Source organism: Caballeronia sp. BR00000012568055 (assembly GCF_029439455.1).
GTDB lineage: Bacteria > Pseudomonadota > Gammaproteobacteria > Burkholderiales > Burkholderiaceae > Caballeronia.
This window is the reverse complement of sequence record NZ_JAQFVG010000075.1, coordinates 1-56,416: the sequence shown is the minus strand read 5'-3', so window position 1 is coordinate 56,416 and position 56,416 is coordinate 1. Positions and strand designations below refer to the sequence as shown.

The window sequence follows — 56,416 nt, the reverse complement described above, 5'->3', positions numbered from 1 at the left end:
CGTGCCGGCCGTGGTTGGCTGCGGTGACGCAACGGATATCCTGAAGGACGGCGCGCTGGTGACGGTCTCGTGCGCGGAAGGCGACGAAGGCAAGATCTACGACGGCCTGCTCGAAACCGAAGTGACCGAAGTGCAGCGCGGCGAACTGCCGCCGATTCCGGTCAAGATCATGATGAACGTCGGCAATCCGCAACTCGCGTTCGACTTCGCGCAGTTGCCGAATGCGGGCGTGGGTCTCGCGCGTCTCGAGTTCATCATCAACAACAATATCGGCGTCCATCCGAAGGCGATTCTCGAGTACCCGAATATCGATGCAGATTTGAAGAAGGCGGTCGAATCGGTCGCGCGTGGTCATGCTTCGCCGCGTGCGTTCTACGTCGATAAGCTGACCGAAGGCATCGCTACGATTGCGGCGGCGTTCTATCCGAAGCCCGTGATCGTGCGTCTGTCGGACTTCAAGTCGAACGAGTACAAGAAGCTGATCGGCGGTTCGCGTTACGAGCCGGACGAAGAAAATCCGATGCTCGGTTTCCGTGGCGCGTCGCGTTACATCGCCGAAGACTTCGCCGAAGCGTTCCATATGGAATGTATCGCGCTGAAGAAGGTGCGCGAGGAAATGGGTCTGGACAACGTGCAGATCATGGTGCCGTTCGTGCGGACGCTGAAGCAGGCGGATCGCGTGGTCGAGTTGCTGAAGAAGTTCGGGCTGGAGCGCGGCAAGAACGACCTCAAGCTCGTGATGATGTGCGAAGTGCCGTCCAACGCGATTTTGGCCGAGCAGTTCCTGGAGCGTTTCGACGGCTTCTCGATCGGCTCGAACGATCTGACGCAGTTGACGCTCGGTCTGGACCGCGATTCCGGCATGGAATTGCTCGCCGCCGACTTCGACGAACGCGACGAAGCCGTGCAGTTCATGCTCAAGCGTGCGATCGAAACCTGTCTGCGCCTGAAGAAGTACGTGGGCATCTGCGGTCAGGGTCCTTCGGATCATCCGGATCTGGCCGAATGGCTGGCGAAGGAAGGCATCGAGTCGATGTCGCTGAACCCGGACACGATCATCGAAACGTGGCAGCAGTTGGCGAAGACCTTGTCAAAATAAGTGATGATGTGCCTTTCCGCTTGATTACAAGTCAACGCGGCATGCTATAAAAAACACCCCGGAACACATTTCGTTCCGGGGTGTTTTCGTTTGGAGACGGCCATGTTGTCGAACGGGTTGTTCTGGTGGATCGCGGCGGGCGCGCTGATCGTGGCGGAGTTGTTTACCGGTACGTTCTATCTGCTCATGATCGCGTTGGGGATGATCGCGGGTGGACTCGCGTTCGTGATCGGCGCGATGCCGCATGTGCAGATGGGGGCGGCGGCGGTGATCGCGTTGATCGCGGTCGGCGTGCTCCGGCGTTCGCGCTTCGGCAATTGGAAGCGCCGCGCCGATGCCACGCACGATAGCGCCGTGAATCTCGATATCGGCGCCACGCTGCAGGTCGGGCAATGGCACGAAGGGCGCGCGCGGGCGATGTATCGCGGGGCGCAGTGGGACGTGGAACTCGCGCCGGGGGAATCCGAAGGCGCACGGCTGTATCGCATTACCGCGCTGGAGGGCAGTCGGCTGATCGTCGCTGCCGAGCACGGCCAACAAAAAGGAGTCACACAATGATTTTCGCGCTAATCGTGCTGGTGATCGCCATCGTGATCGTGGTGAATACGGTCAAGATCGTTCCGCAGCAGCATGCCTGGATTCTCGAACGGCTCGGGCGTTATCACGCCACGTTGACGCCGGGGCTGAATATCGTGCTGCCGTTTATCGACCGGATTGCGTACAAACATGTGCTCAAGGAAATTCCGCTGGAAGTGCCGAGCCAGGTGTGTATCACGCGTGACAACACGCAATTGCAGGTGGACGGCGTGCTGTATTTCCAGGTGACCGATGCGATGAAGGCATCGTACGGTTCGAGCAATTTCGTGTTCGCGATCACGCAGTTGTCGCAGACCACGCTGCGTTCGGTGATCGGCAAGCTGGAACTCGACAAGACCTTCGAGGAACGCGATTTCATCAACCACAGCATTGTGAATGCGCTGGATGAAGCGGCGTCGAACTGGGGTGTGAAGGTGCTGCGCTATGAAATCAAGGATCTGACGCCGCCCAAGGAAATCCTTCACGCGATGCAGGCGCAGATTACCGCCGAGCGTGAGAAGCGCGCGTTGATCGCGGCATCGGAAGGGCGCAAGCAGGAGCAGATCAATCTGGCTTCGGGCGCGCGTGAGGCGGCCATTCAGAAGTCTGAGGGTGAACGGCAGGCGGTGATCAATCAGGCACAGGGCGAAGCCTCCGCGATTCTCGCTGTGGCGGAAGCCAACGCGCAGGCGATCGAAAAAATCGGCACCGCGATTCAGTCGGCGGGCGGCATGGAAGCGGTGAACCTGAAGGTGGCCGAACAGTATGTCGGCGCGTTCGGCAATCTGGCGAAGCAGGGCAACACGCTGATCGTGCCGGGAAATATGTCGGATATGAGTACGATGATCGCGTCGGCGTTGAGCATCGTGAAGGGTGACGGCGGCAGCGTCATAAAGCGGGGATAAAAACAAGGGGCGCTCAGCGCCCCTTTTGCTTACTTCGTCGCGGTGCGCATCAAACGCGCGCGTTCGCGTTCCCAGTCGCGCTTCTTCTCCGTCTCGCGCTTGTCGTGCAGCTTTTTGCCCTTGGCCAGACCGATCTCGCACTTCACGCGGCCTTCCTTGTAGTGGAAGTTCAGCGGCACCAGCGTGTGCCCGCGCTGTTCGACCTTGCCGATCAGCTTATCGATCTGATCGCGATGCAGGAGGAGCTTGCGCGTGCGCACCGGATCGAGATTGGCGAATTTGGATGCTTCGGGCAACGGACTGATATGCGTGCCGATCAGGAACAGCTCGCCCTGCTTGATGACGACATAGCCTTCCTTGATCTGCGCACGGCCCGCGCGCAGCGCCTTGACTTCCCAGCCTTCGAGCACGAGTCCGGCCTCGTAGCGTTCCTCGATGAAGTAATCGAAGGAGGCTTTTCTGTTGTCGATGATGCTCATGAATGGAAAGTGCCCAACTCGTTTAAAATCACGATTTTAGCAGCGTGCCGTCTGACGGAAGAAGCCAAGGCTCGTCTTGCTTGCGCGCTGCCGCCCAAATCAGCTATTGCTACGTCTTTATCGTCCTTACGCGTCTTTATGGCCGACGTTCAAAAAACCGTGTTGATCCGCCATTCAGCGGAAGAAATGTTCGACCTCGTCACCGATGTCGCCGATTACCCCAATTTTCTGCCGTGGTGCGGCGGCGTGGAAATCGGCCGTCAGGATGAGAACGGCATGGAGGCGAAGATCGACATCAGCTTCAAGGGCATCAAGCAGCATTTCGCCACGCGCAATGTGCAGAAGCGGCCGACTTCCATCGATATGGAGTTCCTGAGCGGCCCTTTCAAGAAGTTCACCGGTTTCTGGCGCTTTATCCCGCTGCGCGCGGACGCGTGCAAGATCGAATTCGCGCTGCACTACGAGTTCTCGAATGTGATTCTGGAAAAGCTCATCGGGCCGGTGTTCAGCCATATCGCCAACACTTTCGTCGATTCCTTCGTGAAGCGCGCGGATCAGCGCTACGGCAAACAATGAATCTTCATATCGACGTTTGTTATGGTCTGGCCGATGGCGCGTTTCTCAAGCGCGTCGATCTGCGCGAAGGCGCGACGGTGCGCGAGGCGATTGAGGCGAGCGGCGTGCTCGCGCAGCATCCCGAGATCGATTTGTCGATGCAGAAAGTCGGCGTGTTCGGCAAGCTCAAACCGCTCGATGCGACGCTTGCGGATTTTGATCGCGTGGAGATTTATCGTCCGCTGAAGGTCGATCCGAAGATGGCGCGGCAGCGGCGCGTGGCCAAGACGCGCAAGGCCGGATCGATCGAAGGGCGCAAATGGCAGAACAAGGATTCGCGCTGATTCGCAGTCAGTGCGCGAGCGCCTCGCCTGAAGATTCGACGGCGTGTTGTCGCACCGACCACAGCACGCCGGTCAACAGGAACACGATTGCCAGCACTTCGGGCACGCGCGGATAACGGCCGTCGTAGACGAAGGCGTAGAGCAGCGCGAACAGCGTTTCGAACGCGATCATCTGGCCGGAAAGCGTCAGCGGGAGACGCTTCTGCGCCGCATTCCACAGCATATTTCCTACCCATGACCCGATCGTCGCCAGCAGCGCACAGACGATCCAGAACATGTGCCAGCGCGCGGCCGGCAAGCTCGCCTGCACCATTCCCGCAGGCAACAGCCACATCACCAGACCGATGACCGCGCCGAGCACGCCCGTGACAACGCCCCACAACACGGACCATTCGTTGCCATCGAAATGATCGTTGGCTTGCAGGTAGCGCGCGTTGACGACCGCGTACCACGTCCATGCGGCCAGCGCGCCGATCGCGCAGGCGAGACCGGCCAGACGCGTCAGCACGCTCTCGGCGGGTGTCGCGCTACCGGTGAACAAGTCGCGAAACACATCCAGATTGATGCAAATGATGCCCGCGACCACCAGCCCGAGCGGTCCGATAAGCCGTTTGATATCCACTGCGCCGTGATCGCGGCGGCCGGCGAGCGTCACCGTCACCGGCAAAATCCCCACGATCAGCGATGTCGGCGCCACGCCCACCAGTTGCACGGCGCGCGCGAGCAGCACGTAATACAACAGATTCCCGACCAGCGCGAGCTTCACGAGCGCGACCAGATCCGCGCGCGTCAGTTTGACGAGCAGCCGCCGTGCGAACGGCAGCGCCACCGCCAGCGATACCGCGCCGTACATCAGATAACGCCCGACGCTCAGCACGACCGGCGAGAAATCCGGCAGCAACTTCGGCGCGAGAAAGATGAAACCCCAGATCGCACCCGCAAACATTCCGTACATCACACCGCGCTGCATCGCCCGACTCTCCATCCGAAACCATTGAACTGCGCGCAGCGTACCGGTCATGCACGCGCGCCGTCTTGTCGAATCGTGCAACGCGAAGCCAGAGCCGGTGCGGAAATTGCAGCAAAACGGCCTAAGCTGCTGTTCGGACAGTGAAAACCCGAAGAACAATCGGTATAATCTGCTTTTGCGCCCATAGGATTCGCCATGCGTCTGATCCAGAAAGCACTCACGTTCGATGACGTGCTCCTCGTGCCCGCGTTCTCCAGTGTCTTGCCGCGCGATACCAGCATGAAGTCTCAGCTGACTCGCAATATCTCCCTGAATATGCCCCTCGTGTCCGCAGCCATGGACACGGTCACCGAAGGCCGACTCGCTATCGCTATGGCGCAGATGGGCGGTATCGGCATCGTTCACAAGAATCTCACCGCCAAAGAACAGGCTCGCGAAGTCGCCAAGGTGAAGCGCTTCGAGTCGGGCGTCGTGCGTGATCCGATCACCGTACCGCCGACCATGCGCGTACGCGATGTGATTGCACTGACGCAGCAGCACGGCATCTCGGGTTTTCCGGTGGTGGAGGGCGCGCAGCTTATCGGTATCGTGACGAATCGGGATTTGCGTTTCGAAGAGCGTCTGGACGAGCCGGTGCGCAATATCATGACGCCGCGTGAGCGTCTGGTGACGGTGCGCGAAGGCACGTCGCTGGCGGAGGCGAAGGCGCTGATGCACAGCCATCGTCTGGAACGCGTGCTGGTAGTCAATGATTCGTTCGAACTGCGCGGCTTGATGACGGTGAAGGACATCACCAAGCAGACCGAGAATCCGGACGCATGTAAGGACGAAGACGGCAAGCTGCGCGTGGGCGCGGCGGTCGGCGTCGGTCCGGATAACGAAGAGCGCGTCGAGCTCCTTGCGGCGGCGGGCGTCGATGTGATTGTGGTGGATACGGCGCACGGTCACAGCCAGGGCGTGCTGGAGCGCGTGCGCTGGGTCAAGCAGAACTACCCGCATGTGCAGGTCGTTGGCGGCAATATCGCGACGGCGGCAGCGGCCAAGTCACTGGTCGAATACGGCGCGGACGCAGTGAAGGTCGGTATCGGCCCCGGTTCCATTTGTACGACGCGGATCGTTGCGGGCGTGGGCGTGCCGCAGATCACGGCGATCGCGAATGTATCGGAAGCGCTGCGCGGAACGGGCGTGCCGGTGATCGCGGACGGCGGCGTGCGCTTCTCGGGCGATGTATCGAAGGCACTGGCAGCGGGCGCGAATGTCGTCATGATGGGTTCGATGCTTGCTGGTACCGAAGAATCGCCGGGCGATGTGTTCCTGTACCAGGGCCGTCAGTACAAGTCGTATCGCGGCATGGGTTCGGTCGGCGCGATGAAGGACGGCGCGGCGGATCGCTACTTCCAGGACAACTCGGCGAATATCGACAAGCTGGTGCCGGAAGGGATCGAAGGGCGCGTGGCGTACAAGGGTTCGGTCAACGCCATCCTGTTCCAGATCGTTGGCGGCGTGCGCGCGAGCATGGGTTACTGCGGTTGCCGCACCATCAACGAACTGCATGAGAAGGCGGAATTTGTGCAGATCACGGCAGCTGGCATGCGCGAGTCGCACGTGCATGATGTGCAGATCACCAAGGAAGCGCCGAATTATCACGTTGACTAAAAAGGCGGATCGCGTATGAAACCGTTGCTGCGGGTCGTATTGATCGTCAATGCCCTGATTTTTCTGGCGTTCGGCTTGTTGTTCCTGCTGACGCCGTGGGCAGGTTTGTACGGCGCGCTGCAACTGGATTCGATCCGCGTGCAGCCTGCGTTCGCCGGGCAGTTGCTCGGCATCGCGCTGGTTGGTTTGGCGTGGCTCGCGTTTCATGCGTCGATCGATGGCGCGTTGACGGCGCGGGCCGCGAAAGTATCGGGGCACGTGGAGTGGGTATCGGGCGTGATCGTGCTGGTCTGGCTGCTCGGATTGCGGACGCCGGAAGTCGATGGCTTTGGGCAGATGAGCGCGGCGCTGGTTGGCGTCGTGTTGGTGGTGCTGGGGCTGGGCAGCGTGAGGCTGTCGTCGGCGGTGCGGCGGCGTGAGCGCGCGGCGCTGGCAGGCGCGGCATCTGCGGATCGGGCGGAAAGGAAGGCGGCGAAGAAGCGCGAGGAAGATATCGCGGTTCGTCCCGCAGCGCGTGCGCCTGAAGCCACCGCCATCGATCCCGTCAGCGGACGCACCGTCGTCACACGCGAACGCCTCGACGGCGGCGCGGTCGATCCGGTCACCGGCGCAACACTCGATCCCATCACCGGCCGCTCGCTCGATCCTTTAACTGGCCGCGAAATCGATCCGGTTACCGGCAGGCGCATCGAACCCGTTATCAGCGACGGGATCGATCCGGTCACGGGCCGGCGTATCGATCCGGCCAACGGAGCGCCACGCTGAGCGCGACCGCCACCACCCGGCGCGCCGGCGATGAGCCACAGCGCCTCGACGCGCGCGCAAGCATCACACACCAGCACGGTCGGCCTTCGCGCCGGCCGTCGATTTATGGGCCGCCGGACGGCGCGAGCAGTGCGCGCGCGACCGGCGGCATCGACCTTATTCGTTCACTTAGCCTTTGGCCGCAGCCATGCACGACAAAATCCTGATTCTCGATTTCGGCTCCCAAGTCACTCAACTGATCGCCCGACGCATCCGCGAGTCGCATGTGTATTCGGAAATTCATCCGTACGACGTCGATGAGACCTTTATCCGCGATTTCGCGCCGAAGGGCATCATCCTGTCGGGCGGTCCGAACTCGGTCACGGAAGCGGGTTCGCCGCGCGCGCCGCAAATCGTTTTCGATCTCGGCGTGCCGGTGCTGGGCATCTGTTACGGCATGCAGACGATGGCCGATCAGCTCGGCGGCAAAGTCGAACTCGGCAAGGTGCGCGAGTTCGGCTATGCGGAAGTGCAGGCGACCAACCACACGAACTTTCTCGAAGGCATCGAAGATTTCAAGACTGCGAGCGGCGAAGCGATGCTCAAGGTCTGGATGAGCCACGGCGACAAGGTCGTGGACATGCCCGCCGGTTTCAAGCTGATGGCCTCGACGCCGTCGTGCGCGATCGCCGCCATGGCCGATGACGACCGCCGCTTCTACGGCCTGCAATGGCATCCGGAAGTCACGCACACGGTCAAGGGCCACGCGATGCTCGACCGCTTCGTGCTGGAACTGTGCGGCGCGAAGGCGGACTGGGAGATGGGGCATTACATCGACGAAGCGGTGGAAAAGATCCGCGCGCAAGTCGGCAATGAGCACGTGATTCTCGGCTTGTCGGGCGGCGTGGATTCGTCGGTGGCGGCGGCGCTGCTGCATCGCGCGATCGGCGATCAATTGACGTGCGTGTTTGTCGATCACGGTCTGTTGCGCGAGAACGAAGCGCAACAGGTGATGTCTACGTTTGCCGATCACCTTGGCGTGAAAGTCATTCACGTCGATGCGAGCGAAGCGTTCCTGCAAAAGCTCGCCGGCGTGACCGATCCTGAAGCGAAGCGCAAGATCATCGGCGCGGAATTCGTCGAAGTGTTCGATGCCGAATCGCAAAAACTGACCGATGCCAGGTGGCTCGCGCAGGGCACGATTTACCCGGACGTGATCGAATCGGCGGGCAAGGGCAAGAAGGGCGCGCACACGATCAAGAGCCATCACAACGTTGGCGGTCTGCCGGATACGCTGAATCTGAAACTGCTGGAACCGCTGCGTGAGCTGTTCAAGGATGAAGTGCGTGAGCTGGGCGTGAAGCTTGGCTTGCCGCCTGCGATGGTGTATCGCCATCCGTTCCCGGGGCCGGGTCTGGGCGTTCGGATTCTGGGCGAAGTGAAGCGCGAGTTCGCGGATTTGCTGCGTCGCGCGGATGCGATTTTTATCGAGACGCTGCGTACCACGATCGATAAGGAAACGGGCAAGTCCTGGTATGACCTCACGAGTCAGGCGTTCGCGGTGTTCCTGCCGGTGAAGAGCGTCGGCGTAATGGGCGATGGGCGCACTTACGAGTATGTCGTCGCGCTGCGTGCGGTGCAGACGCTGGATTTCATGACGGCGCATTGGGCGCATTTGCCGCATGAGTTGCTGGGGCATGTGAGCAATCGCATCATCAATGAAGTGCGAGGGATCAATCGGGTTGTTTACGATATTTCGGGGAAACCGCCGGCGACGATTGAGTGGGAATAAAACGCAAGTCGGGGTGCGCACGTGAGTTCCGATTCCCACGCGCGCGTCACCGATTCGCTTTTCTTTGCGCTATTTCCCGATGAGGCCGCCGCTGTCGGTATCGCTGAGTTAAGCGAGCGGCTTCGAATTCAATTCGGACTCAACGCGAAGCCGATTCCCTCGGACCGCGTGCACCTCACGTTGCAATATATCGGCGCGTTTGACGGTCTGCCTGTTGACTTGGTCGAGCGAGCGAGCGAAGGCGGCAGCGGCGGCGATTGCGCTTTCATCCGCCGACATCACGCTCTACCATATCGAAACATTCGCTTCACGCCGCCCGAAACATCCCATCGTGCTATCCGGCGAACCGAGCGATTCCCTGTCCGCGCTCGAAATCCAGTTGGCAAACGCGCTAGCCGTCGCGGGCATCAAAATAAAACGTCATCCGCACTTCAAACCCCACATTACGCTTTTCTACGACATCCAACGTATCCCCAAGAGCGCGATCAAACCCATCACCTGGCAAGCGCGCCGATTCGCTCTGATCCACAGCCACCTCGGCCAATCCCGCTACGAAACGCTCGCGACCTGGCCACTAAACACCTAACCCCACCCGAATCAAAGGGTTTCGCAGAATTTTCGAACAGGTTATGGTTCGTCTATCGGAATTGAAACGATACGACGCGTCTGATGACCTCTTCCAAGCTGCTGCACATCACGCCAGAAACGCATCACGTCCAGATCGATCTCGTCTACGCGACCGATCGCAATCTCACCGGCAAGCCGATCTACAAGGCCGCGCACTGCCTCCTGCTCGAACCCGCGGAAGCGGCGCTGAGAAAGGCCACGACAATCGCGCAGAGCTTCGGCATGACGCTCAGGATTTTCGATGCCTATCGGCCGCCGCAAGCGCAGCAGGTGCTCTGGAACTTCCTGCCCGATCCAACCTTTATCGCGCCGCTCGATCGCGGATCGAATCACAGTCGCGGCACGGCCATCGATCTGACTTTGGTCGATCGAAACGGCGACGAACTCGACATGGGCACCGGTTTCGATGCAATGGTCCCCGAATCCGAGCACTTTCATCCCGGCCTGCCCGAGCACGTCCAGCACAATCGCACGCTGCTGCTCGGCGTGATGCTCGGCGCAGGCTTCGGGCATATCAAAAGCGAGTGGTGGCATTACGAATTGCCAGGCTCGCGCGAGCTTGCTCTGATCGACAACGAAGACAGCGGCCCGATGCGGCTGATGTGAACCGTGAACGGAAAATCGCACATGAAAAAGGCATTGGCTGCATTGACGTTGTCGCTCGCGATTCTGAACGTATCGCAGGCGGCGACGCCGAAAGACATGTTCGTCATGGCCACGCTGCTCGACGAATTCACCTCGCTCGATCCCGGCGAAATCTATGAACTCGTGCCGGAAGAGTACGTCGCCAACACGTACGATCGGCTGGTGCGCGTCGATCTGAAAGACCCGTCGAAATTCAATGGCGATGTCGCGCAATCGTGGACGGTGAGTCCTGACGGCCTGACCTTCACGTTCAAACTCCGCTCCGGTCTCAAGTTCCACTCGGGCAATCCGCTCACCGCCGATGACGTCGCCTGGTCCATCCAGCGCACCGCCTTGCTCGATAAAGGCGCGGCGGCCGTGCTCGCGGGCATCGGATTGACGAAGGCCAATGCACTGCAAAACGTCAAGAAGATCGACGATACAACCATCTCCGTCACCACCGATCAACGTTACGCGCCGACTTTCGTGCTTAACGTGCTCGGCTCGTGGCCGGCGTCGGTGGTGGATCGCAAGCTGGTGGAATCGCACGCGAAGGGCAATGACTACGGCAACGACTGGCTGAAGACGCAGGAAGCCGGTTCGGGCGCGTACAAGCTCGTCAAGTGGACGGCCAACGACAGCATCGTATTGCAGCGTTTCGACGGCTACCGTCTGCCGCTGGCGATGAAGCGTATCGTACTGCGTCATGTGACCGAGGCGGCGAGCCAGCGCCTGATGATCGAAAACGGCGATATCGACGTGGCGCGCGATCTCAGCCCAGACGATCTCGATACGCTCTCGAAAGCCGGCAAGATCAAAGCCACCGCCGTGCCGCAAGCGACGCTGATGTATCTCGGCCTCAACAACAAGAATCCGAATCTCGCCAAGCCGGAAGTGTGGGAGGCGATGAAGTGGCTGATCGATTATCAGGGCATTCAGAAGAACGTGATCCGCACCACGTACAAGGTGCATGAGTCGTTCTTGCCCGAAGGTTTTCTGGGCGCGTACAACGAGATTCCGTATCACCAGGACGTGGCGAAGGCGAAGGCGCTGCTTGCGAAAGCGGGACTGGCAAACGGCTTCACCGTGAAAATGGACGTGCGCAACGATTACCCGTACAGCGAAATCGCGCAGGCCGTGCAGGCGAATCTGGCGCTGGCGAATATCAAGGTGCAACTCGTGCCGAGCGACAACAAGCAGACGCTCGGCCGATACCGCGCGCGGGCGCACGATATCTACATCGGCGAATGGTCGGCGGACTATATCGATCCGCATAGCAACGCGCAGGGTTTCGTCTGGAATCCCGATAATTCCGATGCATCGAGCTACAAGATGCTTGCGTGGCGCAATGCGTGGGACATTCCGCAACTGACGAAGGAAACCAACGCCGCGCTCGCCGAAAGCGACACCGCCAAACGCGCGCAGATGTATCAGTCGATGCAGAAGGAAGTGCTTGCGAAATCGCCGTTCGTGATCATGTTCCAAAAGGTATCGCAGGTGGCGGCGCGGCCGGGCGTGACCGGGCTCGAAGTCGGGCCGATCAACGATCTCGTGTCGTATCGGCATATTCAGAAGCAGTGAATACGCCCGCGCTCCGTGAACGCCTGAACGCGCATCGCGGCGGCGTGCGCGTGCTGGGCGCGCTCGTCAAATGGATCGCGATGCTCGTGGTCACGTTCACCGGTTTGCTTGCGATCACGTTCTTTATCGGCCGCAAGATCCCGATCGATCCCGTGCTCGCCATTCTCGGCGATCGCGCGTCGGCCACGGCGTATGCGGCGGCGCGCGTACAGCTCGGGCTGGATAAACCGCTCATCGATCAGTTCATCATCTACGCGCGCGATGTGCTGCACGGCCATCTCGGCATGTCGCTGCTGACGGCCAACCCGGTAATCGACGATATCAAACGCGTGTTTCCCGCGACCATCGAACTAGCTACGTTGTCGACGTTTATCGGCATCGCGGTCGGCGTGCCGTTGGGCGTGGCGGCGGCGGTGGAACACAATCGCGCGGTCGATCATGTCGCGCGCGTGATCGGCCTCGCGGGCAGTTCCGTGCCGGTGTTCTGGCTCGCGCTGATGGGCTTGTTGCTGTTCTATGCGCGGCTGCATTGGGTCTCTGGACCGGGCCGTATCGATCCGATGTACGACGGCATGGTCGATACCCGCACTGGCAGCCTGCTGCTCGATTCGCTGATGGCCGGCGAGTGGGACGTGTTCAAAAACGCGTTCTCGCATATCGCGCTGCCGGCGGGCGTGCTGGCGTTCTATTCGATCGCCTATTTGTCGCGCATGACGCGCTCGTTCATGCTCGAACAACTCGGTCAGGAATACGTGACGACGGCGCGCGCGAAGGGCTTGCCCGAACGTCGCGTGATCTGGCGGCACGCGTTCGGCAATATCGCGGTGCCGTTGCTGACGGTGATCGCGTTGGCGTATAGCTATCTGCTGGAAGGATCGGTGCTGACGGAAATCGTGTTTGCGTGGCCGGGTATCGGCTCGTATCTGACGGGCGCGCTGCTGAACGCCGATATGAACGCCGTGCTCGGCAGCACGCTGGTGATCGGCGCGACGTTTATCGCGTTGAATCTGCTGACCGACGCGCTGTATCGCGTATTCGATCCACGCGCGCGCTGACATGGAGGACTTCGCTCACATGAAACCGGCGCGGACGAGCTTGCGCGCATGGCTGCTCAGCGATACCCCCGCGTCGCCGCGGCAGGCATCGCTGGGAAGGGCGTATCGGCGCTGGCGCGGGTTCTCGGCGAATCCGCTCAGCATGCTTGGCCTGATGATTTTGCTGCTGCTGATCGTGGTGGCAGTGATCGGGCCATCCATCGTTTCCTACGATCCGCTGAAGCAAGTGCTCTCCGAACGCCTGACGCCGCCCAACGCCGCGCACTGGTTCGGCACCGATCAACTCGGCCGCGATATCTTGTCCCGGCTCGTTCACGGTTCGCGGCTGACCTTGAGCATCGCGATGCTGGTGGTCGTGCTGGTCGTGCCAATCGGGCTTGCAATCGGCACTGTGGCGGGCTATTTCGGCGGTATCGTCGATACGGTGCTGATGCGCGTCACCGATGTCGCGCTCGCGTTTCCGAAAATCGTGCTTGCGCTGGCGTTCGCGGCGGCGCTGGGGCCGGGCGTGCTGAACGCGGTGATCGCGCTGTCGATTACGGCATGGCCGCCGTATGCGCGGCTGGCGCGGGCGGAATCGCTGCGGCTGGCGCAGGCGGACTATATTCACGCGGCGCGGCTGGCGGGCGCATCGCATGGACGGATTCTGTTGCGATACATCGTGCCGTTGTGTTCATCGTCCGTCATCGTGCGCGCCACGCTCGATATGGCCGGCATCATTCTCGCCGTCGCGGGACTCGGCTTTCTCGGCTTGGGCGCGCAGCCGCCCGCGCCGGAATGGGGCTATATGGTCGCGGCAGGCCGCAATGTGCTGCTCGATGCATGGTGGGTCGCCACCATCCCCGGTCTTGCGATTCTCGCCGTGAGTCTCGCGTTCAATCTGCTCGGCGACGGTCTGCGCGACGTCTTCGATCCGCGCAACGGAGGCTGATATGCCGCTTGCCGAAATCGAAGATTTGCACGTTTCCTTCCCCAGTCACGATGGCGCGCTAACGCCCGCCGTGCGCGGCGTTTCGCTGACGTTGAATCGCGGCGAACGGCTTGGAATCGTCGGGGAATCGGGCTCGGGAAAATCGCTGACGGGGCGCGCGCTGCTCGGACTGTTGCCGCCCGCCGCGCAATGGTCGGCCAAAGCGCTGCGTTTCGATGGCCATGATCTGCTCGCCATGCGCGCGAAGGATCGCCGCACGCTCTGCGGCACGCAGATGAGCATGATTCTGCAAGACCCGAAGTATTCGCTCAATCCGGTCATGACCGTCGCGCAGCAGATGCGCGAAACCTTCGCGCGGCAGGGCGAACGCCTGAGCCGCCGCGCGATGCGTGCGCGTATCGTCGAAGCGCTGGCGGCCGTGCATATTCGCGAACCCGAGCGCGTCGCGGATGCGTATCCGCACGAGTTGTCCGGCGGCATGGGCCAGCGCGTGATGATCGCCATGATGGTTTTCGCCGGCCCGCGTCTCCTTATCGCCGATGAACCCACGAGCGCGCTCGACGTGCTCGTGTCCATGCAAGTGCTCTCCGTGCTCGACGAAATGATCGCGCGCCACGACACCGGCCTCGTGTTCATCAGCCACGATTTGCCGCTGGTGATGTCGTTCTGCGACCGCGTCGCGGTGATGTACGGCGGGCGCGTGGTCGAAACCTGCGCAGCACGCGATCTGGCGAACGCGCAGCATCCGTACACGCGCGGACTGCTCGCAGCCAATCCGCCGCTGGAAAATCCGCCCGCCGAACTGCCAACTTTGCGTCGCGATCCCGCCTGGCTCAGCGAGGAATTCGCCCGATGATCGACATCGAACACGCCAGCATCCGCTTCAAGACCAAAACCGGTCACGTCGATGCCGTGCGCGACGTCTCCCTGCGCGTAGAGGAGGGCGAAGTATTCGGTCTGGTCGGCGAATCGGGCAGCGGAAAATCCACCTTGCTGCGCGCGCTGGCCGGACTCACGCCGCTATCGGACGGACGCCTTAACATTGACGCCGATCGCGCTCAAATGGTATTCCAGGATCCGTACGGCTCGCTGCATCCGCGCTTTACGGTCGATAAAACCCTGCGCGAATCGCTGGCGATCAATGGTATCGACGATCAGGATTCCCGCATTTTGGCGGCGCTCGCCGAAGTCGGGCTGGGACCGGCATTCAGATTTCGGTATCCACATCAATTGTCGGGCGGGCAGCGGCAGCGCGTGTCGATTGCGCGCGCGTTGATTGTCGGGCCGCGTGTCTTGCTGCTCGATGAACCGACTTCGGCGCTCGATGTATCGGTGCAGGCGGAGATCCTGAACCTGCTGAAGCGCCTGCACACCGAGCGCCGGCTGACCATGATCCTCGTCAGCCACAATCTCGCCGTGGTCGGATTTCTGTGCCAGCGCGTCGCGGTGATGCAGAACGGCGAGATCGTCGAACAACTCGATATCAACGCCGTGCGCGCCCGAAATGTTCAACACGAATACACGCGCCGCCTGCTCGCCGCCACCGATGGATACGTCCGTGAGCCTCGGTAGTTTTTGCGTCCGTCAAGCGAAATAGTGCGTGCGAGTTCCGCAACTGTTGTGGAAACGAAGCACATAAACGGTATACCATGTGTTTCGAACATTGCAGAAAGGCTGCTGAGCGGCCGCTGTTAGAATAGAGACAAGAGTGTCGAGACGTGCCGAACACGCGTTTATCTGCGTTATTCCGGCTGCCCCCGACTTCAGGCTAACCAACGGAAATCGTGCCAGACCGCTCCCATTTTTGCGGAGGGCGGTCGCTATCCCCGATGAAATTGCTAGATGCTTTAGTCGAACAGCGGATCAACGAAGCCGCCACACGCGGTGAGTTCAGAAATCTGCCAGGCGCGGGAAAACCGCTCGAATTCGACGACGATGTCCTCGTGCCCGAGGAAGTACGCGTCGCCAATCGCATACTCAAGAACGCGGGTTTCGTCCCGCCTGCCGTCGAGCAGCTTCGCGCCTTGCGAGGTTTGCAGGACGAACTGGACCGCGTTTCCGATCCCGCTACGCGCTGTCAAATCCAGGCAAAAATGCTTGCGCTCGATATGGCGCTCGAATCGCTGCGCGGTGGATGTTGTGTGCCGCATGAGTATCGGCGGCGCATTGCGGAGCGGCTGACGGAGCGTGCGCAGACGCGCGCGGAGCCGGATCTATCTTGACGCCGCACGACCCGCCTTCCGGCGTAGTTCCAGAATCCCCCCTTGTAGCCAAGCGCGACCGCCGTTTCATGGCGCTCGCGCAGCTTGCCGCCGACGAAGCGCGTCGCGCGGGCGAAGTGCCCGTAGGCGCAGTCCTCGTGCTCGGCGATGAAGTCATCGCCACCGGTTTCAATCATCCGATCCGCGGACACGATCCCTCCGCGCACGCCGAAATGGCCGCGCTTCGCGATGCCGCGCAGAAGCTGCAAAACTACCGCTTGCCCGGCTGCGAACTCTACGTCACGCTCGAACCCTGCCTGATGTGCGCGGGCGCGATCATGCACGCGCGCATCTCGCGCGTTGTCTATGGCGCCGCCGATCCGAAAACCGGCGCTTGCGGCAGCGTGGTCGATGCCTTCGCCAATCCGCAGTTGAATCATCACACCGCGGTGACGGGCGGCGTGCTGGCAGACGAATGCAGTCATTCGCTGAAGAATTTCTTCGCCGAACGCCGCCGTCTGGCGCGCGAAGAACGCGATGCGCGCCGCTTGCGTGAAGCCGCCGAATCCACGCCCAAAAAACAAACGTGAAATCACGCACCATCGAACTCGTTGCGCCTTCCGGCTATCCGGCCGATCCGTCCGCCGTCGATCGTGGTCTGCTGCGCCTGCGCAGTGAAGGCCACCAACTCGATAACGTCGAGGCGACGCGCCGCCGCTTCCAGCGCTTCGGCGGCACCGATGCCGAACGTGCCGCCGACCTCAACCGTCTCGCCGATCCGTCGCGCCGTTTGCCGGATATCGTGCTCGCCGTGCGCGGCGGATATGGCGCGTCGCGCATTCTGCATGGGCTGGACTATCGTGGCTTGCAGCGGCGTCTGACCGATCAGCCTATCGCCATCGTCGGACATAGCGATTTCACGGCGATCCAATGCGCTTTGTTCGCGCAAGCCGGCCTGAAAACCTTCGGCGGCCCGATGTTCGCCGGCGATTTCGGCGCGGAAGAGGTGAGCGCGTTCACCATGCGCCATTTCTGGCAAGCGATTACGCATTCGAGCCTGACCGTCACGAGCAAAACCCCGCAACGCCAATCGGTCGATGCGCGCGGCATGCTCTGGGGCGGCAATCTGGCGATGCTGGCATCGCTGGTCGGCACGCCGTATCTGCCGCCGGTCGAGGGCGGCATTCTGTTTATCGAAGATGTGAACGAGCATCCGTTCCGCATCGAGCGGATGCTGTATCAGTTGCATCAGGCGGGCGTGCTCGGCCGTCAGCAAGCCGTGCTGATGGGCGATTTCATGGGTGGACGTCTCATCGAATACGACAACGGCTATTCGCTCGATGCGACCATCGAGCAGATTCGGAACGTGACGGGCATTCCTATTGTCACGGGTTTGCAGTTCGGGCATATCGATGACCTGCTGACGCTGCCTTTCGGTGCATCCGCGCACCTTGTCGCGAACGAGCAGGGTTTTACGTTGAGCGTGACCGATTACCCGCATCTGGCTTGAGTTTGACGGAAGGCGCTGATCCTGAAGCGCCTTTTTTTGAATACAATTTAGCAACTAACGGTCTGCTTTTGCACCATCTATTGAAGGTAGATGCACCGCGTCGCAGCACAAGATTGTCAACAAAAAGGTGCGGGCAATGCTGACAAAAAGTCGATGAATGGCCGTTATTCCTTATTGGCATTGGCCTCCAAGCCGATGCATCATCGGAAAAACGGCCATTCCGCGCCAATCTTTAAATTGAATTGTTGACAATCTTTATGTCGATTCTAAGATGGTCAACATGCAAGCGAGCACATCATGTTCGAACCCAATGCGAGTGCAGCATCAGCAGCCAATGCCGAGTCGATCGCCGAGAACATCCGCGCCGCGATCCTCGAGCATCGGCTTGCACCGGGAGCCAAGCTGACCGAAGCGCAACTCTGCGAAGTGTTCGCGGTGAAGCGCGGCACGGTGCGCCACGCGCTCGCGCAACTCTCGAATGAGCGATTGGTCGATCTGGAGCCGAATCGCGGGGCGTTCGTGGCGAGTCCATCGCTGCAGGAAGTGCATGAAGTGTTCGAGATGCGCCGCATCATCGAATTGGCGGTGGTGGAAAGGATTGCGCTGGGACATGGAACGCGCCGGCTGAAATCGATCAGCGCGACGATCGGCAAAGAGCGCCGCGCATACGAGAGCCACGATTTTTCTGCATGGATTCGGCTGTCGGGCGAGTTTCATACCGAGCTTGCATCGCTGACGGGCAATACGGTGTTGTGCGATTGCCTGTCCGGACTGGTAGCACGATCGACGCTGATTTCGGCGCTGTATGAATCGCTCGGACGCAGTTCGTGTTCGTTCGAAGATCACGAAGCCATCCTCGCTGCGCTCGATTCCGGCGATGCCGCCCAGGCAGCGGATTTAATGGCGCAACATCTGCGCGATGTCGAATTGAAGATGCTGGAGCGGCCCGCACGCGGCGCCGTCGATCTGAAAGAAGTATTCGCAAGACCCGGCGAGCGCGAGAAAGTGCTCGACGAGTGAATCAAAGCGTAAAGAAATAAAGCAAGCCTAACTAAATCGGAGACCGTGCCCCGCGATACACCGCCGGGCACGTGGACAGACGCACGCGCAGACGGTGTGGAAACAGCGCGCAGCGTGCGCAGCACTGAATCAGCGCTCATGAGAGCGTGAACTGAAAACCGCCGTGCGGCGGGCGTTCGGGCATTCGCTCGCGCGCTCTTTGCAGCAAGCCGCAGGTGAAACGCAAATCCAAAGAATGCCGCGCTGGAACATCAGCGAAAGGTATCGATTGACGCCGCTCGTCAACCCAAGCATTTGCAGCCTTTTCATCACGCAAGCCGCCTTTCAAGGAGTCGTCATGGCCCAGTTCAGTGCGTCCGGCAGCTCAGCTCTGCCGCAATATGAGGATGATTCATCAGGACACGAAGCCGGCCTGCCCGCCGGCTACAGTGACCGTTTGTATAACGAGGACCTCGCCCCGCTCAAGCATCAAACCTGGGGCGCGTACAACATTTTCGCGTTCTGGATGTCCGATGTGCACAGCGTCGGCGGATATGTGTTCGCGGGGAGTTTGTTCGCGCTCGGTCTCACCAGTTGGCAAGTGCTGATCTCGCTGTTGATCGGTATCGGCTTAGTGAATCTGTTGTGCAATCTCATCGCCAAGCCGAGTCAGGTGGCGGGCGTGCCGTATCCGGTGGCGTGCCGCGCGACTTTCGGTGTGCTCGGCGCGAATATTCCTGCGGTGATTCGCGGTTTGATCGCGGTCGCGTGGTACGGCATTCAGACGTATCTCGCATCGAGTGCGCTGGTGATCGTCGTGCTCAAGTTCGTGCCTTCGCTGATGCCTTACGCGGATGTGCATCGATATGGCTTCGTCGGCTTGTCGGCGCTCGGCTGGGCGGGCTTCATGCTGCTGTGGGTGTTGCAGGCCGTGGTGTTCTGGCGCGGCATGGAGATGATCAAGAAGTTCATCGACTTTGCTGGTCCCGCCGTGTACGTGGTGATGTTCATGCTGGCCGGTTATATGGTCTGGCGTGCAGGAATCCAGAATATCGGTATCAATCTGGGCGGCGTGAAGTATCACGGCATGGAAGTAATTCCGGTGATGATTACAGCCATCTCGCTCGTGGTGTCGTATTTCTCCGGTCCGATGCTGAACTTCGGCGACTTCTCGCGCTACGGCAAGAGCTTCCGCAGCGTCAAGCGCGGCAATTTCTGGGGTCTGCCGGTCAACTTTCTCGCGTTCTCGCTGGTGACGGTTATTACGACCGCTGCAACGCTGCCGGTGTTCGGACAACTGATTACCGATCCGGTTGAAACCGTCGGCCGTATCGATCATCCGACTGCGGTGATTCTCGGCGCGCTGACCTTCACGATTGCGACGATCGGTATCAATATTGTGGCGAACTTCGTGTCGCCGGCGTTCGACTTCTCCAACGTCGCACCGAAGCTGATTAGCTGGCGCATGGGCGGCATGCTGGCGGCGGTTGCATCGATCTTTATCACGCCGTGGAACCTGTTCAACAACCCGGCCGTGATTCACTACACGCTGGATATTCTCGGCAGCTTTATCGGACCGTTGTATGGCGTGCTGATTCTCGACTTCTATCTCGTGAAGCGCGGCAAGCTGGTGGTCGATGATCTGTACACCGTGTCGGAAAGCGGCAAGTATTGGTATGCGAAGGGCGTGAACTGGCGTGCGGTGATGGCGCTGCTGCCCGCCGCCGTGATCGCGATTCTCTGCGTGATGATTCCGTCGCTCGAAGCTGCTGCGAACTTCTCGTGGTTCATCGGTGCGGGACTGGGCGCGGTGTTTTATCTGGTGCTGGCGGATCGCAAGCGCGCAGTGTGAAGGCTTGGAAAGAACCTGAGAGATAAGCAGTAAGGAGACAGCAATGCGCATCAAACTGATCAACCCAAACACCACGCAACGCATGACGGACTCGATGGCGCGTTGCGCGCGTGAAGTCGCCGCGCCCGGCACGGAAATCATCGCAGTGAGCCCGACGATGGGCCCGCCGTCCATCGAAGGCTATTACGACGAAGCGATTGCATCGCTCGGGCTGTTGGCGGAAGTGGCGGCGGGCGAGAAACAGGGTATCGACGGCTACGTGATCGCGTGTTTCGGCGATCCGGCCTTGTACGCCGCGCGGGAACTGGCGCACGGGCCGGTGATCGGCATCGCGGAAGCGGCGATGCATGCGGCGAGCGTGATCGCGCCGGGATTTTCCGTCGTGACCACCTTACAACGCACTGTCGGTATGGCGTGGCATCTGGCGGAGCGATACGGCATGTCGCGTTTCTGCAAGAACGTCCGTGCTACTGACGTTCCCGTGCTCGAACTCGACGAACCCGGTTCCGCCGCACGTCAGACGATCATCGACGAATGCAAACGCGCGCTCGATGAAGACGGTTCGGACGCGATCGTGCTCGGCTGCGCGGGCATGGCGGAATTCTGCTTCGAAGTGGAGCAGGCGATCGGCGCGCCCGTGGTGGAAGGCGTGACCGCAGCGGTGAAATGGGCCGAAGCGCTGGTCGCGCTGAAGCTGCACACGGCGAAACGTGGCGATTACGCCCGCCCGCTGGCGAAACGATACGACGGCGTGCTCACCGATTTCAGCCCGCGCTGAGCAAAATATTGCGATGCACATACACCTGACGTGACCCGGATTATCCGTGCTGCTGTATGGGCGCGTCAGGTCGTTTTCGCTACACTGAATCGTCGACAATCCGTCGTTCCGAACGCTCGAAACCATGTCACTCGATCCGAACTATCCCCGCGACCTGATCGGCTACGGCCGTCATCCTGTACAGGCCAACTGGCCGGGACGCGCGCGCGTCGCCGTGCAATTCGTGCTCAATTACGAAGAGGGCGGCGAAAACTGCGTGCTGCACGGCGATCCCGGCTCCGAGCAGTTTCTGTCGGAAATCGTGGGCGCGGCGGCGTATCCGTCGCGTCACATGAGCATGGAATCGATCTACGAATACGGCTCGCGCGCTGGCGTGTGGCGCATTCTGCGCGAGTTCGAAAAGCGCGGTCTGCCGATGACCATTTTCGGCGTCGGCATGGCGATGGAGCGGCATCCGGAACTGTCGAAGGCGTTCGTCGAGCTGGGTCACGAGATCGCGTGCCACGGCTATCGATGGATTCACTATCAGGACATGTCGCCGGAGAAGGAAGCGGAACACATGCGCCTGGGCATGGAAGCCATTGAACGCGTGACGGGCGTGCGGCCGCTGGGCTGGTACACCGGGCGCGACAGCCCGAACACGCATCGGCTGGTGGCGGAATACGGCGGCTTTCTCTACGACTCCGATTACTACGGCGACGACCTGCCGTTCTGGACCGAAGTGGAAACGTCGGGCGGCGAAAAGAGACCGCATCTGATCGTCCCGTACACGCTCGATACCAACGATATGCGTTTTGCCACGCCGCAAGGTTTCAACACCGGCGAGCATTTCTTCCAGTACCTGAAAGACGCGTTCGACGTGCTCTACGAAGAAGGCGACGAAGCGCCGAAGATGCTGTCCATCGGCATGCACTGCCGTCTGCTCGGACGTCCGGGACGCTTCCGTGGCTTGCAGAAGTTTCTCGATCATATCGAGCAGCATGATCGCGTATGGGTGACGCGTCGCGTGGATATCGCGCGGCACTGGCGCGAGCAGCATCCCTTCCAGACAGCGCAAAAATCGAATAACGGGACGGCGGCATGAAAGCGATGCAATACACACTCGACCAACTCAATTCTCTGCCCACGGAAACCTTCGTGACCGTGCTTGCGGGCATCTTCGAACACTCGCCGTGGGTGCCGGAAGCAGCGGCGGCGCAACGTCCGTTTGCAAGCATCGACGAACTGCATGCGGCGATGTCGCGCATCGTCGAACAAGCGGGCGATGAGAAGCAACTCGCGCTGATCAACGCTCACCCGGAACTTGCGGGCAAGGCAGCGGTGCGCGGCGAACTCACCGCCGAATCCACGCGCGAACAAAGCGGCGCGGGCCTCAATCTCTGCACGCAGGAAGAGTTCGATCACCTGCAATCGCTCAACACGCAATACCGCGAGAAATTCGGCTTTCCGTTCATTCTCGCCGTGCGCGGCTACGACCGTCACGGCATCATCGCGAACTTTGAAAAGCGCGTGAATCACGACCGCGCCGAAGAACTTCGCACCAGTCTCGATCAGATTTACCGGATCGCGGGCTTCAGATTGAATGATCTGATTCACGCTTGATCCGCTTTGCAACGTAACGACTAAAGGACGAAGACCATGGCAATTCCGACACTCGACCCCAACGCGCCCGAATTCACGCGCCGCTATGTGAATCTCGCGGATCCGCGTCTGGGCGCGCAGGCACTCGAGACCAGCGACGATTTCTTCGCGCCGAAGGAACGCATGCTGAACCCGGAACCGGCCGTGTTCATCCCCGGCAAGTACGACGATCACGGCAAGTGGATGGACGGCTGGGAAACGCGCCGCAAGCGCGTGACGGGCTATGACTGGTGCATCGTCAAGCTGGCGCGTCCGGGCGTGATCAAGGGTATCGACGTCGATACGAGCCACTTCACCGGCAATTTCCCGCCGGCGGCATCGATCGAAGGCGCGCATGTGGTAGAAGGCGCGCCGAATCAATCGACGCAATGGACCGAAATCGTTCCGTCCACCACGCTGCAAGGCAATAGCCATCACTATCTGGAAGTCGGCGCGGAACAGCCGTTCACGCATCTGCGCGTGAATATCTATCCGGATGGCGGGATCGCGCGTCTGCGTGTGTATGGTCAGCCGCAACTCGACTGGCGCAACGCCGACAAGAACACGCTGGTCGATCTCGGCGCGATGGAAAACGGCGCGTATATGGTCGGCACGAACAACCAGCACTTCGGGTTGGCATCGACCATTCTGATGCCGGGCCGTGGCGTGAACATGGGCGATGGCTGGGAAACGCGCCGCCGCCGCGAACCGGGCAACGACTGGTGTATCGTGGCGCTGGCGCAGCCGGGCATCATCAAGAAAGTGGAAGTGGATACTGCGCACTTCAAGGGCAATTTCCCCGATCGATGCTCGCTGCAAGCTGCATACGTGAAGGGCGGTACGGACAGCTCGCTGATCACGCAAGCCATGTTCTGGCCGGTTCTGCTCGGCGAACAAAAGCTGCAAATGGACAAGCAGTTTTTCTTCGAGAAGGAAGTGGAATCTCTCGGTCCGGTGACACACGTGCGCTTCAATATTTACCCCGACGGCGGCGTCTCGCGCCTTCGTCTTTTCGGAACGCTCGCATAATGAAAAAGCTCGCCATCGAACCGCTGACGCGCGCTGCATTCAAGCCTTATGGCGATGTCATCGAACTCGATGGCGCGAAGCAGATTCCCATCAACCTCGGCACGACAATGCGCTTTCACGATCTGTGCAACGTCGATGTGACGGACCAGGGCGGTCATACGCTCGTCAATCTGTTTCGCGGCCAGCCGCGCGTGCTGCCGTATGAATGCAAGATGATGGAGCGGCATCCGCTGGGTTCGCAGGCTTTTTTGCCGCTCGATGACCGGCAATATCTCGTCGTCGTCGCGCCTGCTGGTGATCTCGACGAATCGCAGATTCGGGCGTTTGTCACGAGTGGCTGGCAGGGCGTGAATTACGCGAAGGGCGTCTGGCATCATCCTTTGCTGGCGTTGGGCAAGGTGAGCGATTTCATCGTCGTGGATCGCGGCGGTGAAGGGAAGAATCTGAACGAGCAGGATCTGAAGGAAACGCTCTGGCTGACGGAAGACGCGTTGCGTTGAGGCGTTCAGTCAGGCTGTGAGAAGGACCGGCGCGAGTAGTTCTTCGGCCGGTCCTTTTTTATGGCGTTAAGATATCAGGCTCCTTCACGACCAGCCTTTCTTAACGATGATCGATCTGCGCAGCGACACCGTCACCCGTCCCAGCCCGTCCATGCTCGCCGCCATGACGGCCGCCGAAACCGGCGACGACGTCTGGGGCGACGATCCCACGGTTCTGAAACTTCAGGCCACGCTCGCCGAACGTACAGGCAAGGAAGCGGGCCTGTTTTTCCCGAGCGGCACGCAAAGCAATCTCGCCGCGCTGATGGCGCATTGCGCGCGCGGTGATGAATACATCGTCGGGCAGCACGCTCACACGTACAAATACGAAGGCGGCGGCGCAGCCGTGCTCGGCAGCATTCAGCCACAGCCGATCGAAAACGCCGCGGACGGCTCGTTGCCGCTGGAAAAAATCGCCGCCGCGATCAAGCCAATCGATAACCACTTCGCGCGTTCGAAGCTGCTCGCGCTGGAGAACACCATCGGCGGGAAGGTGTTGCCGGCGTCGTATGTCGTGGAGGCGACGAAGCTTGCGCGCGATCGCGGTCTCTCCGCGCATCTCGATGGCGCGCGCGTGTTCAACGCGGCGGTGGCATCGGATAAGCCGGTGTCGGCGTTGTGTGCGCCGTTCGACAGCGTGTCGATCTGCTTTTCCAAAGGTTTGGGCGCGCCCGTTGGTTCGGTGCTGGTCGGATCGAAAGCGCTGATCGACGTGGCATCGCGGTGGCGCAAGGTGTTGGGCGGCGGCATGCGGCAATCGGGCGTGCTGGCGGCGGCTTGTCTGCACGCGCTGGATCATCATGTCGATGGACTCGCTCAGGATCACGACAACGCCGCGCGCCTCGCCGATGGCCTCAAGCAAATCGACCAGATCAAAGTGTTGTCGCACGCGACGAACATGGTTTTCGTCGAGATTCCGCAGGCGCAATGCGCGCCGCTCGAAGCGTCTCTGAAGGAGCGAGGCATTCTCACGCAGATGCTCTATGCATCGCGCTTCGTGACGCATCGGGATGTATCGCGCGAGGATATCGATACGTTCGTGCGCGCGGTGAAGGATTTTTTTGCGCGGTGACGCATCGGGAACAAGCATGAACCAACCTCAACTCAACGACCGGCTTTCCGAAGCAGAACTCGATCGCCTCAACGGATTTCTGGAATCGCTCGAAGACGGCATCGCAAACGTCGAAATGCTGGACGGTTTCTTTACTGCCTTGATTTCCGGCCCTGAGCTTGTACCGATGAGCGAAGTCCTGCCGGAAGTCTGGGGCGAAAACTTCGTGTTCGAGAGCGAAGCGCAGGCGACGGAGATAGCGGAACTCGTCATGCGTCACTGGAATTCCGTCGCGAGGGCTTTGCTGATTTCGATGCAAGATCCGGACAACTGCGAACCGGTTCTCTTCGAAGACGAAGACGGCTTTGTGCCCGGCAATCTATGGGCGTGCGGTTTCATGTGGGGCGTCGAAATGCGCCGCGAGCAGTGGGAGCCGCTCATGGACGATGAAGAGACCGCCTGGGCGCTCACGCCCATGCTGATGCTGACTCACGAGCATGATCCCGATCTTGAATTGCGCCCGCCCGCCATCAAAGACTATAGGCGCGGGGAACTCATCGACGACATGATCACGGCGGCGCTGGCCATTTACCGTTACTTCGAACCGCAACGCCGCGAAGTCGTCGCGCCGATACGGCGCGAGGGCGTGAAAGTCGGCCGCAACGATCCGTGTCCTTGTGGCAGCGGGCGAAAGTTCAAGCAGTGTTGTGGATCAGGTACGCCGAAGCAGTTGCATTGAGCCATCGCCATAAAAAATGCCCGCTAAACTTCAGCGGGCATTTTCTTATCCAACGACGATTGCGCTTACTCCACCGCGCCACCGTTGAACCACGCAGCAACCTTCTGCCGTTCCGCGTCCGTCATTTGCGTGACATTGCCGAGCGGCATCGCTTTGAGCGTGACGGCTTGCTGATTGACACGCTGCGCGTTCTGCTTGATCTCCGCCGCGGTATCGAGCAACACACCGGCGGGCGCGCTGCCCATCATCGTCGGATGCGCGGAGTGACACACGGCGCAGCGTTGCTGGATGATCGGCTGAATGTCGGCGACTTTGATGGCGGGTGCGCCGGCAGCTTGCGCGACCGGAACCGAAGGCGCGGGCATCGTCCAGGCAAAAGCGCCGAGCACGAGCACGAGACCTGCCACCGGCATGTACCACAGCACCTGACCGCGATGGCGCATGACGAAGAACTGACGGATCAGCGCGCCGGCCAGCATGATGAGCACGAGGATCACCCAGTTGTACTTGTGCGTGTACGTCATCGCGTAGTGGTTCGACAGCATCGCGAACACCACCGGCAGCGTGAAGTACGTGTTGTGCACCGAGCGCTGCTTGCCGCGCTTGCCGTAGATGGCGTTCGGCGTCTCGCCCTTGAGCATCGCGGCGACCACTTTGCGCTGACCGGGAATGATCACGAAGAACACGTTCGCCGACATGATCGTCGCGATCATCGCGCCGGTAATCAGGTATGCCGCGCGGCCCGCGAACACGTGACACGCGATGAACGCCGCGATCAGCACGTAAATGCCCACGCAAATGCCAAGCAGCTTGTCGTTGGTGCCGAACACGCGGCACAGCGTGTCGTAGACGATCCAGCCCGCCATCAGGAAGCCGAGCGCGGCGGATACCGCCACGACAGGACCCATATCCAGCACGCTTTTATCGATCAGATACGTGCTCGGGGAAAGCAGATACAGCACGAAGAACAGACCGAAGCCGGACATCCACGTGGTGTACGACGGCCAGAACGACCAGTGCAGATGCTCGGGCATATCGGACGGTGCGACCGAATACTTCTGCATGTGATAAAACCCGCCGCCGTGAACGTGCCAGAAATCGCCGAACACGCCGCGTCGACGCGCGTTCGGGTCCGTGGGCGGTTTCAGACTGTTATCCAGTGCTACGAAATAGAACGATTCGCCGATCCACGCGATCGCGACAATGACGTGCAGACAGCGCAACGCCAGATTGAGCCAGTCAGTGACAAAGCCTTCCATGTACTCCTCCGACCTACCGATTCGTTATGTGCTTGTGGGGTTCGCGCAGTCTCAGCTGCCGCGATATGTGCTGTACGCCCAAGGGGAAACGAGCAGCGGCACGTGATAATGCGACGCCGCATCCGCGATCCCGAAGCGCAGCACCACGCGATCGACGAAGCGCGGCTCCGGCACCTTCACGCCGATGGCAGCGAAGTAATCGCCTGCGTGAAACACCAGTTCGTATTCGCCGGTTTCGAAGTCGGCGCCGTCGAGCAGGGGTGCATCGGCGCGGCCGTCGTCGTTGGTGTGGATGGTTTTGATCGCGCGGCGCGTGTCGCCATTGAGCGCGAACAGCTCGACTTTGAGATTCGCGCCGGGGCGGCCGTGCGCGGTGTCGAGGACGTGGGTGGTGGGCTTGCCCATTCGCAGTTTCCTTGAGTTGTGCGAGTTCCGGCTTCGCGCATCGATCCGAAATCCGCACGATGATGCTCGTGTGCGGCTGCGGCGGATCGAGGCTCCACGTCAGTGGCTACATACCCGTCGGCGTTTCAGATGCGCGCCGTGTACAGCATTGTAGAAATTCGAGACGCGATGTGCGGCCCCGATAGGAAAGATAATGCCGGACGCATGACAGCGCGCTGTAAGCCGTGTCCAAAGCCGCTTCCGGCGGGCCTTTCCGCTGCTTCCGGCGATGCTAACCGCGCCAAAATTCCCGAATATATTGCGGACGTGAAGCCGGGCATACCATCGGCGTGATTGCGCGCCAATTTTTGAATACGGAAAGTGACGGTGCGCGCAACATTTGCGCGCGTCCCGAAGACGGCATCGATGCCGGGTAACCGGGGTTCAATTGGTCACCTGTCACCCGTCTTCAGGAGAATTCGATGCAACGCACCTTGCTGGTCAAACACGCCCACACGCTGGTCACGATGGACGCGCAACGACGCGAAATCGCGGATGGCGGCCTGTATGTGGAAGGCAACCGCATCGTCGCGGTCGGTCCGACGAGCGAACTGCCGCAGACCGCCGACGAAGTGCTGGACATGCGCGGCCAGATCGTGATTCCCGGCCTCGTCAACACGCATCACCATATGTATCAGAGCCTGACGCGCGCGATTCCCGCTGCGCAAAACGCCGAGTTGTTCGGCTGGCTCACGAATCTGTACAAGATCTGGGCGCATCTGACGCCCGAGATGATCGCCGTATCGACGCAAACCGCGATGGCCGAACTGATGCTCTCCGGCTGCACGACATCGAGCGATCATCTGTATATCTATCCGAACGGCAGCCGGCTGGACGACAGCATCGGCGCGGCGCGCGAGATCGGCATGCGCTTTCATGCGGCGCGCGGCAGCATGAGCGTCGGACAGAAAGACGGCGGATTGCCGCCGGATTCGGTCGTCGAAAAGGAAGACGCGATTCTGAAGGACACGCAGCGCCTGATCGAAACGTACAACGACGAAGGCCGTTATTCGATGCTGCGCGTCGTGGTCGCGCCGTGCTCGCCGTTCTCGGTCAGCCGCGAATTGATGCGCGATGCGGCGATCCTCGCGCGTGAATATCGCGTGTCGATGCACACGCACCTGGCCGAAAACGTGAACGACGTGGCCTACAGCCGCGAGAAGTTCGGCATGACGCCCGCCGAATACGCGGAAGATCTGGGCTGGGTCGGACATGACGTGTGGCATGCGCATTGTGTGCAGCTCGACAAGCCGGGCATCGAACTGTTTGCGCGTACGGGAACGGGCGTGGCGCACTGTCCGTGCTCGAACATGCGCCTCGCGTCCGGCATCGCCCCGATTCGTGCGATGCGCGATGCAGGAGTGCCCGTTGGTTTAGGCGTGGACGGCTCCGCATCGAACGATGGCGCGCAGATGATCGGCGAAGCGCGGCAGGCTTTGTTGCTGCAACGCGTGGGCTTCGGTCCGGACGCGATGACGGCGCGCGAAGCGTTGGAAATCGCCACGTTAGGCGGCGCAAAAGTGCTCGATCGCGATGATATCGGCGCGCTCGCGCCGGGCATGGCAGCGGACTTCGTATCATTCGATCTGTCGCAGCCGGCGTTCGCGGGCGCATTGCACGATCCGGTCGCGGCGCTCGTGTTCTGCGCGCCGTCGCAAGTGACGACGAGCGTGATCGATGGGAAAGTGGTCGTGAAGGAAGGGCGGTTGACGACGGTGGATCTGAAGGCAGTCGTAGAGCGTCACAACCGGTTGGCAGGCGAACTCGCCAACCGGCGTTAAAGCTTAAGGCTGATCGATCAGCGAGCGCGTGGCCTCCGCAACGAGGCCGCGCAGCCAGCGGACTTCATCGGAGTAATGGCAGCGCTCGTGCCAAAGCTGGTAGTACTGCATCGGCGGGAAGTCGAGCGGTGCGGGCACGACCGACAAGGGCAGGAACTTCGCGTAGTGATCCGCAAACAGGCGCGTGGTCGTGAACACCAGATCGGACTTGATCAGCACGTACGGCGCAAGATTGAAGTACGGCAAGGTGACGACGACATGCCGCTTTAAACGCTCGCGCGCCAGATGCACATCGATGGCGCCGCGCTGGCCGACCGAATAAGGCGTCGGCGCGAGATGCGGTGCGTTGAGGTACTGATCGAGCGTCAGACCGCCGCGCTTGGCGAACGGATGCGTATTCGAAACAAGACACACGATCTTATCGACGAACAGATTCGACAGATGCAGTTGCTCCGGCGGTTCCGGCCAGTTGCCCACGACGATATCGAGCTTGCCGTCCTCCAGCGCAAGCTCGTAGTCGAACGCGGGACCGAGCGAATGAAACTCCAGCGTCGCATCGGGCGCGGCTTGGCGGAATCGTTCGACGACGGTCGGCACGAACAGCACGTTGAGGTAATCGGGACACCCGATGCGATAACACCGCACCGAAGTGGAAGGATCGAAATTGTGTTGCTGAACCTTGATACGTTCGATTTCACGCAGCGCGTTCTGCGTGGGTTCGAGCAGGCGCAGACCGTATTCGGTCGGCACCATGCCGGACTTGCCGCGCACGAGTAACGGGTCGCCGGTGATATCACGCAAACGGCGCAAGGCGGCGCTGATGGCCGGTTGCGATTGATTAAGCTTGACGGCCGCGCGCGTGACGCTGCGTTCCATCAGCAAGGTATGCAAGACGCGCAACAAGTACGTATCGATCGCCTCGCGTTGCTGACTCATGTTATCTCCACTATATGTTCTGGCTGATCGAGGCAGGTGCGCCACATATCATTTTTAATATGACGCAAAAATTTCGTCAAGGTGTGGGTTACCCGCAAATACTGGCTTGGCGAGATATGGCGCGGTATTTTGAGAGATCGACTTAGTGTGTCGAATTCTGTAAATTCTGCCCGCGATATGAGTTTGCGCGACATTTCGATGTCACGAGGCTCGTATGCGGTAACTTTTCCCAGCGCGGCCTGCTCGGTGGCTGCGCGCATCAAGTGAACTCATGGGCGACGCCATTCAAACGTCGATAACGCCACCGCGCCTGGCGTTGTCGGGCATCAGCAAGCAGTATCCGTCGGTCAAGGCGAACGACGGCGTGAATCTCGTCGTCATGCCGGGCGAAATCCACGCCGTGCTGGGCGAGGACGGCGCGGGCAAGTCCACGCTGATGAAGATCATCTACGGCGCGGTGCGGCCGGATGAAGGCGAAATCCGCTGGCAGGGCGAGGCCGTGGAAATCGGCAGCCCGGCGGCTGCGCGCAAGCTCGGCATCGGCATGGTGTTTCAGCATTTCTCGTTGTTTGAGACGCTGACTGTTGCTGAAAATATCGCGCTGGCGCTGGATGAAAAGTTCGATATCAAGACGCTGAGCAAGCGTATCCGCGAGGTATCGAAGGACTACGGGCTGGATGTCGATCCGCAGCGGCACGTGCATAGCCTCACCGTCGGTGAGCGGCAGCGCGTGGAAATCGTGCGCTGTCTTTTGCAGAATCCGCGTCTGCTCATCATGGATGAACCGACTTCGGTGCTCACGCCGCAAGCGGTCCAGAAGCTGTTCAAAGTGCTGCGGCGGCTCGCATCGGAAGGATGCAGCATTCTGTACATCAGCCATAAGCTCGACGAAATTCAATCGCTCTGCGAAAACGCCACGGTGATGCGCGGCGGCCGCGTGACCGGCAATGCCGATCCGCGCCGTGAAACGCATGCGTCGCTGGCGCAGATGATGGTCGGGCATTCGCTGCCGGATTACACGCGGCGCGAGCATCGGCCGGGCGAGGCGCGGCTGTCTGTGAAGAACCTGTCGGCGGCGAGTCCCGATCCGTTCGGCACGTCCCTGCAGAACGTATCGTTCGATGTCCACGCGGGCGAGATTTTCGGCATCGCGGGGGTATCGGGGAACGGGCAGGCGGAATTGCTCGCGGCCTTATCGGGCGAAATCCGCGATAAACACACGAATGCCGATGCCGTCACCATTTGCGGCAAACCCGCCGCGCGTCTCACCGCAGGCGGACGCAGACGGCTCGGTTTCGCGTTCGTGCCTGAAGAACGCCTCGGCCGTGGCGCAGTGCCGGCGATGTCGCTTGCCGATAACGGCTTGCTGACCGCGCATCGGGAAAACATGGTGCGCAGCGGCTGGATCAGATCGGGCACGGTGAAAGCCTTCGCTGACCGCTGCATCAAAGCCTTCGACGTGCGCTGCGGCGGCAGCGATGCACTCGCGCAAAGTCTCTCGGGCGGCAACTTGCAGAAGTTCATCGTTGGCCGCGAGATCTTGCAGGAGCCGAAGGTGCTGGTGGTCGCGCAGCCGACGTGGGGCGTCGATGTCGGCGCGGCGGGTTTCATCCGCCAGCAACTGCTCGATCTCGCCGCACGCGGCGTGGCGATTCTCGTGATCTCCGAAGAACTGGAAGAACTGTTCGATATCTGCGACCGGCTCGCCGTGATCGCGCGCGGCAAGCTCTCGCCGGTGCGCAAGACCAGCGAGACCAACGCAGAAGAAGTGGGCCTGTTCATGGCCGGGCTGTTCGATGGCAAACGCGCGCCCGCCGCCGAAACCGACACTCTCACAAAATAACTCGCACGATGATCTTCCCTTATCGACTCGAAGCGCGCCCGACGCCCTCGCGCGTCATGCAGCTCGCCGTGCCACTGGTCGCCGCCGTGGCGACGCTCGTCATCGGCTTTCTGATTTTTTCCGTGGTCGGCCAAGACCCGCTGCGCGCGATGCACGCGTTCTTTATCGAACCGTTGTCGAGCGTGAATGGCTGGTCGGAGCTGTTTCTCAAGGCATCGCCTTTGTGTCTGATTGCGCTGGGGCTGGCCGTGGGGTATCGCGCGAATGTGTGGAATATCGGCGCGGAAGGGCAAATGCTGCTGGGCGGCATCGTTGCGGGCGGGATTGCCATTCATTTCGGCGATGCCTCCGGCTGGTGGACGCTGCCCTTGATGATGCTCGGCGGTGTGATCGGCGGCATGCTTTGGGCCGCGATTCCCGCGCTGCTCAAAAGCCGCTTCAACACCAACGAAATCCTCACGAGCCTGATGCTCACCTACGTCGCCGCGCAATTGCTGATCTATCTCGTCAGCGGCCCGTGGCGTGATCCCGAAGGCATGAACTTCCCCATCTCCGCGATGTTCGCCGACGATGCGCTGTTCCCACGTCTCTACGGCGACTGGCACTGGACGTTTTTGAAGGGCACGCGGATCAACGCATCGGTGTTTCTGACGGTGATCGCGATTCCGTGCGTGTGGCTGTTCATGCGCAAGAGTTTCGCGGGTTTTCGTATGAACGTCGGCGGTCTTGCGCCGCTGGCCGCGCGTTACGCCGGCTTCTCGGATAAGAAGACGATCTGGACTTCGCTGCTGCTCTCTGGCGGCCTCGCCGGACTTGCGGGCATGGGTGAGGTCGCCGGGCCGATCGGACAGCTTCAGGCGGGCTGGTCGCCGGGTTATGGTTTCACGGCCATCATCGTCGTGTTCGTGGGGCGGCTGCATCCGGTGGGTATCGTGCTGGCCAGTTTGCTGATGGCGCTGCTGTATCTCGGCGGCGAAGCGGTCCAGACCTCGCTACAACTGCCGCAGGCGCTCGCGGGCGTGTTTCAGGGATTGCTGCTGTTCTGCCTGCTCGGCTGCGATCTGTTCGTCAATTACCGCATCAAGCGCCGCACGCTCGGCGCTCACGCTGCCTAACGGGGCGATAAGAACATGGATATCAATCAAGCCAGCAATCTCGCCTCATCCGCCGTCGTCGCCGCGATCCCGCTGATGTTCGCGGGCGCGGGCGAACTCGTCGCGGAAAAGTCCGGCGTACTCAACCTTGGCGTCGAAGGCATGATGCTGATGGGCGCGGTCACCGGTTACGCCGTCACCGCGATCACGGGCAATCCGTGGCTCGGCATCGTCGCCTCGATCTTCGCGGGTCTGGCGATGGCGCTGCTGTTCGGCTTTCTCACCATCACCATGCTGGCGAATCAGGTCGCCACGGGCTTGTCGCTGACGATCTTCGGTATCGGTTTTTCGGCGTATGTCGGCAAGCCGTACACCTCGGCGGCGGTGCGCTCGACCATCGACGTGATGCCGATTCCCGCGCTCAAAAGCATTCCCGTGCTCGGCCCCGCGATCTTTTCGCTCGATCCGCTCGGCTATCTCGCCTTCATCATGTTCGCGGTGATCGGCTGGTTTCTCTACAAGACGCGCGCGGGACTGGTGCTGCGTTCGGTCGGCGAATCGCCGTCGGTGGCGCATTCGGTAGGCTTTCCGGTGGTCGGCGTGCGCTACGGCGCGACGCTCTTCGGCGGTGCGATGGCGGGCATCGCGGGCGGCTATTACTCGATCGTCTATCTGCACGTGTGGCAAGAACAGTTGACGTCGGGACGCGGCTGGATCGCGCTGGCGCTGGTCGTGTTCGCGACGTGGCGGCCGGGGCGCTTGCTGATCGGCGCGCTGCTGTTCGGCGCGGTGATGGCGCTTCAGTTCTACGCGCAGGCGATCGGCGTGCCGGTGCCCACGCAATTCCTCGCGATGCTGCCGTATATCGCGACCATCGTCGTGCTGGTGCTGATTTCGCGCAATCCGAACACGATCAAACTGAACGCGCCGGCATCGCTCGGTAAGCCGTTCTTTGCGGCGAGTTGAAGCGCGCGTCAAGCCTTGTATTGCGCGGTGTTGTTGAATCACAGCATCGCCATCCGTACAGATTTTTGAAAGCCCACACTATCGTGGGCCAAAAAAGTAATTCGTTTCACAGACAACATCGACCAGGAGAATCAAGAATGCAGAAAACATGGCTGAAGGCGATCACCGCGACCGTCGCGCTTTCCGCGAGCGTCGCCGCGTTGTCCAGTGCACAGGCAGCGGACGCACCCGGCGTCGCCTTCGTCTACCTCGGCAATCCCGGCGATGCAGGCTGGACCTTCGCTCACGATGCAGGCAGCAAGGAAGCAGAGGCCAAATACGGCAGCAAGATCAAGATCACGCGCGTGGAGAACGTGCCGGAATCCGCCGATTCGGAACGCGTGTTCCGCGACCTCGCCAACAAGGGCAACAAGGTCATTTTCGCGACCAGCTTCGGCTATCAGGATTTCGCGTTGAAGGTAGCGAAGGATTTCCCCGACACCATCTTCCTCACGGCGACGGGCTTCAAGAAGGCCAAGAACTTCGGCACCTATGACGTGCGCATGTATCAGGGCGCGTATCTCGCGGGCGTCGCGGCGGGCTATGTGACGAAGACCAACACGCTTGGCTTCGTGGCCTCGGTGCCGATTCCCGAAGTGGTCCGCAATATCAACGCGTACACCATGGGCGCGCGTTCGGTGAATCCGAAGATTCACACCAAGGTCATCTGGATCAATAGCTGGTTCGATCCGGGCAAGGAAAAGCAGGCCGCCGAAACGCTGATCGGGCAGGGTGCGGACGTGCTGTTGCAGAACACCGATTCGAACGCCACGCTCAACACCGCGAACGAGAAGCACGTCTACGCGTTCGGCTGGGATTCGAACATGAAGAAGTTCGGCCCGAATGCGCATCTGGGTTCGGTGGTCGCGCACTGGGGCGTGTACTACAACGACGTCATTCAGAAGGTGCTCGACGGCAAGTGGAAGAACGATCCGGTGTGGCTCGGCATCCCGCAGAAGGCTGTCGATCTGGAAGATCTGAACACGGCGGTGATTCCTGCCAACGCGCAAAAGGCGGTTGCCGCCAAGCGTGACGAACTGCATTCGGGCAAGTGGGATGTGTTCAGCGGTCCGATCAAGGATCAGTCGGGCGCGGAGAAGGTGCCGGCCGGCAAGACATTGACGGACCCGGAACTGCAACGCATCAACTGGTATGTGGAAGGCGTGGACGGTTCGCTGCCGAAGTAAATATTTCGATCGCCTGAAAAGAAAATGCGCGCCGTGCTCGAAACACGGCGCGCATTTTTTATACGTCGATCGATCAGTCTTCGATGCGCAGTCCGACCTTGATCGTGACCTGCCAGTGCGCGATTTTGCCGTCTTCGACATGACCGCGCGTTTCCGTCACTTCGAACCAATGGATATTGCGCAGCGTTTTCGAGGCTTTTTCGATGGCCACGCGCACGGCGTCATCGCTCGATGTGGGCGACGAGCCGGTGAGTTCGATCTGCTTATAGACGTGTTCCGACATGTTTTCTCCTTGTGATGTGAGCGGGTGTCAGCGTTTGAACAGCAAAGCGCGCGCCATCGTCACGCCATCGCCAGCATGCAGCAGAACGCGCGCGTGCTTTCCATTAAAGACGGGAAAGGGAAGAAGGGTATTGGGAAATGCGCGAGGATCGCGTAAGAAGCACGCGCCGAAACCGTTCCTCGCATTTGATGCAAGGAACGGTCGAAGGAGACGCCTGGAAAGATTTAACGCAGCGGACGCGAAGCCGCGTCGCCCGCATCCTGACGACGCGCGCCGCGACGATGACGCGCAGTGACTGTCGCGCCGAACTCGCTCAGAATTTGTGTACGCGCACGGCTGGCAAACACGAGGAAACCAAAGCCATTGGCCTCGTACCAGTAACCGCCGTTCTCCAATCCGTCGAGCGGCTGCTCCAGCGCATTGGTAATGGATTCGACGCACCGCCTGTGCAGTTCGTCGATGGCCGGATACGGCGGCTGAGCGCCGCGCACGCTGCATAACAGGACATCGAGTCCTGGCAGCACATGCGCGTACAGCACCGGTTCGTCCTGCGCGCGAGCGCGTGCAATCTTGGTGTCGAGCTGACCGAACGGCTTGAAATGCCGCAACACGGCGAGAAAAGACTCGTCGCCATCAGCCTTCACGCGTTTACGCTTTTTCGGGAAGGACATAAAAACTCGCCTGAAAAAGAATTGCAAAAAACGCAGCGTCCTCATGCGGCCACTCCCGTCTTGCGTGCCGCACGTCGATCTTTTATAGCGCATCGATGTGATCAGGTCACGGTGATTTGCGAACTCGTTCCGCACATTCGACGATCATTCCGATCATCGATGTACGTCGCGGTGCACGAATCGTGCCGAAGACCTGTAGGCGGCCCGCTTGGCATCCCCTCTGAGCTTCTGTCTCAATAATAGTCCTGCTCAAGCCTGCACGAACAGTGTTCCTGAAGAAAAAAGAGGCCGTGCGCACGAAAAAAATGCTGCGTGCGAGGGCAAACCCGTGCGTCGCACGGGCTTCCCGTCAATCAATCAGCTAAAAACAGCGAAAGGCTTGTACTGCTTGTTAAAAGTGGCATCGCAACGGTGCATAAGACGTCGATCAAACACGCGGCGATTTTTTCAGTTCATCGCGGATTTCGCGCAGCAGCAGCACATCTTCAGCCGGACCAGCGGGTGCGGCGGCTTCGGCAGGCTTACGCAGATTGTTGATGAACTTCACCATCAGAAAGATGATGAAAGCAAGAATGATGAAGTTGATCAGCACCGTGATGAACGAGCCGTAGCCGAATACGGCCACGCCTGCGGTTTGCAGGTCTTTATATGAATCCGGATTGCCTTTGTAGGTGGGCGGTATCTGCCCTAAGCGGATGAAGAGATTAGAAAAGTCGAGACCGCCGGTTGCAAGTCCGACTACCGGCATGATCAGATCCTTGACGACTGAATTGACGATAGTCGAAAAAGCGCCGCCGATAATCACACCGACTGCCAGGTCCATGACATTGCCCTTGAGGGCGAAATTCTTGAATTCTTCGATCATGCTCATGCGCGGCTTCCTCCAGGTTAGCGTCCGAAAAAATGTCGAGTTAAAGCAGCAGCAGGTGGGCAGCAAGGGTTATGCCATTTGATCATGCTATTTGCTGGTGTAACGCCGGTGCGACACGTTTCGCGTACCGGCATGCCCATGATAATGAATTGTGAGTCCGACGTCCGTGCGGGGTTCAGGCCGACGGCACGCGTCCCTGGCTGATCGCCGCACAAAACGCCGCGTGATCGGCCACGGTTTGCGCGCCGTAGCGTTCGGCCCACATCGCGTAGGCGACGTCGAACTTGTCGGAATTGCCGCAATAGCCTGCGATCAGCGCGGCATCGCCGGTGCGGGCGTGGGCGCGGGCGAGCAGCAGGCCCAGGCACCACGCGTAGTAATCGAAGGTTGCGCCGTGCAGCCAGTCCACCGGAATCGATCCGCGAATCTGCTTCATCTGCCGTACGTAGAAATCGCGTCCGGAAATGGTGGTCCAGCCGAGCAATGCATCCGATGAACTTTGCATCAAACGCTGCCCATGCACCACGCGGCGCCCCTGATGCCGATACGGTTCGTCCAGCGGCGGCACGAAGGGCGCGGCCGCCGGCACGATGCCTTCTTTCACTTGCATGAACAAAGGATCGCCGAGTGCGCGGCCGACCATCAGCACGAGATACGCGCGCGTGCCGACGCTCCCCACACCGACTACGCGATGCGCCACATCGGCGATATCGTAGCGTTCGAGCATCATGCGCCACTCGCCCGCGATGGTCTGGAGATACGCGCGCAGGCCATCGATCACGTTGTTCTTTTCGGCGGCATCGAGCAGGGTGAGGATGGGCGGATCGGCCTTGAATCGCCAGCTTTTGCCCACTGGTTCCGCGACTTTCGCCAGCATTGTTGCGTGCGAACGTTTCATGGCCTTATCGACGGTTTTCTCGATCGTGGCTTTTTCTTCGGCGTTCAGTTTGGTCGGCGCGTCGATATGCGCGGCGCTGGCGTAACCGCGCATCTGCCATAAATCGTAGGCTGGGACCTGTGAAAGCTGCGACATGGTCGTGCGATACGCCGCGCACGCGGTACGCACCGCGCGCTCGCGCCCGGCGATATCAACATTGTTCTCACGCGCCGCCACATTGATGCTCGCCGTCAGCCGTTTCAGATCCCATTCCCACGGACCGACCAGCGTTTCATCGAAATCGTTCAGATCGAACACGACGTCCTGACGCGGCGTGCGAAACAGGCCGAAATTATTGATATGCGCGTCGCCATCGATGATCACGTTATGGCCGATGGACGGCGTTTTCGCCAGATCCCACGCCATCACCGTGGCCGAGCCGCGCAGAAACGCAAACGGCGATTCGGCCATGCGCTGCATGCGCAATGGTATGAGCCGTTCCTGCCGGCCCGCGTTGCCCGCGAGCACGCGTTCCACCGGATCGGGACGATCAGAGGCGGGTTGCCATGCGCCGTGGGCATCGAAGGGAACGGCATCGCGCAGGGCGCGGCCCGAGGCGTGGCTTTCGTCGGCGGCGCCGGACGTGTTGGTCGTGGTGCTCGTGGCGGTGGTTTGGGTGGACAAGCGAGTTCTCCTTCGATCAGCGAATCGGCGCGGCGTGAATGGGCGTGGATGAATCTTTTACACGCCATACGTTCATTGCGCGATGTTTGCGGACGCATCGCCGGGCTTGACACGTGACGGCAACTCACGGGCACGCAACGTGCTCTTTTACGTTCCGCTTGAAGCCACGCAATGCAATCAACAAGCCAGAGCCGCATTTCCCGACGCAGACTGCGTCCACCCAACGAATACATCATCTCATGCCGAACGAACTCCGCATTGCCGAAGGCTCGCCATTCCCGCTTGGCGCAACCTGGGACGGAAAGGGTGTCAATTTCGCGCTGTTTTCCGCGAACGCGACCAAGGTCGAACTGTGTCTCTTCGATGAAAAGGGCGAACAGGAACTGCAACGCATCGAACTACCCGAATACACCGATGAAGTCTGGCACGTCTACGTGCACCGGCTGGAACCGGGCGCTGTTTACGGCTATCGCGTGCATGGTCCGTATGAGCCGGAAAACGGCCATCGCTTCAATCCGCACAAACTGCTGCTCGATCCTTACGCAAAGGCGCACGTCGGCGAACTGAAGTGGGATCCGGCCGTGTTCGGCTACACGCTCGACGCCGAAGGCGACGACCTCACGTTCGATGAACGCGACAGCGCGCCGTTCATGCAGAAGTGTCAGGTGGTCGATCAGAGCTTTTCGTGGACGCACAACACGCGCGTGCGCGTGCCTTGGGAACACACGATTTTCTATGAAACGCATGTGCGCGGTTATACGAAGCGCCATCCGGCCATCCCGGAAAACATGCGCGGCACCTTCGAAGGACTCGGACAGAAAGAGGTGGTCGATTACATCAAGAGTCTGGGCGTGACGTCCGTCGAACTCTTGCCGATTCAGGCTTTCGTCAACGACAGTTATCTGCTCGACAAGGGCCTGACGAACTACTGGGGCTATAACACCATCGGTTTTTTCGCCGCCGATCCGCGCTTTTTCGCGCGCGGGCCGGGCGCGATCGCCGAGTTCAAGGAAATGGTCGATCGCCTGCACGAGGCCGGTCTCGAAGTGATTCTCGACGTGGTCTATAACCACACGGCCGAAGGCAACGAGCGAGGGCCGACGTTGTCGTTCCGCGGCATCGACAATGCTTCGTACTACCGGCTGATGCCGGAAGAATCGCGCTATTACATCAACGATACGGGCACCGGCAACACGCTCAATCTCTCGCATCCGCGCGTCTTGCAGATGGTCACCGACAGCCTGCGCTACTGGGTGACGGAGATGAACGTCGATGGTTTCCGCTTCGACCTCGCAACGATTCTGGGCCGCGAGCCCTACGGTTTCGACGAAGGCGGCGGCTTCCTCGATAGCTGCCGTCAGGACCCGATTCTGTCGAGCGTGAAGCTGATCGCGGAACCGTGGGATTGCGGTCCCGGCGGCTATCAGGTCGGCGGTTTCCCGCCGGGCTGGGCCGAATGGAACGATCGATATCGCGATACGGTACGCGCGTTCTGGAAAGGTGAAGAGGGGACATCGCCGGAACTGGCCACGCGCATGACCGCATCGGGCGATAAGTTCAACAAGCGCGGGCGTCGTCCGTGGTCGAGCGTGAATTTCATCACCGCGCACGACGGCTTCACGCTCAACGATCTCGTCTCCTACAACGAGAAGCACAACGAGGCCAACGGCGAAGACAACAAGGACGGCCACTCGGACAACAAGTCGTGGAACTGCGGCGCAGAAGGCCCGACCGACGATGCGGAAATCCGCGCACTGCGCGAGCGCCAGAAGCGCAATATGCTGGCGACGCTGCTGTTCTCGCAAGGCACGCCGATGCTTCTCGCCGGCGACGAATTCGGCCGCACGCAAAACGGCAACAACAACGCCTATTGTCAGGACGACGATATCAGTTGGGTGAACTGGGATATCGACGAAGAAGGGCACGCCTTGCAGGACTTCGTGCAGAAGTTGACGACGCTGCGCCACACGCTGCCGGTGCTTCGCCGTCAACGGTTTCTCACGGGCGAGTTCCGCGAAGACCTGCAAGTGGCCGATGTGAAATGGCTCAGCCCGAGCGGCGACGTGCTTACGCAAGAGCAATGGGACGATCCGAACATGCTGTGCTTCGGCCTCGTGCTCGACGGACGCGCGCAGGCCACGGGCATTCGCAAACCGGCATCGGATGCAACGTTGTTGATGGTCGTGAATTCGTACCACGATGTCGTCGATTTCACGCTGCCGGATATTCCCGGACCCGATGAGTGGAGCTGTCTGATCGACACCAACGCGCCGATCCGCGATGAACTGCCGGTGTTTGGTTCCGGCGAGGTGTATCAGGTTACGGGCCGTTCGCTGCTCTTGTTCGCGCTTCAGGCGAAGGGCGCGACGCAGCGCATTTTCAAGCGGCTGGAAGAAGCGCTGACCGAGGACGTCCAACCGGAAAGTGACAAGACGTAAAGTCGCACGGGTATCATGCGATTTTTGCGATAACGATCGGGCGGCGCAGGCCGCCCGGTCTTTTTATTCGATGCCCTTTGTCTCTATCGTCACTCCCAGCCGCTCGCCCGCGCGCGCGGTCCCGGCCGCATGATCCTGCATTGCGTACTGCGCGTCGCGAGTTGGGATCAGCTTGAGCGCATCTGGGAATTCATCGTTGGCTTCTTCAAGTTTCTTTGGGCGCTGCTGAAGTTTCTGGGCGGCGGCGGGTGAATTGTTTGCGGACGAAAAAAAGCCCTGACTAGCAGGGCTTTTCGCGACAATTTACGTATCGCTCAGGTATCGCGCCAGTTGTCGTCGTTATTGGAGCCGAGGTCGAGACCACCGCCGCCTCCGCCGCCGTCGCTCCAATCGTTCGATCCGTTGCCGAAGTCGAGGCCGCCGCCGTTGTTGTTGCCGAAGTCCAGACCACCGTTGTTATCGTCGCGGCGTTCTACCGGCACGTCACGTTCGATCACCCGATCGCGCCCATGCGACATCGCTTCGCCGAGCAACACGCCGGTAAGCAGTCCGCCCATGCCGCCGCCGAACCCGCCACCGCCTTGCTGGATGATGACCGGTCCTTGCTGCCCTTGCTGCGGCGGATACGGACCTTGCTGCGGATACGGCTGCTGCTGACCGCGTCCCCAACGCTCCGCTTCCTGCGCATAAGCCGATTCACCGCCTTGCGTCGGCTGAGCCGCATTCGGATCGGGCCGGCCTTCGGCGCGCGCCTTCAGACTTGCGACTTGATTCTCCAAATCTTCGATGGCATACGGCGGTACCGGATTCTTCGAATTCGACAGCGATTCCACCGTTTCGCGCAGACGCGTCTCCGCGCCTTCCACTTCCTTCAGCAGCGCTTCATGTCCCGGCGCGGTCGATAGCCGTACATCGAGCTTCAGCGTGCGCACGTCGTTAAGCAATTCCGTGGCGCGCTTAATCTGGGTGCGGCGATTGTCGTCGGCCTGACCGTCGTCACGGGCGCGGGCGCGGCGCAGACCCCATCGCAAGACCAGCGCAATCGCGCCGATCAGCACGATCAAGCCGGCCCACATGCCCATCGACGGACCGTGTTTCTGCGGCGCGGGCGCCATTTCACTGCTTTGATTGAAGGGATTCGATGTCGTCGTCGCAGACGAGCGAGCGGTGTTGCTGCTGCCGCTGCGCGCATGCGATTGAATATGCGCGAAAGTTTCGGCGAAACGCGTCGGATCGGTAAAACTCAGCGAAGGATCGATCGATTTCGCCTGATTCAATTGCGAGAGGGCGTCGCTATAACGGCCTTCGCGATCGAGCACTTGCGCATAGAGATAATGCGCGTGGGCGTTCTTCGGATGCGCGTCGAGGACTTCGGTCAACTGGGCGTCGGCTTGCTGCCAGTTGCCTTGCGTCATCGACTGTTCGACCTGCTGCGCGGTTGGCACCGCGAACGCGAGCGGCGAAGCGAGCGATAAAACCAGCGCAAGAGCCGTCAGAGTCTTTTTCATGATCCGGGCCGGGCGCGCGCGGCGCCCGTCTCCTTTCAAATAATATTCATGCGATGCGTCGCACGAACAGTTCCAGCCTTACCTGCTTTCCCGAGCTTACTGCGCGGGCGTATTCAACTGCTTCTTGAGCGCTTCAAGACGATCTTCCACCGACGGACCGCGATTGAGCGCGGCGAGCTTGTCGTCGAGCGCCTTGCCCGACTTCTGATCCGCCGAATTCAAACGTGCATCCGAGCGCGCGTTGGACAATTGGACCTTGTCTTCCAGCTTCTGAAAGTCCTCGGAAAGATTTTTCCCGCCGATACCGCCCAGCGCCGTTGCCGCCGTATCTTTGGCCTGCGCGATCTGTTGCTTGGCCTGAAGAATGTTCGAGCGCGAGTTCAGGTCGTTACGACGCTGACGCATATCGGTGATCTGCTGCTTCAGATGCTCGACCGAAGGCACCAGCGTTTGCAATTCGCCTGCGAGTGCATCGCGTTCGGTTTCGGCGTTGGCTTGCGCGGCGAGGGCTTCGCGCGCGAGGCCTTCATCGCCGGAGGTGAGGGCGCGCTTGGCGCCTTCGCCGTATTTGCGGGCCTTCTCGTCGGCGGCGTCGCGCTTGCTTTGCTGCGTGGCGACCTGCGCCTCGATTTCGATCAGCGAGTTCTCAGCTCGGCCGATGCTGTCATCGAGTTCGCGCACGATCTGGCGTGCGTCGCGTGACGGGTCCTGCATGGTGTCGGCTGCATCGTTGAGCAGACCTTTGACCGTGCGCGAGATGGAATCGAAAAGCGACATGTATTTCTCCTTGATGGAAGACCGCGGCGAGCATGCGCGCGCCATAACATGAGGCGCGCAGTGCGGGATTGCAAGCGTCAGAACGGCTCGATGCGACGCCGGGTTTACCCCGCTTATTAGAGCACGTCGCGACTTAACCGGGGCTTAACCAACGTTAAGGAGTGTAACGGTGCAGTGTGATGACAAAATGAGGATACGCGCTCACGTCCGGTCACGAACGCCCGCCGCCTGTGAGCGATGCGTCTTCGCCCGCGCCTTCGGCGTCGTCGTCCTGATCGGTGGCTTTGGATGATGCCGGGTTATCGCGGCTGACGGTTTTGCTGGCGTTACGCGTGGCCTGCGCCGCGGCTTCGCGCGCCTCGCGTGCTGCCGCTTTGGCGGCGACGCTTTTGAGCGCGACATCGAGTGCATCGGGCGCTTTGGGGGCACGCAGACGATCGACAATGGTGGCCGCCTTGATCTGCTCGCTGGTGGCGGTGAAGTTGAGTACGGCGCGCCGCATGAGTTCGCTCACGCTGATGCCCAGCGCATCCGCCGTCTTGCTGATGGCGAGTTTCTGCGCCGGAGTCACGAATACAACGATGCGTTCGCTGGGTTTGGTCGTCATGAGCGGCTCGCAAACAGTAAGGCGATTGCAAACGTGGGACACCTAAGGCCACGCTGCAAATCTCGATACGAATTTATCAAACGAGTACGACAGTCTTACCGCTGGATTGTCTCGGCAACGGCGGAACCTGCAATCCATGCTTCCATCATATCCATTTCATGCCGGGATGCGTGCGGGGAAGCGCGCATGTCAAAGCATGAGCGCCCGATGAAAATGGCGCGCGATCAAGGACTTGGCTATTTTCTCATACGGTTGTCCACAAGGCTCTCAACACTTTCTGTGGGTAAACGCACATGAGCCCACATAAGCGCACAGTGCTGCGTGCGCCCCACATCCGGGCGAACCGCAATTTACTTACAAAAAAAGCCATGCGTGTTTTGTAGGCGTGCGCCCGAATTCTTTAAAATGCGCTGTTACGCTCGGTCGAAACCGGCCCGCTCATCCGCCAGTCCCGTCCGCGCTTCCTGTGTTTTGGCTGTGAAACATTGCACCGAAGCGGTAAGTACGGCAAAGCGCGCGCAGTCGCGCCGAACGATCCAAGTCATGCCTATCATCAAACGACCAGACTCTACGAATTCCACGCGACACGATCGCGAACCCCGCTGGAACGACTCAAACAAGCACTCAGGCGGCAATGGCAGTGGTGGTGGCGGCGGTGGCCGCCGCAACGACCGCAACGATCGTCGTGACGACGATGGCCGCCGCCGTTCGCCGCTTGCGCGCATCGCGCTTTGGTTCGCCGGCATCGCGGCGGTTGGCGCGGTGGTCGGCGGGCTGATCCTCGGCTACGCGCTGGTGGTCATGGAGCCGAATCTGCCGTCGCTGAATGCGCTGATCGACTATCGGCCGAAGGTGCCGTTGCGCGTCTACACGGCTGATCACGTGCTGATCGGCGAATTCGGCGAAGAACGCCGCAGTCTCGTGCGCTTTCAGGACATCCCCGATCAGATGAAGAAAGCGGTGCTCGCGATCGAGGACTATCGCTTCTACGATCACGGCGGCGTCGATTTCGTCGGCATTCTGCGTGCGGGCGTGACGGATTTGATGCACGGCGGCGCATCGCAGGGTGCATCGACCATTACGATGCAGGTGGCGCGCAATTTCTTCCTGTCGAGCGAGAAGACGTACACGCGGAAGGTGTACGAGATGTTGCTCGCGTACAAGATCGAACGTGCGCTGACCAAGGATCAGATTCTCGAGCTGTATATGAATCAGATCTATCTCGGCGAGCGTGCGTACGGCTTCAGCGCTGCGGCGCGCGTGTACTTCGGCAAGGATCTGAAAGACGTGACGCTCGCCGAAGCCGCGATGCTTGCGGGTCTGCCGAAAGCGCCATCGGCGTATAACCCGGTGGTGAATCCGAAGCGCGCGAAGGTGCGGCAGGAGTACATCCTGAAACGCATGACGGACCTCGGCTACATCACGCGCGAACAATATGATCAGGCGATTGCCGAGCCGATCCACACCAAATCCTCGGGCACCGAGTACGGCGTGCATGCCGAATACGTTGCGGAAATGGTGCGGCAGATGATGTACGCGCAGTACAAGGAAGAGACGTACACGCGCGGCCTGACGGTGACCACGACGATCGATTCCGGCGATCAGGACGCGGCCTACAAAGCCGTGCGCAAAGGCGTGATGGACTATGAGCGTCGTCACGGCTATCGCGGTCCGGAAGGCAACGTGAATTTGCCTGCCGATGCAGACGATCGCGCCGAAGCCATCGAAGATGCGCTGGTCGATCATCCGGACAACGGCGAACTGGTGTCGGCGGTCGTGACGGGCGCAAGCGCAAAGCAGGTGACCGCGCAATTCGTCGGTGGCGATACGGCGAACATCTCGGGCGAAGGTCTGCGTTTTGTCGCGGCGGCGCTGCGCAACAACGCATCGAAGGCGCTGGCGATCAAGACGGGTTCCATCATCCGCTTGATGAAGGACGATAAGGGCAATTGGCAGATCACGCAATTGCCGCAGGTTGAAGGCGCGCTCGTGTCGATGGTCCCGCAGGACGGCGCGATCCGTGCGCTCGTCGGTGGCTTCGACTTCAACAAGAACAAGTTCAACCACATCACGCAGGCGTGGCGTCAGCCGGGTTCGAGCTTCAAGCCGTTCATCTATTCGGCATCGCTCGACAAGGGTCTGGGACCGGCGACCATCATCAACGATGCGCCTTTGTACTTCCCCGCAGCCGGTGGCGGCGACGCGTGGGAACCGAAGGACGACGATCAGCCCGACGGCCCGATGTCGATGCGCACCGGCTTGCAGAAGTCGAAGAACCTCGTGTCGATCCGCATTCTGTCGTATATCGGCACGACGTACGCGCAGGACTTCGTGACGAAGAACTTTGGCTTCGATAAGGACAAGACGCCGCCGTATCTGCCGCTCGCGCTCGGCGCGGGGCTGGTCACGCCGCTGCAACTGAGCGGCGCATATTCGGTGTTTGCTAACGGGGGCTACCGCATCAATCCGTATCTGATCGGCGAAGTGGACGATGCGCGCGGCGCGGTGATTTCACGTGCCGATCCGTTGACGGCCGCGAAGAATGCGCCGCAGACGCTGGAGCCACGCAACGCGTACATCATGAACAGCCTGCTGCACACGGTGGCGACGAAGGGCACGGGTTCGGGCACCAACGTGCTCAAGCGCGACGACCTGCAAGGCAAGACCGGCACGACCAACGACGCCAAGGACGGCTGGTTCGCGGGCTATCAGCATCAACTGGTCGCGGTGGCGTGGATGGGTTACGACCAGCCGAAGACGCTCGGCAGCCGTGAGTTCGGCGCGCAACTCGCGTTGCCGATCTGGGTCGAGTACATGGGACGCGCGCTGCGCGGCATTCCGCAGCAGCAGATGCCGCAGCCCGATGGCATCACCACGGTCGATGGCGAGTTGTTCTATGCGGACAAGACGCCGGGCGCGGGCTTCGTCGCGAGTATCGGTATGGACAACACCAATCCGATGGCAGGCGATGCCACCACCACGGGCGGCGTCGGTCCGGCAGGCATGCAGGCGCCGCCGGTGCCGCAGATCACCACCGACGAACGCAAGCAGATCATGGATATGTTCAACAAGCCTTGATTTGCTTGAGCTGAAAAGAAAACGCGCCGGATTCTTGCAAATCCGGCGCGTTTTTTTATTACTGGCTTGAGCTTACTTGCCGACCGTCGATGCCGATTTCACCGCGCACGTCACATCGAGCGTGGTCTTGTCGGAGAAGGTGAGCTTGAGCGGAATCGTCGAGCCGACTTGCAGCGGCTTCGGCGCTTGCTCCAGCATCAGGTGGTAGCCCTTCGGCGCGAACTGCAGCGTGCCGTGTGCGGGGACATCGACGGAATCGACCATCGACATGGTGGCGGTGCCGTTCTTCGTGTCGGACTTGTGCATCATCGTCATGCCGAAGGCGGGCGTTTCGGCCGCGGTGAGCGTGGCGGGTTTGTCGCCGTTGTTCGACAGCGTGAAGTAGCCGGATGAAGGCAGGGTTGTCGGCATCGCGCGGACCCAGCAATCGTGCGCTTCGAGCGTGGCGGCCTGCGCTGCGGATGCGCACAAAAGCGCGCCGATAAGGACGGAGATTTTTTTCATGTGATCCCTCACTTGACCGTGAAGTTGTAGTGACCTTGCGTGCGATGGCCATCGGCGGCGAACGCTTTCCATTGCACCGTGTAGACGCCCGGATCGAGATGGCCGAGCGGCACGCTCATATGCTTCTTGTCGTTGCTATCGACGCTCGATTTCTCTTTGCTGACTTGCGTGCCGCTTTGCGTCGTGACGATCAGCGAACTGAACGTCGGCTCCAGCGCCTCGCCGAATTCGATCGATACTTCGTTCGGTGCACTGACGGTCGCGCCCGGACCCGGCTGCTGAATCTTAGGGATCGCATGCGCGAACGCAGCGTGCGATGCAACGACAAGCGCAGCGGCCAACGCGCCGCGCCATACGGATTTCGTGTTCATGATGTGTGATGGTGCGCTCGAGGAATCGATCCGCGAGCGATGTTGCTGAATGAATTGCGCGACGTGGATCAGGCGAAGGCGGGCGGGGCGCGTGACTGTGCATGCGTGCGCGTAACGGAGCACGGTACATCGATGCTGATGGCTTTGTCGAACGATTCGCTTGATGCAGTGACGTTGGCATCAGCGCGCGGAACGACGGGCGGTGTCGGCGCGTGGGCGACGAAGTCACAATACGCGCAGGCATTCAAATGCGTGAGCGCATCGTTCTTCGATGCATGATGTTGCTGCGGACCCGACGCACATATCGGCGCAATAAAGCCCTCATGCGCAAACGACTGCGAAGCGAGCGGCACGCATGAAAGCAGCAGGATCGCGCAGAGCGCCGCGAACCCACCCAACTTTCTGACTATGCTTCGACGCAGTGTGTGCATGCCGCGCTATGACTTTGATGACCGATCGATTATGCCACGCGTGTCATGGCCTACTCGGGTCTCAGTCGTGTGATAGGGACCATACGACGCATCGAATTGCAAACAAGGCATTGCGCTCGGGTAGGCTCATCCCTTATAATCTTTTCTTCGACGGACGCGGGGTGGAGCAGTCTGGCAGCTCGTCGGGCTCATAACCCGAAGGTCGTAGGTTCAAATCCTACCCCCGCAACCAAATACAGCAAGGCTTCTAGCCGGTTTTCCGTGTCCGTCGCGATTGTCTCGATTTTGCCGTTAGGACATTCTCAGGACAACCGCCGCAGATTTTATGCGGACTTGCGCAAACTTAAAACCCGCCGCGTGCGGGTTTTTTGTTTTTCTTTGTCGCAAGGGATTCCTCCTGCGCAAGCCCCACGCCCTCGCAGCATCGTCCGCCGATTGATTTCAGCTGAATGTGGGCACGCTCGCACAGCGACTGATCGCGCCGAAATCTACACTTCACGAAAATACTGTATGGATATACAGTTATATCTTGCCATGCGGTGTAGCGTCTTGCTGCACCGAGCCGAGGAGGATTTCGTGTGTGCAGATGACACCATTGCCCGCACCGCCTTGATTCCCGTTGTCCAATGCGAAAGTAGCCGACGAAAACGCGGACGAGAGGAGGAAGGCAACAGCAGCAAGACACCACAGCGTACTGACGCTACAAAGGCACGCCGCGGACGCCCGGCCGGACGTTCCGCATTGACAGCGGGTTCGCTTGCCGCGCAGTTGTGGGGCTTGAAACCCGGCGAATGTCTGTTGCGCCCGGACGTGCCAGGCGAGCGCCGCGCATGTACGCGCGCGATCAGTCAAATAGCCGAACGGGATAACGCGCGTGTGTATGAGGTCGCGCTATGGCTGGCCCTGCACCACACGGGCCACAGTGGAACGATGCGGGTATTGCGCATTGAGAGGAAGGTTTAATGTGCAACGCTCGCGCGACGCTACGACGAATCGACGTAACGCGAGCCTTCGGTCACGTCGTGCTACCCGTGTCGGCCGGTTCGTCGCTTGGATCGGTGCCCGCGTCCAACTCGCGCAGTCCAACGATGCCCTGCGCCGCGTCGTACACTTCTTCGGCTTCCGCTTCGAGCGTCGCGTCGTTCGCGTTGTCGTGATCGACAATTACGCGTACAGGGTGTTCACCTTCGTTCGAAATTCGCACTCTCATTTCATGCTCCCAGTTATGCCCGTGCGGGCGGACTTGATTCACGTCACGACAGTAAGCGCCGTCAGATCGGCGTCGGCTATTCGTTCAGGCCAGTAGGTGAGCGAGCGAGCGCAAACGTTCGAACTGAATTGATGATTGCGTGCCGATCCTATGCAGAGTTCCGTGGGCGTGACGGGATTTGCACCGACGATTGGAAGTGCCGCGCGTCCATTGATAGACGCGCTCGCCGATGCCCCTGCGTTATTCCACGTAATCGCCGATCGAAAGCGCTGGCCGTCCGCGAGAACGACACCTAGCGGCGTGCCAGTGGTACTACTCGAATAGGCATTCACGTTGCCTGTTCCGAGCGCTTTGTAAATGCCGATACCGTTGTTTGTTCCATCATCGAGCGAGAACGCAAACATTCCACCTCCAAGAACGCCATTGAATGCGCCGTCGATTAGCAACGTTCCTACCGTGGGATTGAGCCAGGACAAGTCAGAAGTAGACAGAAAATCCGAATAGCGCGGAACGGCCGCCGTGGTCGTAGGTATGTAGCTAGAGCTTAGGCCCGGTTCCATCTGCGCACCGCCGAAGTAGAAGCCTGATACGCCGTCGCCTTGGTACTTGTGTTCGAGCTGGTCCGCCTGCATTGCGTAGAGATTCGCGCGTAACGTCGTGGCGTTGGTGACATAGCCTGAAATGCGGCATTCGGCCCAGCCGTTCGCCATCGGTATGCACGACGCCGCGCTCAGTCTCCATGCGCCAATGCCCTTATATGTCGTTTCGACTTTGCACGCGATCAGATCAAAGTTTGCGCAGCAGTTATCCACGCTGCCGCTGTCCGTGAGCATGACTTGCGCAATTGAACGTTCGGCGGCTTTAAGTCGAAACCATAGGCTATAGGTTGCGTTCGTTGCCGTGATGCTATGCGGTTGCGACAGGGCATGTACGCCGCTTGACGTGTCTTCGGTGATCTTACGGGCTAGCGTCTTTCCATCCGACGCGCGCGTCGCATCTGTGCTAACGCGTATGCCATACGGAGCCCACTTTTCCGGCGCGTCGGAATCCGTAATGACGTTCGTTCGTGCCGACTCCATGAAAAGCCCACGCGCGGCTCCGTTAGCCGGATCATGCTCGAAGCGGGCAACGTCGATGCCTACCTGCTGCATGAGGGGCGTTACATCGAAGTACGTTGCCCCCGTTGCGCGCGAGAAGGTGAAGCCTGGCGGAATCGAAGGATTCGCGATGAAATCGAGTGCGAGCGATGGGGCGGGCATTACCGCAACGCCACGGCCGCGCCTTCGCGCGATCGAAAGCCCTAGGCCGATCATAGAAGCGCGACGATATTCAACGCGGTTGTCCCGCTTGCCTTAACCGCCATCGGCCGAATATCGAGGATTTCGCCCGCATAGCAATTCTTGAATAGCACGGCGATACCATCGGCCCCGGATACGGTTAAGTCGCCCGAAACGCCAACGCGCAGCGCACGCGGGCGCGTAGGAAGGTTCGCAGAATCGCTAGGCGTGACGGCGTAAAACGTCGCGGCGGGGCTATCGAGGCGCGGCGCGATGGTCGCGAACGGATCGGGTACGGGTGGCGTGTTCATTACTGCCCCTGGGTCGCATTGTGCAGGCGTTGCAACTGGTCGGTAATCGTGGGCTGGCTCTGCGGCAAGGTCACGCCGCCGCCGTGACCGCCCGTGTCGCTTACGCTGTTGTGATCGCCTTCGATGTTCACGAACGTACACGCACCGAGCGCGCAGCAAAGCGCCGCAATGGCGCGCGTTAACCTTCGCATGATTCGCCTCGCGGGTAACGCTTACGACGTGCCCCAATAGGCTTTTTGACTGGCCGCAAGCGTGGTCTGGTCCGCGCTCGAAAGCAGCGCGCCGAACTGAAGCACTTCGCCGAACACGGCCGCCGCGCCATCGAGCGAGGTTAAAACGCCTGCCGCGATCAGTGCCGCGCCGTCTGTTCCCATCGCGCCACTTGTCACCACACCATTAACGATGATGCTACTTGCGCCGCCGTTGTAATTCTCCGTCACGCGGTTGGCACTTCCGGCCTTCGCGGCCGTAGCGGCGGTTAAGCCCTTGGTGTAGTCGTACATTTGATAATTGAGGTTGACGACGTTCAGGCCGATAACCGAGAAATTCACACTCCCGGCCATGATGCAGAAGCCGCCCGTCGCCGAACCGGGCGGAATACTGCTAACGCTCGCGCGTGTAAATGGCTGGTCGATGTTCAAAGCGCTGTTATAGGCGAGCAATTCCTGGATCGTGCTGGCGGTGCCTTTCGAGAGAATGCCGGGCCTTCCAGATCCGTTTGCAATCGTGTTGAGTGCCCCGCTACCGACAATGAGCGGTTGCCGGTCGGTGTTCACCTGAACCATATTTAGGCCGTTGCCGGTCTGGTCGTACCACGCCGTGACGAATCCGTTTGCCGTTCCGACAAACGCGAGCAGCGCGGCGATATCGAGGTCGCCAGTTGGTGTAAAGCCAATATCTAGCGCTGCACCGTCACTATCGCGCCGCAGGCGGATACACGGGCCACCGTACCCGCCACGCAGACGGCGAAGGCTCCACGCGCCCGCAATCACTGTCGTGAGTGCATCGAGCAAGCCGGTTTGCGCGACGATACCCGCCGCGTAGTGCGTCGCTACTTGCCGCGCCGTGAGTGCGCTTGCGTAGAGCGCCATTTCGCCAATCACACCCGCAAACGCGCCGCACGTCCAGCCCGTCGTGCCGATCTGCAATCCCGCCTGTATCGTTATCTTGCCGCTGGCTTGGGACTTTATCGCAACACCGTTGAGATAAAGGCAATATGTCCCGTTGCTATAGGTCACAACGTAATGATTGGCGGTGCCTGGCGGGGGCGCAGCGTTCGCGGCGGTTTGTACGTTTTGATAGCTTGCGGGCCAGAGAATGACGTTATAGGCGGGATTGTTCCCGGCCCAGGCTTCGATGCCCCAATCTATTCCAGAGGCGGAACCGCCGCCGCCGTTCCAGGTCGAGTTACCGAGGAAGCGCGCCCCCGTGTTCTTTCCCCACGGTGTACCGTGCGAACCGTCCGCGCCCGAAGTCGTGTACGCCGCGACGTTCGCCCAACATTCGGCCGACCATGCGGAGCCCGCGCAAAACTGCGCCGCCGCGCTCACGTCCACATTCGAATTAGACACGCCCGACAACGCCAGATAGGCACCGTCCATGCACTGCATTAACCGGCCCGCGCCAAGTTGCGCCCCGGCCTGATAGGTGCCGTTACGGCCGTTGCCCGATAAATCGGCGGCAACGGTGCCGCTAGTTTCACTCAACGGCCAGTACGCATAAGGCCCGTCTTCGAGCATGACACTACGATACGGATTAGGCGTTTGCCAGTAGCCGCATTGATTAATCGCGAGCGCTTGCGCATCGGTGAAGGGGAGCGCCTGCGCGAAGCTGATTGCTTCGCCATAGAGCGCGCGCGTGCAGCGGGCCGAACCGTTGACGTTGGCCCCTACGCTCATCATATTGGATGCACCGTCACCAACGCCACCCGCTCTTACGGCACCGTTAAAGACGGCCGAACTACCGGCGAGATTGAAAGTTTCCAGCAGTACGCCGGTCGTTCCTGCATTGATTCCCGATACGGCCGTAAAGCCTGCGCCACCGCCACCCGTGACGTTATAAACCCACATATCCAGCGTGTTCGCCGACGTCTGATACAACTCCGGGTACGCCAACGTATGGCAATTGAGAACGATAGGATTGCCGTTTTGCGGCGACAGTCCCCAAGGAAACGCAAGCACCGAGGAACGGGCGAAGGGTTGCGTATAACTGAGCGCAGGTGCGGGCGTGTTGCTTTGAATAAATGAACCGTCCTTACCGGGTGTGTTGGCCGCGCCGCCATTCGTCATTACGGCGCATCGGCCGGGCCAGGTCGGATAGCCGACGAATTGCCCAGCCACGACAATCTGCGGTTGCCGGTCGACCGTTGACTGCCACAAATGCGAAGCGCCTGGCATCTGGTCGTACCATGCCGTGACAAAGCCATTTCCGCCGCCGACAAAGCCAAGCAGCGCGGCCACGTTCAGATCGCCCGCTGGCGTAAAGCCGATATCCTGCGTGGCGTTGTCGGTGCCGCGTCGCACATTCAGGCACGGCCCCGGATAGCTGCCCGTCAGACGGCGCAAACTCCATGCACCGGCCGCGCGCGTCGTTAGGCGGTCGAGGATGCCGAACCAGGGCGGCGTCGTCACCATGAGCAACCGTCTTGCAAGTCGGCTCATTGATTCTGTCCGGCTACGAAGGCGTTATAGGTTGCGCCGCCGTTCTGCGTGAATATCACGAACGTATCGAGTTTGCCCGCGACGCCAGAGAGCGAAGGCGCGAAGCCTTGCGGCCATAGCATGTTATAGGGCCACGTAATCGCCGAGCCTGCCCCGTTCGTCACCTGCAAAACGAATTGCGCGAGCGTGCCCGTTATGGGCGCGTTTGCGATGCTAACTGCCGTTGTTACGCCGTTGCCAATGGCGAGATTAAACAGAATTTCGGGTGCGCCTTGTGCAATCGGTTTGAGGTCGAGCGCCACGCTTGCGCCGCCCGTGAGATTGACGATTGCCGTATCTTTCGCGGCTAGCGTCCCATCTGCGGCAACCGAAAGGCCCGCGCCTGCAATCACGGTGCCGAGACTGCTATCCGTCGCGGGTACGGTGTCAATCTCGATCATCTGGCCATTCCAATCCGTATAGGTGCCGATGCCGTGGCACTGGATAACACGCATCAACGGATTACCCGTGCCGCCTTGAAATTGGATCATCGAAGCCGACGTGCCCGGAACGATACCTTTCGCGTCCTGAATGAGTGCCGACACATTGCCCTGCGAATCCGGCGCGTTCGTGTTGACGGTCTTAACCTTTCCAATTGCGGTTAGCGTGCCATCGGCGGCAATACTTGTTCCGGGCCCGGCGACGATTCCGCCAAGCGTCGTTGTGGTCGCGGGCGCGAGTGCATACGCGGGCGGAATGGTCGGTTTGTTCGACAGGTCGGTATAACTGCCCGTGTAGGCCACTTTCGCGAGTTCAGACGTAACGCTATTAATTGCGGTCGTGATCGAAGCGGATATCGCCGCTCCAAGCTGGTCAATCTTCGTCCAGTCCGGCACGCCGCCGAGTTTGATAATCGCATTGCGAAGTTCTTCCGTAATGGCGTAGTACCACCATGCACCTGGCACCGTGCCGGCGATGCCCACGGAAGGATTGCCGTCAGCGGGAAAGCCCCCGGCATTTGACGAAGGTACAACGGGCGCAGCGGTCACGCCGCTTGATTTCCAGTATCGATCCACGGCTTTAAACCTCGCCAGGCGGCGCGTAGTCCGCAATCTCGCCAAACTCGCCTGCAATAAGACGCTTGAAAATCTCCTGTCCGTGAGCCATTGGGTCTGACGCCATAGCATTAAACGCTATCGGTTTGTCGAAGCCTTCGAACAGTATTTCACAGCGGATTTCGCTTTTCTCAGGATTCCCGTACATCGCTTTCGTAACCTCGCTGTAGTTCATGGAACTAGCCCCTCGCTTAAGCCACGCGTACAAATAGGTGGTCATTTCCACCACCGCCAAGTCCTGGCCCCATACATTGCCACGACCCCGGATATCCACCTATCGCAATCACGTTGCCCGGATTGCTGCTGATAACCGCTTGAGAGTAAGAACCGAGTCCGTAAAGCGTCATCGGCTTGTACCATCCATCAAGATAGATTGCGCCTTGAACACTTGAGTCGACGCTGGTCTGAATACGCGTGTTATCCCACCAGAACGCGTACGCATGGCTATCGTTACCTTTAACGTAGTTCCCGCCGGGTTGCTTCGAATTAACCGACGCGGCTAGATTGGCGTTATCAACGTCGAGCCGCGCGTTTGTCGCATAGATGCTTAAATCAGGTTTGCTTAGGAGGTCACTGTATTGGCCTGTCTTTGCCACCGTCGCAAGTGATCCGGCGAACACGACATCGCCCAAATCCGTGGTATCGACCGTTACCCCAAGTGAGTTGGTCTTCCGCCCTACGTAGACTTTGTTTGTCGCTTGATTCTTGCCGCCGCCTTGCTGGACTGGCGTAAAGCCCAAGGGTGGTTGTATCGCGGGCTTGTCTTTCAAATCGCTGTAGCTTCCAGTCGTCGCGACTTTGGCAAGCTGTACGCTCAGCCCGTTGAGAGCTAAAGTCGGAAGTGGTGTACGGGGGAGTTGAGGCGGGAAATTGAAGGCGGTGGTGGTTTCAGCTGAGAATCTGATTGTCGAAGTCGGAAACCAGCGAACAACAAAACCATCCACCATGAGCAAGGATAC

57 protein-coding genes, 1 tRNA gene and 2 pseudogenes (1 of these 60 cut by a window edge) are annotated in these 56,416 nt (G+C 60.3%); 36 read left to right on the top strand and 24 right to left on the bottom strand.

The features are described 5' to 3' along the window. From ppsA to P7F28_RS05110, 3 genes are all read left to right on the top strand, one after another. Positions 1–1,099, top strand: partial view of a phosphoenolpyruvate synthase gene (ppsA, locus tag P7F28_RS05120; protein WP_277183354.1) — the 3' portion only. Its footprint begins 1,319 nt before the window's first position; 1,099 of the gene's 2,418 nt are visible here — the last part of the coding sequence; the start codon falls outside the window, past its left edge; its stop codon occupies positions 1,097–1,099. Positions 1,100–1,201: 102 nt separating this feature from the next. Next, the gene (locus tag P7F28_RS05115) at positions 1,202–1,657 is read left to right on the top strand and encodes an NfeD family protein (RefSeq protein WP_277183353.1); all 456 of its coding nucleotides are present in this window, start codon (positions 1,202–1,204) and stop codon (positions 1,655–1,657) included. Further along, entirely contained in the window at positions 1,654–2,580 is a 927-nt protein-coding gene (locus P7F28_RS05110; RefSeq protein WP_277183352.1) for an SPFH domain-containing protein, read from the top strand. Before P7F28_RS05115 ends, P7F28_RS05110 begins: the two co-directional genes overlap by 4 nt. A gap of 29 nt (positions 2,581–2,609) precedes the next feature. Here the strand turns inward: P7F28_RS05110 and smpB are convergent, their stop codons facing one another. Continuing rightward, positions 2,610–3,059, bottom strand: a complete 450-nt coding sequence (gene smpB / locus P7F28_RS05105) for an SsrA-binding protein SmpB (protein WP_277183351.1) — start codon at positions 3,057–3,059, stop codon at positions 2,610–2,612. Between the two features lie 138 nt (positions 3,060–3,197). Between smpB and P7F28_RS05100 the strand changes: the two genes are divergently transcribed. Then, positions 3,198–3,635, top strand: coding sequence for a type II toxin-antitoxin system RatA family toxin (locus P7F28_RS05100; protein ID WP_277183350.1), 438 nt, complete (start codon positions 3,198–3,200; stop codon positions 3,633–3,635). Next, positions 3,632–3,958, top strand: a complete 327-nt coding sequence (locus P7F28_RS05095) for an RnfH family protein (protein WP_277183349.1) — start codon at positions 3,632–3,634, stop codon at positions 3,956–3,958. Before P7F28_RS05100 ends, P7F28_RS05095 begins: the two co-directional genes overlap by 4 nt. Positions 3,959–3,965: 7 nt before the next feature. Here P7F28_RS05095 and P7F28_RS05090 read toward each other — a convergent pair whose 3' ends face one another. Beyond that, positions 3,966–4,928, bottom strand: a complete 963-nt coding sequence (locus tag P7F28_RS05090) for a DMT family transporter (protein ID WP_277183515.1) — start codon at positions 4,926–4,928, stop codon at positions 3,966–3,968. A gap of 195 nt (positions 4,929–5,123) precedes the next feature. Here P7F28_RS05090 and guaB point away from each other — a divergent pair, with 195 nt between their 5' ends. The 22 genes from guaB to P7F28_RS04980 all read left to right on the top strand — a co-directional run bounded on the left by guaB (position 5,124) and on the right by P7F28_RS04980 (position 26,256). Then, a complete protein-coding gene (gene guaB / locus P7F28_RS05085) occupies positions 5,124–6,584 on the top strand; it encodes an IMP dehydrogenase (protein ID WP_277183348.1) in 1,461 nt (486 codons plus the stop codon). Positions 6,585–6,599: 15 nt separating this feature from the next. Beyond that, entirely contained in the window at positions 6,600–7,349 is a 750-nt protein-coding gene (locus P7F28_RS05080) for a hypothetical protein (protein ID WP_277183347.1), read from the top strand. A 187-nt stretch (positions 7,350–7,536) separates the two neighbouring features. After that, on the top strand, positions 7,537–9,120 hold the full coding sequence (gene guaA, locus P7F28_RS05075) for a glutamine-hydrolyzing GMP synthase (RefSeq protein ID WP_277183346.1): 1,584 nt from the start codon (positions 7,537–7,539) through the stop codon (positions 9,118–9,120). Between the two features lie 214 nt (positions 9,121–9,334). Next, positions 9,335–9,706 (top strand): 2'-5' RNA ligase family protein, encoded by a 372-nt coding sequence (locus tag P7F28_RS05070; protein ID WP_277183345.1) that lies wholly within the window; start codon positions 9,335–9,337, stop codon positions 9,704–9,706. Positions 9,707–9,789: 83 nt separating this feature from the next. Continuing rightward, complete coding sequence (ddpX, locus tag P7F28_RS05065) at positions 9,790–10,353, top strand: D-alanyl-D-alanine dipeptidase (protein ID WP_277183344.1); 564 nt, start codon at positions 9,790–9,792, stop codon at positions 10,351–10,353. 21 nt (positions 10,354–10,374) lie between these two features. Further along, complete coding sequence (locus P7F28_RS05060; protein ID WP_277183343.1) at positions 10,375–11,952, top strand: ABC transporter substrate-binding protein; 1,578 nt, start codon at positions 10,375–10,377, stop codon at positions 11,950–11,952. Positions 11,953–11,975: 23 nt separating this feature from the next. Next, on the top strand, positions 11,976–13,007 hold the full coding sequence (locus P7F28_RS05055) for an ABC transporter permease (protein WP_277183514.1): 1,032 nt from the start codon (positions 11,976–11,978) through the stop codon (positions 13,005–13,007). A gap of 19 nt (positions 13,008–13,026) precedes the next feature. Then, positions 13,027–13,938 (top strand): nickel transporter permease, encoded by a 912-nt coding sequence (nikC, locus tag P7F28_RS05050; protein WP_277183342.1) that lies wholly within the window; start codon positions 13,027–13,029, stop codon positions 13,936–13,938. Position 13,939: 1 nt separating this feature from the next. After that, a complete protein-coding gene (locus P7F28_RS05045; protein WP_277183341.1) occupies positions 13,940–14,794 on the top strand; it encodes an ABC transporter ATP-binding protein in 855 nt (284 codons plus the stop codon). Beyond that, positions 14,791–15,510 carry an ABC transporter ATP-binding protein gene (locus tag P7F28_RS05040; protein WP_277183340.1) on the top strand — a complete coding sequence of 240 codons (720 nt, stop codon included), beginning with the start codon at positions 14,791–14,793 and terminating at the stop codon, positions 15,508–15,510. Before P7F28_RS05045 ends, P7F28_RS05040 begins: the two co-directional genes overlap by 4 nt. A gap of 257 nt (positions 15,511–15,767) precedes the next feature. Then, on the top strand, positions 15,768–16,160 hold the full coding sequence (locus P7F28_RS05035; protein WP_277183339.1) for a DnaJ family domain-containing protein: 393 nt from the start codon (positions 15,768–15,770) through the stop codon (positions 16,158–16,160). Next, positions 16,154–16,729: a tRNA adenosine(34) deaminase TadA gene (gene tadA, locus P7F28_RS05030; protein ID WP_277183513.1), complete on the top strand. Its 576-nt coding sequence runs from the start codon at positions 16,154–16,156 to the stop codon at positions 16,727–16,729. Before P7F28_RS05035 ends, tadA begins: the two co-directional genes overlap by 7 nt. Beyond that, positions 16,726–17,649 carry a muramoyltetrapeptide carboxypeptidase gene (gene ldcA / locus P7F28_RS05025; RefSeq protein WP_277183338.1) on the top strand — a complete coding sequence of 308 codons (924 nt, stop codon included), beginning with the start codon at positions 16,726–16,728 and terminating at the stop codon, positions 17,647–17,649. Before tadA ends, ldcA begins: the two co-directional genes overlap by 4 nt. 297 nt (positions 17,650–17,946) lie before the next feature. Then, a complete protein-coding gene (locus P7F28_RS05020; RefSeq protein WP_277183337.1) occupies positions 17,947–18,669 on the top strand; it encodes a GntR family transcriptional regulator in 723 nt (240 codons plus the stop codon). A gap of 337 nt (positions 18,670–19,006) precedes the next feature. Next, positions 19,007–20,500: an NCS1 family nucleobase:cation symporter-1 gene (locus P7F28_RS05015; RefSeq protein ID WP_277183336.1), complete on the top strand. Its 1,494-nt coding sequence runs from the start codon at positions 19,007–19,009 to the stop codon at positions 20,498–20,500. Between the two features lie 43 nt (positions 20,501–20,543). After that, positions 20,544–21,278, top strand: a complete 735-nt coding sequence (locus tag P7F28_RS05010; protein ID WP_277183335.1) for an aspartate/glutamate racemase family protein — start codon at positions 20,544–20,546, stop codon at positions 21,276–21,278. A 124-nt stretch (positions 21,279–21,402) separates the two neighbouring features. Continuing rightward, entirely contained in the window at positions 21,403–22,362 is a 960-nt protein-coding gene (gene puuE, locus P7F28_RS05005) for an allantoinase PuuE (RefSeq protein WP_277183334.1), read from the top strand. Continuing rightward, a complete protein-coding gene (gene uraD, locus P7F28_RS05000; RefSeq protein WP_277183333.1) occupies positions 22,359–22,880 on the top strand; it encodes a 2-oxo-4-hydroxy-4-carboxy-5-ureidoimidazoline decarboxylase in 522 nt (173 codons plus the stop codon). Before puuE ends, uraD begins: the two co-directional genes overlap by 4 nt. 36 nt (positions 22,881–22,916) lie before the next feature. Then, the gene (gene alc / locus P7F28_RS04995) at positions 22,917–23,927 is read left to right on the top strand and encodes an allantoicase (RefSeq protein WP_277183332.1); all 1,011 of its coding nucleotides are present in this window, start codon (positions 22,917–22,919) and stop codon (positions 23,925–23,927) included. Continuing rightward, a complete protein-coding gene (locus P7F28_RS04990; RefSeq protein WP_277183331.1) occupies positions 23,927–24,427 on the top strand; it encodes an ureidoglycolate lyase in 501 nt (166 codons plus the stop codon). The genes alc and P7F28_RS04990 overlap by 1 nt, the downstream gene beginning before the upstream one ends. 106 nt (positions 24,428–24,533) lie before the next feature. Further along, on the top strand, positions 24,534–25,538 hold the full coding sequence (gene ltaE / locus P7F28_RS04985; RefSeq protein WP_277183330.1) for a low-specificity L-threonine aldolase: 1,005 nt from the start codon (positions 24,534–24,536) through the stop codon (positions 25,536–25,538). A gap of 16 nt (positions 25,539–25,554) precedes the next feature. After that, complete coding sequence (locus P7F28_RS04980) at positions 25,555–26,256, top strand: UPF0149 family protein (RefSeq protein ID WP_277183329.1); 702 nt, start codon at positions 25,555–25,557, stop codon at positions 26,254–26,256. 65 nt (positions 26,257–26,321) lie between these two features. On the opposite strand, the gene P7F28_RS04975 is transcribed toward P7F28_RS04980, so the two are convergent. Continuing rightward, on the bottom strand, positions 26,322–27,515 hold the full coding sequence (locus P7F28_RS04975) for a urate hydroxylase PuuD (protein WP_277183328.1): 1,194 nt from the start codon (positions 27,513–27,515) through the stop codon (positions 26,322–26,324). A gap of 51 nt (positions 27,516–27,566) precedes the next feature. Beyond that, positions 27,567–27,920, bottom strand: coding sequence for a hydroxyisourate hydrolase (uraH, locus tag P7F28_RS04970; protein WP_277183327.1), 354 nt, complete (start codon positions 27,918–27,920; stop codon positions 27,567–27,569). A 461-nt stretch (positions 27,921–28,381) separates the two neighbouring features. Between uraH and P7F28_RS04965 the strand changes: the two genes are divergently transcribed. Continuing rightward, a complete protein-coding gene (locus tag P7F28_RS04965) occupies positions 28,382–29,740 on the top strand; it encodes an 8-oxoguanine deaminase (protein WP_277183326.1) in 1,359 nt (452 codons plus the stop codon). 3 nt (positions 29,741–29,743) lie between these two features. Here P7F28_RS04965 and P7F28_RS04960 read toward each other — a convergent pair whose 3' ends face one another. Both P7F28_RS04960 and P7F28_RS04955 read right to left on the bottom strand, forming a co-directional pair. Beyond that, positions 29,744–30,676 (bottom strand): LysR substrate-binding domain-containing protein, encoded by a 933-nt coding sequence (locus P7F28_RS04960; RefSeq protein ID WP_277183325.1) that lies wholly within the window; start codon positions 30,674–30,676, stop codon positions 29,744–29,746. Beyond that, a complete protein-coding gene (locus P7F28_RS04955; protein WP_277183324.1) occupies positions 30,673–30,936 on the bottom strand; it encodes a hypothetical protein in 264 nt (87 codons plus the stop codon). The genes P7F28_RS04960 and P7F28_RS04955 overlap by 4 nt, the downstream gene beginning before the upstream one ends. Positions 30,937–30,947: 11 nt before the next feature. Between P7F28_RS04955 and P7F28_RS04950 the strand changes: the two genes are divergently transcribed. The 4 genes from P7F28_RS04950 (at position 30,948) to P7F28_RS04935 (ending at position 35,805) form a co-directional block, all read left to right on the top strand. Beyond that, positions 30,948–32,519, top strand: a complete 1,572-nt coding sequence (locus P7F28_RS04950; RefSeq protein WP_277183323.1) for an ABC transporter ATP-binding protein — start codon at positions 30,948–30,950, stop codon at positions 32,517–32,519. Between the two features lie 8 nt (positions 32,520–32,527). Then, positions 32,528–33,634, top strand: a complete 1,107-nt coding sequence (locus P7F28_RS04945) for an ABC transporter permease (RefSeq protein WP_277183322.1) — start codon at positions 32,528–32,530, stop codon at positions 33,632–33,634. 15 nt (positions 33,635–33,649) lie between these two features. Next, on the top strand, positions 33,650–34,579 hold the full coding sequence (locus tag P7F28_RS04940) for an ABC transporter permease (protein WP_277183321.1): 930 nt from the start codon (positions 33,650–33,652) through the stop codon (positions 34,577–34,579). Positions 34,580–34,716: 137 nt separating this feature from the next. After that, positions 34,717–35,805 (top strand): BMP family ABC transporter substrate-binding protein, encoded by a 1,089-nt coding sequence (locus P7F28_RS04935; RefSeq protein WP_277183320.1) that lies wholly within the window; start codon positions 34,717–34,719, stop codon positions 35,803–35,805. Positions 35,806–35,878: 73 nt separating this feature from the next. Here the strand turns inward: P7F28_RS04935 and P7F28_RS04930 are convergent, their stop codons facing one another. From P7F28_RS04930 to P7F28_RS04915, 4 genes are all read right to left on the bottom strand, one after another. Beyond that, positions 35,879–36,088 carry a dodecin gene (locus P7F28_RS04930; protein ID WP_277183319.1) on the bottom strand — a complete coding sequence of 70 codons (210 nt, stop codon included), beginning with the start codon at positions 36,086–36,088 and terminating at the stop codon, positions 35,879–35,881. Positions 36,089–36,312: 224 nt separating this feature from the next. Continuing rightward, complete coding sequence (locus P7F28_RS04925; RefSeq protein WP_277183318.1) at positions 36,313–36,804, bottom strand: hypothetical protein; 492 nt, start codon at positions 36,802–36,804, stop codon at positions 36,313–36,315. 382 nt (positions 36,805–37,186) lie between these two features. After that, positions 37,187–37,630: a large conductance mechanosensitive channel protein MscL gene (gene mscL, locus P7F28_RS04920; RefSeq protein WP_277183317.1), complete on the bottom strand. Its 444-nt coding sequence runs from the start codon at positions 37,628–37,630 to the stop codon at positions 37,187–37,189. 175 nt (positions 37,631–37,805) lie between these two features. Further along, positions 37,806–39,191, bottom strand: coding sequence for a DUF2252 domain-containing protein (locus P7F28_RS04915; RefSeq protein ID WP_277183316.1), 1,386 nt, complete (start codon positions 39,189–39,191; stop codon positions 37,806–37,808). A 239-nt stretch (positions 39,192–39,430) separates the two neighbouring features. On the opposite strand from P7F28_RS04915, the gene glgX reads away from it, so the two are divergent. Together glgX and P7F28_RS04905 are read left to right on the top strand one after the other, a co-directional pair. After that, a complete protein-coding gene (gene glgX / locus P7F28_RS04910) occupies positions 39,431–41,629 on the top strand; it encodes a glycogen debranching protein GlgX (protein ID WP_277183315.1) in 2,199 nt (732 codons plus the stop codon). A 129-nt stretch (positions 41,630–41,758) separates the two neighbouring features. Next, on the top strand, positions 41,759–41,881 hold the full coding sequence (locus P7F28_RS04905; RefSeq protein ID WP_277183314.1) for a hypothetical protein: 123 nt from the start codon (positions 41,759–41,761) through the stop codon (positions 41,879–41,881). Positions 41,882–41,943: 62 nt separating this feature from the next. On the opposite strand, the gene P7F28_RS04900 is transcribed toward P7F28_RS04905, so the two are convergent. The 3 genes and pseudogenes from P7F28_RS04900 to P7F28_RS04890 form a co-directional block, all read right to left on the bottom strand. Next, entirely contained in the window at positions 41,944–43,137 is a 1,194-nt protein-coding gene (locus tag P7F28_RS04900) for a lipopolysaccharide assembly protein LapB (protein WP_277183313.1), read from the bottom strand. Between the two features lie 96 nt (positions 43,138–43,233). Further along, a complete protein-coding gene (locus P7F28_RS04895) occupies positions 43,234–43,914 on the bottom strand; it encodes a PspA/IM30 family protein (RefSeq protein WP_277183312.1) in 681 nt (226 codons plus the stop codon). Positions 43,915–44,293: 379 nt separating this feature from the next. Then, a pseudogene (locus P7F28_RS04890) lies at positions 44,294–44,521 on the bottom strand (hypothetical protein); the annotation flags it as partial. A 543-nt stretch (positions 44,522–45,064) separates the two neighbouring features. Between P7F28_RS04890 and P7F28_RS04885 the strand changes: the two are divergent. After that, the gene (locus tag P7F28_RS04885; protein ID WP_277183311.1) at positions 45,065–47,599 is read left to right on the top strand and encodes a penicillin-binding protein 1A; all 2,535 of its coding nucleotides are present in this window, start codon (positions 45,065–45,067) and stop codon (positions 47,597–47,599) included. 72 nt (positions 47,600–47,671) lie between these two features. On the opposite strand, the gene P7F28_RS04880 is transcribed toward P7F28_RS04885, so the two are convergent. From P7F28_RS04880 to P7F28_RS04870, 3 genes are all read right to left on the bottom strand, one after another. Next, positions 47,672–48,103 (bottom strand): copper chaperone PCu(A)C, encoded by a 432-nt coding sequence (locus P7F28_RS04880; RefSeq protein WP_277183310.1) that lies wholly within the window; start codon positions 48,101–48,103, stop codon positions 47,672–47,674. 8 nt (positions 48,104–48,111) lie between these two features. Continuing rightward, positions 48,112–48,474: a copper resistance protein CopC gene (locus P7F28_RS04875; RefSeq protein WP_277183309.1), complete on the bottom strand. Its 363-nt coding sequence runs from the start codon at positions 48,472–48,474 to the stop codon at positions 48,112–48,114. 68 nt (positions 48,475–48,542) lie between these two features. Continuing rightward, entirely contained in the window at positions 48,543–48,905 is a 363-nt protein-coding gene (locus P7F28_RS04870; RefSeq protein WP_277183308.1) for a DUF2946 family protein, read from the bottom strand. A 155-nt stretch (positions 48,906–49,060) separates the two neighbouring features. Here P7F28_RS04870 and P7F28_RS04865 point away from each other — a divergent pair. Beyond that, positions 49,061–49,137, top strand: a tRNA-Met gene (locus P7F28_RS04865). Positions 49,138–49,920: 783 nt separating this feature from the next. Here P7F28_RS04865 and P7F28_RS04860 read toward each other — a convergent pair. The 8 genes and pseudogenes from P7F28_RS04860 to P7F28_RS04825 all read right to left on the bottom strand — a co-directional run. Next, complete coding sequence (locus P7F28_RS04860) at positions 49,921–50,115, bottom strand: hypothetical protein (protein ID WP_277183307.1); 195 nt, start codon at positions 50,113–50,115, stop codon at positions 49,921–49,923. Positions 50,116–50,153: 38 nt separating this feature from the next. Continuing rightward, a complete protein-coding gene (locus P7F28_RS04855; protein ID WP_277183306.1) occupies positions 50,154–51,266 on the bottom strand; it encodes a hypothetical protein in 1,113 nt (370 codons plus the stop codon). 158 nt (positions 51,267–51,424) lie between these two features. Then, a complete protein-coding gene (locus P7F28_RS04850; RefSeq protein WP_277183305.1) occupies positions 51,425–51,703 on the bottom strand; it encodes a hypothetical protein in 279 nt (92 codons plus the stop codon). Further along, entirely contained in the window at positions 51,703–51,894 is a 192-nt protein-coding gene (locus P7F28_RS04845) for a hypothetical protein (RefSeq protein ID WP_277183304.1), read from the bottom strand. Before P7F28_RS04845 ends, P7F28_RS04850 begins: the two co-directional genes overlap by 1 nt. Before the next feature lie 21 nt (positions 51,895–51,915). Then, positions 51,916–54,336: an arabinofuranosidase catalytic domain-containing protein gene (locus tag P7F28_RS04840; RefSeq protein ID WP_277183512.1), complete on the bottom strand. Its 2,421-nt coding sequence runs from the start codon at positions 54,334–54,336 to the stop codon at positions 51,916–51,918. 23 nt (positions 54,337–54,359) lie between these two features. Further along, positions 54,360–55,418 carry a hypothetical protein gene (locus P7F28_RS04835; protein WP_277183303.1) on the bottom strand — a complete coding sequence of 353 codons (1,059 nt, stop codon included), beginning with the start codon at positions 55,416–55,418 and terminating at the stop codon, positions 54,360–54,362. Positions 55,419–55,422: 4 nt separating this feature from the next. After that, positions 55,423–55,632, bottom strand: a complete 210-nt coding sequence (locus P7F28_RS04830; RefSeq protein WP_277183302.1) for a hypothetical protein — start codon at positions 55,630–55,632, stop codon at positions 55,423–55,425. 16 nt (positions 55,633–55,648) lie between these two features. Beyond that, positions 55,649–56,416: pseudogene (locus tag P7F28_RS04825) on the bottom strand (hypothetical protein); the annotation flags it as partial.

Excerpts from the sequence above, each read along its gene's own strand:
- P7F28_RS05115 (WP_277183353.1), top strand. The coding sequence starts at position 1,202 with ATGTTGTCGAACGGGTTGTTCTGGTGGATCGCGGCGGGCGCGCTGATC.
- P7F28_RS05110 (WP_277183352.1), top strand. The coding sequence starts at position 1,654 with ATGATTTTCGCGCTAATCGTGCTGGTGATCGCCATCGTGATCGTGGTG.
- smpB (WP_277183351.1), bottom strand. The coding sequence starts at position 3,059 with ATGAGCATCATCGACAACAGAAAAGCCTCCTTCGATTACTTCATCGAG.
- P7F28_RS05100 (WP_277183350.1), top strand. The coding sequence starts at position 3,198 with ATGGCCGACGTTCAAAAAACCGTGTTGATCCGCCATTCAGCGGAAGAA.
- P7F28_RS05095 (WP_277183349.1), top strand. The coding sequence starts at position 3,632 with ATGAATCTTCATATCGACGTTTGTTATGGTCTGGCCGATGGCGCGTTT.
- P7F28_RS05090 (WP_277183515.1), bottom strand. The coding sequence starts at position 4,928 with ATGCAGCGCGGTGTGATGTACGGAATGTTTGCGGGTGCGATCTGGGGT.
- guaB (WP_277183348.1), top strand. The coding sequence starts at position 5,124 with ATGCGTCTGATCCAGAAAGCACTCACGTTCGATGACGTGCTCCTCGTG.
- P7F28_RS05080 (WP_277183347.1), top strand. The coding sequence starts at position 6,600 with ATGAAACCGTTGCTGCGGGTCGTATTGATCGTCAATGCCCTGATTTTT.
- guaA (WP_277183346.1), top strand. The coding sequence starts at position 7,537 with ATGCACGACAAAATCCTGATTCTCGATTTCGGCTCCCAAGTCACTCAA.
- ddpX (WP_277183344.1), top strand. The coding sequence starts at position 9,790 with ATGACCTCTTCCAAGCTGCTGCACATCACGCCAGAAACGCATCACGTC.
- P7F28_RS05060 (WP_277183343.1), top strand. The coding sequence starts at position 10,375 with ATGAAAAAGGCATTGGCTGCATTGACGTTGTCGCTCGCGATTCTGAAC.
- nikC (WP_277183342.1), top strand. The coding sequence starts at position 13,027 with ATGAAACCGGCGCGGACGAGCTTGCGCGCATGGCTGCTCAGCGATACC.
- P7F28_RS05045 (WP_277183341.1), top strand. The coding sequence starts at position 13,940 with ATGCCGCTTGCCGAAATCGAAGATTTGCACGTTTCCTTCCCCAGTCAC.
- P7F28_RS05040 (WP_277183340.1), top strand. The coding sequence starts at position 14,791 with ATGATCGACATCGAACACGCCAGCATCCGCTTCAAGACCAAAACCGGT.
- P7F28_RS05035 (WP_277183339.1), top strand. The coding sequence starts at position 15,768 with ATGAAATTGCTAGATGCTTTAGTCGAACAGCGGATCAACGAAGCCGCC.
- P7F28_RS05020 (WP_277183337.1), top strand. The coding sequence starts at position 17,947 with ATGTTCGAACCCAATGCGAGTGCAGCATCAGCAGCCAATGCCGAGTCG.
- P7F28_RS05015 (WP_277183336.1), top strand. The coding sequence starts at position 19,007 with ATGGCCCAGTTCAGTGCGTCCGGCAGCTCAGCTCTGCCGCAATATGAG.
- P7F28_RS05010 (WP_277183335.1), top strand. The coding sequence starts at position 20,544 with ATGCGCATCAAACTGATCAACCCAAACACCACGCAACGCATGACGGAC.
- puuE (WP_277183334.1), top strand. The coding sequence starts at position 21,403 with ATGTCACTCGATCCGAACTATCCCCGCGACCTGATCGGCTACGGCCGT.
- uraD (WP_277183333.1), top strand. The coding sequence starts at position 22,359 with ATGAAAGCGATGCAATACACACTCGACCAACTCAATTCTCTGCCCACG.
- alc (WP_277183332.1), top strand. The coding sequence starts at position 22,917 with ATGGCAATTCCGACACTCGACCCCAACGCGCCCGAATTCACGCGCCGC.
- P7F28_RS04990 (WP_277183331.1), top strand. The coding sequence starts at position 23,927 with ATGAAAAAGCTCGCCATCGAACCGCTGACGCGCGCTGCATTCAAGCCT.
- ltaE (WP_277183330.1), top strand. The coding sequence starts at position 24,534 with ATGATCGATCTGCGCAGCGACACCGTCACCCGTCCCAGCCCGTCCATG.
- P7F28_RS04980 (WP_277183329.1), top strand. The coding sequence starts at position 25,555 with ATGAACCAACCTCAACTCAACGACCGGCTTTCCGAAGCAGAACTCGAT.
- P7F28_RS04975 (WP_277183328.1), bottom strand. The coding sequence starts at position 27,515 with ATGGAAGGCTTTGTCACTGACTGGCTCAATCTGGCGTTGCGCTGTCTG.
- uraH (WP_277183327.1), bottom strand. The coding sequence starts at position 27,920 with ATGGGCAAGCCCACCACCCACGTCCTCGACACCGCGCACGGCCGCCCC.
- P7F28_RS04965 (WP_277183326.1), top strand. The coding sequence starts at position 28,382 with ATGCAACGCACCTTGCTGGTCAAACACGCCCACACGCTGGTCACGATG.
- P7F28_RS04960 (WP_277183325.1), bottom strand. The coding sequence starts at position 30,676 with ATGAGTCAGCAACGCGAGGCGATCGATACGTACTTGTTGCGCGTCTTG.
- P7F28_RS04955 (WP_277183324.1), bottom strand. The coding sequence starts at position 30,936 with ATGCGCGCAGCCACCGAGCAGGCCGCGCTGGGAAAAGTTACCGCATAC.
- P7F28_RS04950 (WP_277183323.1), top strand. The coding sequence starts at position 30,948 with ATGGGCGACGCCATTCAAACGTCGATAACGCCACCGCGCCTGGCGTTG.
- P7F28_RS04945 (WP_277183322.1), top strand. The coding sequence starts at position 32,528 with ATGATCTTCCCTTATCGACTCGAAGCGCGCCCGACGCCCTCGCGCGTC.
- P7F28_RS04940 (WP_277183321.1), top strand. The coding sequence starts at position 33,650 with ATGGATATCAATCAAGCCAGCAATCTCGCCTCATCCGCCGTCGTCGCC.
- P7F28_RS04935 (WP_277183320.1), top strand. The coding sequence starts at position 34,717 with ATGCAGAAAACATGGCTGAAGGCGATCACCGCGACCGTCGCGCTTTCC.
- P7F28_RS04930 (WP_277183319.1), bottom strand. The coding sequence starts at position 36,088 with ATGTCGGAACACGTCTATAAGCAGATCGAACTCACCGGCTCGTCGCCC.
- P7F28_RS04925 (WP_277183318.1), bottom strand. The coding sequence starts at position 36,804 with ATGAGGACGCTGCGTTTTTTGCAATTCTTTTTCAGGCGAGTTTTTATG.
- mscL (WP_277183317.1), bottom strand. The coding sequence starts at position 37,630 with ATGAGCATGATCGAAGAATTCAAGAATTTCGCCCTCAAGGGCAATGTC.
- glgX (WP_277183315.1), top strand. The coding sequence starts at position 39,431 with ATGCCGAACGAACTCCGCATTGCCGAAGGCTCGCCATTCCCGCTTGGC.
- P7F28_RS04905 (WP_277183314.1), top strand. The coding sequence starts at position 41,759 with ATGATCCTGCATTGCGTACTGCGCGTCGCGAGTTGGGATCAGCTTGAG.
- P7F28_RS04900 (WP_277183313.1), bottom strand. The coding sequence starts at position 43,137 with ATGAAAAAGACTCTGACGGCTCTTGCGCTGGTTTTATCGCTCGCTTCG.
- P7F28_RS04895 (WP_277183312.1), bottom strand. The coding sequence starts at position 43,914 with ATGTCGCTTTTCGATTCCATCTCGCGCACGGTCAAAGGTCTGCTCAAC.
- P7F28_RS04885 (WP_277183311.1), top strand. The coding sequence starts at position 45,065 with ATGCCTATCATCAAACGACCAGACTCTACGAATTCCACGCGACACGAT.
- P7F28_RS04880 (WP_277183310.1), bottom strand. The coding sequence starts at position 48,103 with ATGAAAAAAATCTCCGTCCTTATCGGCGCGCTTTTGTGCGCATCCGCA.
- P7F28_RS04875 (WP_277183309.1), bottom strand. The coding sequence starts at position 48,474 with ATGAACACGAAATCCGTATGGCGCGGCGCGTTGGCCGCTGCGCTTGTC.
- P7F28_RS04870 (WP_277183308.1), bottom strand. The coding sequence starts at position 48,905 with ATGCACACACTGCGTCGAAGCATAGTCAGAAAGTTGGGTGGGTTCGCG.
- P7F28_RS04860 (WP_277183307.1), bottom strand. The coding sequence starts at position 50,115 with ATGAGAGTGCGAATTTCGAACGAAGGTGAACACCCTGTACGCGTAATT.
- P7F28_RS04855 (WP_277183306.1), bottom strand. The coding sequence starts at position 51,266 with ATGCAGCAGGTAGGCATCGACGTTGCCCGCTTCGAGCATGATCCGGCT.
- P7F28_RS04850 (WP_277183305.1), bottom strand. The coding sequence starts at position 51,703 with ATGAACACGCCACCCGTACCCGATCCGTTCGCGACCATCGCGCCGCGC.
- P7F28_RS04845 (WP_277183304.1), bottom strand. The coding sequence starts at position 51,894 with ATGCGAAGGTTAACGCGCGCCATTGCGGCGCTTTGCTGCGCGCTCGGT.
- P7F28_RS04840 (WP_277183512.1), bottom strand. The coding sequence starts at position 54,336 with ATGGTGACGACGCCGCCCTGGTTCGGCATCCTCGACCGCCTAACGACG.
- P7F28_RS04830 (WP_277183302.1), bottom strand. The coding sequence starts at position 55,632 with ATGAACTACAGCGAGGTTACGAAAGCGATGTACGGGAATCCTGAGAAA.